We start from the raw sequence: 56,255 nt of genomic DNA, 5'->3' as shown, positions 1-56,255 counted from the left end.
TATCATCATCGATAAATCAGGCGGCACGGACCCTAAATAAGTCGCTAAATCCTCCTTAGCCGATGCGCTCAAAAAGCCATCATACTTCATATCATGGCATCTGCCGCAAGCCTCGGTGAAGATGAGCTTTTCCTTAGCAAAAGTCGTATCCTTCTGCACTAGGGCATTTTTTTCTTGCTCGTTTTCCACTGAGGCATATTTTGCCTCAAGCTCACGTTTGATCCTAGCATCCTCATTAGCCTCAAATTTCAAAGCCTCTTCCTTAAGATAAGCGATCACATTGGCTATATTTTGATGAACGAGTGCTATAACTTCACCCGAAGTGTCGCTATTGTAGGCTGTCATTATGAAGGCATCACCGAATTTATGATCGACCTTTAGAGCAAGGGCTGGATTTAAAATCAAGGCGGCCAAGAATTTTTCATCATAAAGCAGGGCCGCAGAGCTTAAATCGGGAGGAATCACGCCATAGGCTGAAGAGTCCGTAAAATTCGCCGCGATGCCGTCCTCTTTCAGTCCGTGACAGGCAAAACAATTTCCCTCGAAAAATTCCTTACCCCTTTTTGCATCACCCTTAGAAAAATCAATCTTAGCCACCTCAGTCCACAGGGCCTCCACTTTGCTTAAATTTTCCTTAGCTAGCTCCAAAGCCTTAGTGGCATTTTCTATTTGAGCAGCATCGTCTCCCTTTTTAGCTTCAGCCAAAAGCGCCTCTTTTTCATCCACGACTCCTTTGGCGAAATTCGTATCCTCAACGGCAAAATCAAAATTTGCAGGGGCAACATGAGGCTTCATTACAGAATGCGCATAGGGCTCCACGCCCCAATAAACAAGGGATGTAAAGACTACAACGACAAAAAATATCTTCAACTCTCTCATTTTTTCACTCCCCTTTTTTCCATAATTGTAATGACGGGTAAAATGACGGTGAGTAACAATAAAAACGCTACAGAAGCATAAAATCCCACCCAAGCATTAATACCCGTTGGGGGCAATTTCCCATACACGGTTAGAACGATTAAATCCACAAGCAAAACCCAAAACCATATAAAAAATAAAGGTCTTTCGTGTGCAGGTTTTACCACATCGTTCCTATCCAGCCAGGGGAGCAAAAAGAAGATCACTTGAGCGACACCAAAGGCTGCAAGGCCTATATCAAAAGCCTTGATACTACCCACGTCAAAGAAAAATCCCCTCAAAACCTCATAACTCCATAAAAAATACCACTCAGGGTAAATATGTGCAGGGGTCTTAAGCGTAGCGGCTGGGTCAAAATTAATAGGATCCATCGCAAAAGAAAATTTGAAGCTCACCAAATAAAAAAAGAAAATCATAAAGAGGCAAATGTACATAAAATCTTTGCTCAAAAAGCCCGGCCAAAAAGGGATAACCTTAGCCCCCTTCGTGTCTCCTGCCATGTATTTTTCCGCCTCCAAATCAAAATCAAGCTCCTCAGCGATTTCGTTATTAACATGAGGAATTCTTAGGGAATAAAAGTGCAAAGCAATGATGGCTAAAATCACAATAGGAAGCAAGCACACATGAAGCATAAAAAATCTCGTCAAAGTCGGATCAGACACCGCATAATCGCCCCTTATCCACACGACCAAAGCATCGCCTATGAGTGGAATTCCGCCAAAAAGATTGGTGATGACCTGAGCCGCCCAGTAACTCATCTGCCCCCAAGGAAGCATATAGCCGCTGAAAGCCTCCGCAGAAAACACCACAAACAAAAGCATGCCGCTTATCCAAATCATCTCACGACCCCTTTTATAAGAGCCGTAATAAATTCCCGTAAGCATATGAATGTAAAGGATGAGAAAAATCACCGAAGCTGCCACGCCGTGCATGTGCCGCCAAAGCCAGCCGTATTCCACCTCCTGCATGATGGTTTTATTGACGCTATCAAAGGCCAAAGCCGTATCAGGCTTATAATACATCACAAGCAAGAGCCCCGTGACAAAAAGCACGGCAAAAAGGGTGGTCAAAATCACTCCCATAGCCCACAAGAAATTGATTTTTTTAGGTATCCAGTATTTATTCATCAAAACATCGAGCAATTTATGCACAGCGAGCCTTTGATCAAGCCAATCCACTATGCCATCTGCCTTTCTAATCTGCGCCATCTCACACCTCCGCAATCATCTTTTGATATTCAGGACCTTCCTCGCCCAAAACGAGCTTTGTCCCGTCTATTTTAAAGGGAGGTATGTCCATAGGTCTTGGAGGGGGGCCGAAGACATTTTTGCCACTGGTGTCAAATTCACCCCCATGACAGGCGCATTTAAACAGCTGCTCACTTGGCGCATACGCAGGGATACAGCCCAAATGCGTGCAAAGCCCGATGACAAGCATGTAGGCCGCATCCCCCACAAGCACATCACGCTTCTCGTCTTTTGACATATCCGCGCTTTTTTTGAGGATGAAAATGGGCTTTTTGCGCCACTCTATGGTTCTTAGCTCCCCCTCCTGCATCGCACTCAGATCCACGGTTGTAAAGCCCGCCGCTTTGACGCTTGGGAGCGGGTCCCAAGTTTTTTTCATCGCCACAAGCGAGAAAACACCCCCCACAGCGGCCACAGTCCCAAATGCAAAACCTATAAAATTTCGTCGGCTCTCTGAAGTTTCCATCACCTTCCTTTCCTAAGCTTTCATTTCAAAAAGTTTTAAGAATTTACCTAAAATAAAATAAATTTTTTCTTTAGCTTTCTTTTAGCCATCGCGACTCCTGCGTGAAAGCTATTTTCGATTCATTTGGATGCAAATTTGCAAAATATCCAAAGCCGCAGGGGTTATGCCGCTGATTTGACTGGCAGCAAAAAGCGTCCCGGGCTTAAATTCCTCAAGCTTTTCCACCACTTCATTGCTCAGGCCACTCACTCCCTTGAAATCAAAATTTTCAGGTATTTTTAAGCCGCTCAAGGCGCGCATTTTCTCCACCTGCGCCTTTTGCATCTGCGTGTAGTGGTAGTATTTTGCCTCGCTTAAAATTTCCTGCAAGGAGGCCTCATCCATACCCTCAAAGCAGCCGCCAAGCTTTCGCAGCTTGTCCCTATCAAAGCTGGCCCTAGCGACGATCTTTTGCAGGCTCATCACCGCGGTGATTTTCTCCTCCCCAAGCCTCGCCAAAAGCGCGTTGTTTTCATTACTTGGTGTCCATTGCGTGCCCAGTAGAAATTCCAGGCCCCTTTCTAAATTCGTGCGGATATTTTGGATGTAGGCATAATCCTCCTCGCTCAAAAGTCCCAAATCAAAGCCATATTTTCCAAGCCTCAAAATAGCATTTTCCTCCCGCAAAAGCAGGCGAAATTCCGCCCTTGAGGTGAACATCCTATAAGGCTCCTTCGTGCCCTTGGTGACCAAATCATCAATCAAAACGCCAATATAAGCCTCATCGCGCCCCAAAACAAAAGGCGCCCTCCCCTCCAGAGCCAAAACCGCATTCACCCCCGCCATAAAGCCCTGCGCCGCCGCCTCCTCATAGCCCGTCGTGCCGTTAATCTGCCCCGCGCAATAAAGCCCCGAAATTTTTTTAAGCTCCAAGGTATGCCTCAGCTGCACAGGCTCGATGTAATCATACTCGATCGCATAGCCAAAGCGCGTGATTTTCGCCTCCTCAAAACCCTCGATGCTGCGCAGCATCTTCATCTGCACCTCATAGGGCAGGGAGGTGGAAAAGCCGTTGATGTAGTATTCTGTAGCCTCCCTCGTTTGAGGCTCGATGAAAAGATGATGGCTTTCTTTGTCCGAAAAACGCTTGATCTTATCCTCGATGGAGGGGCAGTAGCGCGGACCCACACCCTCGATCTGTCCCGTAAAAAGCGGGGCGCGGTCAAAATTTTGCCGTATCACTTCGTGAGTTTTTGAATTCGTGCGGGCGATGTAGCAGGGAAGCTGCTCGGGGTTGAAATTTTTCGTGCGAAAGCTAAAGGGCTTGGGGTTTTCATCGCCGTGCTGGATTTCCAAAACGCTAAAATCAATGCTCTTGGCATCCACCCGCGGACAAGTGCCTGTTTTGAGTCGCCCTACCTTTAAATCCAGCTCCCGTAAAAATCTGCCAAGCGGCACGGAGGCTAGCTCCCCCACCCTACCCGCTTGGAGCTGATTTTCACCGATGTGGATGAGGCCATTGAGAAAGGTGCCTGTGGTGAGGATGATTTTGGGAGCGAAATAACACTGGCCCAAATTCGTCCTTAGGCCCTTAACCGTAGAATTTTCAATGAGCAAGGCCACCACCTGCTCCTGAGAAAGCTCTAAATTTTCAAGCCTCAAAAGCCTATTGCGCGCGCTGATGCGATAATTATCCATGTCAATCTGCGCCCTGCTACCCCGCACGGCAACGCCCTTGCTTTCATTGAGAATGCGAAATTGAATCCCCGCCGCATCGGTGATCTCGCCCATCAGGCCGCCCATAGCGTCAAGCTCCTTAACCAAATGCCCCTTAGCCAGACCCCCCACGGCGGGATTGCAGCTGGCCGCGCCGATTTGCTCGATCAGCGTCGTTAGGAGCAGGGTTTTTTTGCCCATTCTAGCCGCCGCAGCGCAGGCCTCTATGCCAGCGTGCCCGCCCCCCACCACGATAATGTCAAACATCTTCAGGGGCTACTTTGTCTCTTGCAGGGAAAAAATGAGCTCGTTGTAGCTTTTTTTCGCCTTTTTACAAAAATCCTCCAAGGTTCTCACTCCCTCAGCAATGCCCTGTTTTTCGGCCCTTAAAAGCTCATCGTAGAGGGAGAGAATGGGAGGCATGGCCTTAGGGTTGGGCTGACGACGCACAGAATAATAGCCTATCATCTTATCCTGCATATCAAACGAGGGGGTTACATTGGCAAAAACCCAGTAAAAATCGCCATTTTTGCTCTTGTTTTTCACGAAGGCAAAAATTTCCTCGCCCTTTTTGATGTAGTCCCACAAAAACTTAAACACAGTCTTAGGCATATCCTCGTGGCGGACGATGTTGTGCGGCTTGTAAAGTATGTCCTTCACACTATAGCCTGCATAATTTAAAAAATCATCATTCGCATAGACGATCTTGCCGCTTAAATCGGTTTTGGAGGTTATCAAGCTGCCCTTTTTTAAAAAAATTTCCTTTCCCATTATCCTTCCTTAAATTTTTAGTTTCTCCAAAAGCGCAGCGCTTTTTTTCTCCAAGTCTTTAATATCGCTTACGATGGCGTTGTAAGTGGCCTTGTCGATATACTCATTTTTAGCATTTTGGATAGAATCTGCCGCCTTTCCTTTTATAAAATCTTTAGCAACTTTTAGCTCATCTTCTGGTATGAATTCATTAATGAGCTCTTTTGCCCTCTCATCCTCGCACAAATTAGAAATCGCATCCTGACTTTCAAGGTCAAATCCTTGCGCACCGTTGAGACTGAGATAAATGTTTGACTTGTAAAGAATGTGATCGATTTTCACCACGGACAAAACAAGCCTCTTTGCAAAGGCGGCAAATTCCGTCCCGAGCACAAAGCTATTTTCCTCAAGATGCTTAAAGGCTGAGGAAAATTTAATGATCCTCTCCTCACTCTCGCTCACAATGCCAAAAATTTGCTCACTACCGGACTGGATGTTTTCAAAATCCTGCTGCATGGTTTGGATGGCGATGGAAATTTCACTTGTTGATTTTTGCGTGCGCTCGGCTAGTTTGCGCACCTCATCAGCCACCACTGCAAAGCCTCTGCCATGCTCGCCTGCCCGGGCGGCCTCGATGGCGGCGTTGAGGGCTAGGAGATTGGTCTGATCGGCTATGTCGCGGATAACCTCAACCACGGAGGTGATGTTTTGTGAATTCGCCACAAAAGTCTGCACAGTCTTTTGACTGGAGCTTACCACTTCCATTAAAGAAGACATCGCCTCTTGTAAAGAATCTACCTCCGTGCCGTTTTCTGTGGCGGTTTTTGTGATCAAATCCACAGTACCATAAACATTATTCATCACGCTAATATCGGCGTTGAAGGAGTTTGAAATTTGAACCAAGTCTTTATTTTGATTACCAAGACTTAGGTCCATTAGAGTTTTGGATAGGGCGTTTTTGAAGGTCGATTTTGCGGTTGTTTCTATATCGAATAAGGCCTTGTTGATGAAGTCGATATTGCTAGCAAAAATTCCCTTCAGTCCATCGGGCAAGGCCTTGCGGTAAAACACACCTCTTTGAGAGCAGGCAACAGAGGTATTAATCTCTCTCAAGTAAGCCTCAAGCCCGTCGATGGTGTTGTTAAGATTATCGGCGATTTTAGCAAGCTTCTTGCTTTTCGTCCCCGTATAGACGATGCGGTGGTCAAAATTGCCCTCCTTGAGCTCACCGGAGAGCGTTAAGAATTTCTCCAGCATCCGCTCCTCATCACTGCGGCTCATCGCCATCACAATCAAAAGCCCCGTCGCAGCAGTAAAGAATCCAAGCGCCATAAAAACGCCGCCAAAAATCAAAACCGCAATGCCAAGTAAATTTAATAAAATAGCCAAAATGAAGCACTTTTTCATCACCATCCTCAATGCTTATAGAATTCTAAAGAAAAGAAGTATATAAGACAAATTTTTAACCTTCCATAAAAGTATACTTTTTACCGAGCGGTCAAAGCATTTACAAAATTTATCGTAAAATACGGCCTTTAATTTTACAAAGGAGCTTAATAATGCAGTTTCAAACCGAGGTCAATCAGCTCTTGCAGCTTATGATTCACTCCTTATACTCAAACAAGGAAATTTTTTTAAGAGAGCTTGTATCCAACGCCAGCGATGCCCTTGATAAGCTTAATCTCCTAAGCGTGAGCGATGATGCTTACAAAAGCCTTAAATTTGAGCCCAAAATTGAAATCAAAATCGACAAAGACAAAAAAATCCTCACCCTTTCAGACAACGGCATAGGGATGAATAGAGAGGATCTAATCAACCACCTTGGCACCATCGCCAAAAGCGGCACGAAGAGCTTTTTGGAAAGCCTAAGCGGGGACTCCAAAAAGGACTCCCAGCTCATTGGGCAGTTTGGCGTGGGCTTTTACTCCGCCTTCATGGTCGCGGACAAAATCGAAGTTTTAAGCAAAAAGGCCCTAGAGGATAAGGCTTACCTTTGGGTCTCCGATGCTAGCGGCTATGAGATAGAGGAGGCAAGGAGAGACGAGCAGGGCACGAGCATCACCCTGCACCTCAAGGATGAGGAATTTTGCAACGCCTACAAGATAGAAAGCATCATAGAGAAGTACTCAAACCACATCCAGTTTCCCATTTTTATGGAAAAAGAGGAGTTCATCCCCCTCACCGAGGAGGAAAAAAAGGAAAATAAGGAGCCCAAAAAAGAGCTTAAAATTTCGCAAATCAACAAAGCCAACGCCATTTGGAGGATGGCAAAATCCAGTCTCAAGCCTGAAGATTACGAGAATTTTTACGCGCAAAATTTTCACGACTCTAACAAGCCCCTACTCTACCTCCACACCAAAAGCGAGGGTAAATTTGAATACAACTCCCTCTTTTTCATCCCGCAAAATGCGCCCTTTGACCTCTTTCGCGTGGATTATGAAAGCGGCCTAAAGCTTTATGTAAAGCGGGTTTTCATCAGCGATGATGACAAGGAACTTTTGCCGATCTATTTGCGTTTTGTGAGGGGTATCATTGATGTGGAGGATTTGCCGCTTAATGTCAGTCGTGAAATTTTGCAGGAAAATACCATTTTAAAAGCCGTCAAAGAGGCCAGCGTGAAAAAAATCCTGAACGAGCTTGAAAGGCTAAAGGAAAAAGATAAAGAAAAATATTTAGAATTTTTCAAAACCTTCGGCAGAGCCTTGAAGGAAGGCTTATACGGCTTTGGCGCAGAAAAGGAAAATTTACTAAAGCTAATGCTTTACAAAAGCAGCAAAAGCGAGACTTTGCGCTCTTTGGGCGAGTATAAAAACGACCTAATCCCCGAGCAGAAAGAAATTTTCTACATCACAGGAAATAGCGAATCCCTGCTGCGAAATTCCCCCCTGCTTGAGGAATACAAGGCGAAAAATATTGAGGTTTTGCTGATGGATGATGAGATCGATAGCCTCATCATGCCGAGCATGGGTGAATTTGAGGGGCTAAAATTCACCGCTATCAATCAGGTCGAGGACAAAAACGAGCTTAGCGATGAGGAAAAGCAAAATTTCGCCCCGCTTTTAGCGAAATTTAAGGAGCTTTTAAAGGAAGAGGTCGAGGATGTGCGACTGACCTCGAGGCTCAAGGATAGCCCAAGTTGCGTAGTTTATGACAAAAATAAGCCCGATTTTGCGATGCAGCAGCTTTTAAAGCAAATGGGACAGGAGCAGAATTTCAAGCCGATTTTAGAGCTCAATCCCAAGCACGAAATTTTTGCCAAGCTTCAAAACAACGAAAGTTTCGCCCCCGACATCGCCACTTTGGTTTTGAATATGGCCAAGCTTAGCGAGGGCATGGGCGTGGAAAACACCGCCGCTTTTAACGCCAGTCTCAGCAAAATCATCACCAAGGCCCTGTCGTGATCGAAAATATCCCCGCAGAAATTTGGACGCAAAGCTTGAATGAGTATCAAATTTTTGATGTCCGCACTCCAGCCGAGTGGGCGGAGGGGGTTTTGCAAAATGCTCGGTGCGTGGCCTTGTATGATGATTTGGGCTCGTTCAATACGAATTTCGTGCAAGAAATTCAAAGCGCTCTTGATGGAAGCGATAAAATCCTAGCCTTCATCTGTCGCAGCGGGGGCAGGAGCGAGATAGCCGCTAGGATAGTGCTTGATGAGCTTGGCATCAGGGGGGTGAATTTGGACGGGGGGATGCTGGCCCTGGAGAAAGAAGCGTGATAGAGTTTTACCTCCTCATCGCGGCGCTTTCCTTTCTCGTGCTTTATTTTGCGGTCAAAAAATTCAGCCTAAACATCGACGAAAAAGCCCTTTTAGAGCCGATAAAATCAGAGCTTTACCCTCAGTTTTGCGACTGCATTGACGGGAAGATCAGGGAGCTCAAAGAGGGGGTTGAGGGGCAGAATTTGAGCCTCAAAAACCCTGAGCAAAAAGAGGATTTTTTAGAAAAGCTCGGGGATTTGAGCCGTGAGCTTACCTTCATCCAAACGATGAATTTGAGCAAAAAAAACGAGCAAATTTGGCAAAAAGAGCTTTTTGATTTTTTGAAAGATTTGGAAAATTTAATTCTAGAATTTTTAGAGCAAGGCGAAGAAATCGGCGACAGACTCAGGCAAGAGCTTATGGAGGCTTTTGAGAATTTAAAAAAAGAGTGAGTCCCCCACCCCGCCGCTTTGTCGCGGCCGCCTTGGGGTAAAATTCTAAAGCCCCATTTTGAAAGGATTGAGAATGTTGTTGGGGTCGAAGGCTTTTTTGATATTTCGCATCAAATCAAGCTCCCCAGCACTGAAGGCCAAATGCATAAAAGGCGCCTTAGAAAGCCCTATGCCATGCTCCCCGCTCAGGGTCCCACCAAGCTCCACCGTGAGCCTGAAAATCTCCTCCACCGCCTCATGCCCCCTCCTCACCTGCTCCTCGTCATTTTTATCCACCATCACATTGGTGTGGACATTCCCATCACCCGTATGCCCGAAGCAGGGAATTTTAAAGCCGTATTTTTGTGAAATTTTCTCGATACCCTCAAGCAGTTCGGGTAGCTTAGAGCGCGGCACAGTGATGTCTTCATTGAGTTTTAACGAGCCATACATTGCGATGCTTTGCGAGCAATTTCTACGTGCAAACCAAATGTCCGCCGCCTCTTGCTCATTTTGCGCAATCTTAAATTCCAGGGCCCCATTTTGCAAAAAATACTCCCTAAGCCTTGATAAATCATTATCCAAGGCCTCCATGATATTGCCATCCACATCGGTGATCAAAATCGCCCCCGCATCCACAGGCAAGCCCTTGTTGAATTTCGCCTCCACCGCACGGATGCTAAGATTATCCAAAAATTCCATACTCACAGGATTTACCCCGCCCGCAAGGCTTTTATAAACCGCATCCATCGCATCCTTCACGCTAGAAAAGCTCGCAAAAGCCGTCTTTTTAAAGCGCGGCATGGGGATGAGCTTTAGGGTCAGCTCACTCAAAACGGCCAAGGTCCCCTCACTGGCGATTAAAATTCCCGCTAGATTATAGCCCGCCACATCCTTGATGGTGCGCTTTCCCGCCCTTATCACCTCCCCGCTGGGCAAAACCGCTCGCAAAGCCATCACATAGTCTTTCGTGATGCCGTATTTTGCCGCCCGCATCCCGCCGGCATTTTCACTCACATTGCCCCCCAAAGAAGAATACTCCATGCTCGCAGGATCGGGTGGATAAAAAAGCCCGTGCTTAGCCACCTCTTTTTGAAGCTGCGTATTTATGAGACCCGGCTGCACCACGGCGACTAAATTTTGCAAATCAAGCTCTAAAATTTGATTCATATGCTTTTCAAAGCTCAAAACCAAGCCGCCATTAACCGCTAGTGCCCCGCCCGTAAAGCCCGAACCCGCCCCGCGTGGGACGATGAGGATGCGATTTTCGTTGCAGAATTTGAGGATGGCGATGATGTCCTCTTCGTTTCTTGGAAAAAGCACCCCATCAGGCTGGTAGTGCTTCTTGGTCGCATCATAGCTGTAGGCCCTGCGGTGGATGGGGTCAAAGTGGGCATTCTCCTCGCCCAAAAGTCGCGTGAAAAAGCCCTGAAATTCTGCGCGCATCATCTTGCTCTGAGTGGGTCGATCAGAGTCTCATAGTAGCGGTAAAAATCCCCGATCTCTTCGGAATTTATGTTGAAAAAATCACTCCGGTAGCCTTCTATCCTAGAATAAAACGGCGCTTGCTGGGTGCTGGAATTTAGAGCCACATCCTCCTCATAAAGGACATGAAAATCCTGACAATCGACCAGCTTGATCTTATCCCTGAGCGCGAAGGCTAAGATCCCCACGGCATTGTCCGAGCAGAATTTTCTAAAGTCGGCGCGCTTGGGGGCTGGGGCATTGGCTCTGATGAGCTGCGCGCCCAAAACATCGATGTGCGTGAAGTATAGGGAAGGAAATTTTTGCACGAGCCAATCGTGACTCGTCCTGTCTGGGGCTATCGCCACGGCTCTGTCGTAGAGGAAATTCAAAAGCACCTCATCGCCCACTTCTGGCAGGATGTTTGGCAGGGGTAGGGCCTCCTGCTCTAGGGAGTCGAAGACCTTAAATTCAAGCTTGGCGAGGCCGTTTTCCTTCTGGATGACGCTCACCCTTGCTATGATGCTTTTTGAGTGCTTGAAGCGATGGCTGACGATCCCGCTAGCGTGTAGCCTTATCCCCGGCTCATCCCTCACATAAGCGTGAGGCCCATCCACCTTCAAAAGCTCTGACTTGACGGGCTTTAAATCAAAATCCGCAAATAAATTCACACCCAAAACCAAGAAAAATAAAAGCAATTTCAACAAAGGGACTCCTTAAAATTCAGCGTGATTTAGGGTGGGCATTATAATGCTTTTCGTTAAATAATCGTAAGAAAAGTTAAGTAGAATGCGGAATTTGTTTAATCCAAACGGGGCGATGCGATGGTGAAAAAAATGATATTTTTGTGCTTTTTGTTTTCATTGAGGGCCTTTGCGCTCTCAAGCACTGAGGAGCACATTTGGGAAAATGGCGACACCCTGCTGCAATTTTTACAGAGAAATTCCATTCCCATGTCTTTATATTACGAGCTTGACAAGGAGGATCAAGAACTCGCCTCAGAAATCGCCTACAAGGCAAAATATCAAATTTTAAAGGATGAAAACAATCGCATCGAGCAGGTCCTCATCCCCATCAGTGATGAGCTTCAAATTCACATTTACAAGAATAAAGAGGAGCAGTTTAAGCTCACTTTCACGCCCGTAGATTACATCAAAGAGGATAGAATTTTACGCCTTGTGGTGAAAAACTCGGCCTATCAGGATGTTTATGAGGAGAGTAAAAGCTCGACCCTAGCAAGGGCCATGGTGCGCTCGTTTAAGGGCAGTGTGAATTTTCGTAACATCCAAAAAGGCGATAAAATCACCCTTTACTACTCACAAAAAAGGCGGATGGGGAAGCTTTGGGGCGACATCAGCATCAAAATGGCCGTGGTTGAAATCAACAAAAACGCCAGAGAAATTTTCCTCTACAACGACACATACTACGGACGCAACGGCAAAGAAATAGAATCCTTCCTCCTCGCCAAACCCGTCAATCACGCACGAATTTCCTCCCACTTCACCACCGCACGCTACCATCCCATTTTAAAGCGCTACAGAGCGCATTTGGGCGTGGATTATGCAGCGCCCACAGGCACACCCGTGAAAAGTGCGGGAAATGGAGAAATCATCTTCATCGGCACACAAAATGGCTACGGCAAGGTCATCAAAATCAAGCACGCCTCAGGCTACACCACGCTTTATGCGCATCTTAGCCGCTTTGCGAAGGTCAAAAAGGGGCAAAAGGTCAAGCAGGGGCAGCTCATCGCCTATGTGGGCTCGACGGGGATGAGCACGGGGCCGCATTTGCATTTTGGGGTCTATCTCAACAATAAGGCCATCAATCCGCTTTCTGTGGTCAAAATCGCCAAGTCCGAACTGAGCGCCAAGTCCAAAAAAGATTTTCAAAACAAAATCGCAGAATATGAAAGCGCCATCAAAGAAGCGATAGAAAACGACAGGCCTAATCCGCCCAAGGAAGAGGACTTTGAAAATTTCATAGAATTTTAGAGCCTAGCCCTTGAACCAAGTGGCGATTTTTTCAAACAGACCCTTTTGCTCCTGATGCACACCGTCTTGGACGCCAAAACTCTCACCAAGCTGCTCCAAGAGCTTGGTTTGCTCCTCGTTGATGGTGTGAGGGAATTTGATCGCAATCTGCACGATCTGCCTCCCAATGCGTGAACTTCGCACATCTTTAACGCCCTCATTTTCAAGCACAAAGCGCTGCCCGTCTTTGGCTCCTTTGGGCAGGGACAAAAGCGCCTCGCCCCGTATGGTCGGCACTTTCACGCTTTGCCCCAAGATGGCCTGGGTGAAAAACACGGGAAATTCTATGTAAATGTCCTCATCATCGCGGATGAAAATCGCATCCTCCGCGGCAAAAATTTTGACGAACAAATCCCCCCTTGAGCCGTCTTTTCCAACATTTCCCCTAGCACTCACCCTAAGGCTCATGCCGCTGTTGATCCCCTCAGGCACACTCACCTCAACCCTATCCGCAAACTCATCAAAGCCCCTACCCTTGCATTCTGGGCATTTTTCACCGGCACTCTCCCCACTTCCTCTGCAATCGGGGCAGGTTTGCGCGAAGGTAATGAAGCCCTGCTGCACCCCCACCTGCCCTCTGCCTCGGCACTTGGGGCAGGTTTGCAATTTGCCCCCCTTGGCCCCGCTTGCATTGCAGCTTTGGCAAGCCTTTTTGTAGCTAAATTCCACTTCTTTTTTGCAGCCAAAAACGGCTTCTTTGAAACTGAGATTTAGAGCTATGGCTAAACTGAGGTCAAAATTCTCGCCCTGGGACCTCTTTTTGCGACTTCTGGATCCCCCGCCGAAAAAACTGGAAAAAATATCGTTCAAATCCTCAAAATCTGAAAAGCCTCCAAATCCCCCACTTGCGCCCCTCAAGCCCTCTTTGCCATAGCGATCATAAAGAGCTCTTTTTTCATCATCGCTCAAAATTTCATAGGCCTCATTGATGAGTTTGAATTTGCTTTCAGCTTCCTTGTCGCCTTGATTCCTGTCCGGATGATACTGCAGGGCGAGTTTGCGGTAGGCCTTTTTAATGCTCTCCTTGTCGGCGTTTTGCGCAATTTCTAAAATTTCATAATAACTCAGTTCCACACATTTCCCTTATTTAAATTTAGTTTAAAAACAAAGCGCGCAATTTACCAAGTTTTTAATTTATTTTAGATAAAATCGGGCAAGAATTTAATGGGAGCGAAGCGATGATTAAAATTTTGATGATAGAAGATGACCCTGATTTTGCGCAGCTTTTGTCGGAGTACCTTGTTCAATTTAATATCAAAATCACCAATCACGAAAGCCCAAAAGAAATTTCTATAGATAAGCTTGGAACTTATGACTGTCTCATTTTGGACCTGACCCTGCCGGGGATCGACGGGCTGGAAATTTGTAAGGAAATTCGGCAAAAAAGCCATATCCCCATCATCATATCCTCAGCTAGGGGTGATTTGAGTGATAAGGTCGTGGGACTGCAAATCGGTGCGGATGATTACCTGCCAAAGCCCTACGATCCCAAAGAAATGTATGCGAGGATTATCAGTCTCATACGGCGCAGCAAGAGGACAGAAAATGAAGCGAAAATCGACTCCAACTCTGCTTTTAAGGTGGATGCAAAGAGGCACGAAATCAGCTACAAGGGTAAGGTGCTCACTCTCACTCCAGCAGAATATGAAATTTTAGAGCTTCTCATCGCGCAGCATGGCTATTCTGTGCCGCGAGAGCAGCTGGTGCAGGGCTGCAAAAGCCTCAAGGATAAGGACTCTAAGAGCCTTGATGTCATCATCGGGCGCCTTAGGGTGAAAATCGGCGATAATTCCAGATCCCCCAAACACATTTTTTCAGTACGCAGTATAGGCTATAAGCTCATAGGATAATGATGCAGAGGTATTCCATACGCTCCAAGCTTATAAGCTTGCTTTTTATTGTTTTTTCGCTTTTGTGTGTGTTTTTTGTTGTGATTTTAGATAGGGAAAATAAAATCAACAATGAAAAAATCAACTCGGTTCAAAGAGAAATCATATATTTTTTGTCCCAGCAAACTGAGGAGTATTTCATACGCAATTTGCCGGACAATACCGAAAATATGAGACTTGTGGAGATTAAAAATAAAAAGCTCATCGAAAAAATACGCGCTGAGGGTAGGACGATCTTTACGCACACTACGAATTATTGCCAATTTTCCTCCCTGCTTTACAGCTGGAGAATGTATTTGAGTTTGGACTGCAAGGCTTTTCAAAAAATTTACACCTATGACCAAGAAGACGATCGCATCGATAATGTCCTGCTAACCAGCTTTCTATTTTTCGTAGTCCTCATCATTTTGACCTACATTTCTCTCTTCAAATCGCTCAAGCCGCTGGGTCAGCTCAAGGATGAAATCATCAAAATCAGCCATAATGAAATTGAGGATTTTAGCCAATATGACAATGATGAAATCGGCACCATCGCTGCAGAATTCAGCAAGGCCTACCGCAAAAATAAGGACCTGATCCGCTCGCGACAGCTTTTTCTGCGCACCATAATGCACGAGCTAAAAACCCCAATAGGCAAGGGCAGGATCATCGCCGAAATGACCAAAGAAGCGAAGCAAAAAAAGCGTTTGATTGAAGTTTTCGAGCGGATGAATCGCCTCATCAATGAGCTGGCAAAAATTGAAAATCTCTTTTCTAAAAATTACAGTCTCCATCTCAAAAACAACCCCTTTAGCGCCTTTTTGAACGAAGCGAAAAATTATCTTTTGAGGGATGATTTTGATAAAATCATCAAAATCAAGCTGCACAGCGATCCCATCATCAACGCCGACATTGAAATTTTTTCCCTCATCTTAAAAAATATGCTCGATAATGCCCTAAAATATTCCAAAGAGGGCACTTGCGAGCTTGAGTGCTTCATCGATCATTTTGTCGTTAAAAATTCAGGCGAGCCCCTAAAAGAGCCGATAGAATACTACCTCAAAGCCTTCACGCGTGATAAAAATCTCAAAAAAGAAGGCATGGGGCTGGGACTTTATATCGTCTCCGAAGTGTGCAAACTGCACGGCTTTAGCCTACTTTATGAATACAAAGCGCACAAGCACTGCTTTAAGGTTCTTTTTGGAAGCATCCAATGAACCACAAGGGCTTAGAGAAATTTAACGAGCTTGTGCAAAGCTTCGCCTCCCTACCCACCATAGGCAAAAAAACCGCCATAAGGCTTGCCTATCATCTTTGCATCAAAAGCCCGCTCGAAGGGACAAAACTCGCTCACAATATCGAAAACGCCCTGCGCTTCATACGATTTTGCAAACGATGCGGAGCGCTCAGTGAAAATGAATTGTGCGAAATTTGCAGCGATGAGGGCCGGGAAAAAAAACTGCTTTGCATCGTGGAAAATCCTAAGGATGTGTTGATTTTAGAAGAAAGCGGGAGTTTTCAGGGTTTTTATTTTGTTTTGGATGATTTGAGCGAGGAAAAAATCGCCAAGCTAAGAGCCCACATCACTGCTCTGCAAAGCGAGGAGGTGATCTTCGCCCTCACCCACAGCGTGAGCTCGGATGCGATTATATTTTTCATCGAAGAGCAGCTTAAGGATTTGGCCCTGAAATTCAGCAAAATCGCCCAAGGAATCCCAAGCGGCGTTCATTTGGAAAATGTCGACTTCATCTCCCTGCATCAGGCCTTAAATTTCCGCACGAAAATCCACTAACCCCCAAGCAGCACCACTCAAAGCGGCGCTTAAAAAGCATCCTTGATCTTCCTCGCGTTTTTCGCACCCACAAGGCCTGCTAGCTCTTCAAATTCCGCCGCGTGAATCCCCTCAAAATCCCCGTAAAAATTCAAAAGCTTATCCACCACAGCCCCGCTAAGTCCTGCTTTTGTGAGCCTTGAGCTGGCCAAGTCTTGCTTTTCGCGCGCCTTTCGGTGGAAATCAAGGGCAAATCGATGCGCTTCGTCCCTTAATTTTTGCAAAAATTGCAATTTTTTATCCGCACTATCCAGTCGAAATTCCCCCCGCAAAGAGTGGATTTTATCCCGCGCCGCGCCCTTTGCCCTGTGCGCCTTAGCGTCAATTTTTTCCTTGGCGATGGCCAAAATGTCCACATTGGCGCCTGAGCTTTTGATGATGCTTTTGGCTAAATTTAGCAGCACGCTCCCGCCGTCGATGAGCCACAAATCAGGCGCTGGGAGGCTTTGAAAATCCTTCGCCCTGCGCGTTAAAAGCTCTCGCATCTGCTCAAAATCCCCCCGACCACTCAAATGATACCTGCGGTAAGCCTCCTTGTGCCACCGCCCCCCCTCAAAACACACCATAGCCCCGACCCTAGCAACCCCTTGCAGGTGCGAGCAGTCAAAAATTTCAATGCGGCCCGGGAAATTTTCAAGCGCAAAATAGCGCATAAAATCCTGCATGAAATGAAGGTCCGTTTTTTTGAGAGCGTTGTGAATTTGCAAAAGGGCGTTTTGAAAGGCTAGGTCGCAAATTTTTCTCTTTTGCGCCTGTTGAGGGCGGATGAGGCGGATTTTTTTACCAAAGCGCTTTGAGAGCAAATCCTCCAAAAGCGGCCTGTCCTCAAAATCCTCATAAAGATAAATTTTCGGGGCGATCAGGGGCGTGTCGCTGTTGAAATTTTCCAAAATGAACTGCTTGTAAAGGGAGTTTTTATCGGGCTCCTCCTCGCTTTTGAGGGGGCAAAGCCTTGAATGCGCGCTGATGATCTTGCCCTCCTGCACCACAAAGCGCAAAAGGCAGGCCAAATTTTTCTCCCAAGCAAGGGCAAAAATTTCAAAATCCTCAAGCCTCGCTAAATCCAGCTCAACCCTCACCTCAAGCTCCCTTAGCGTCCTGATGCTATCCCTGAGCTTCGCGGCCTCTTCGTAGTGCTCATTTTTAGAAAGCTTGAGCATTTGCTTTTGTAAATTTTCAATCAAAAGGCTAGGATTTAGCAGGGCCTTGGTCGCACGGGCTAAAATTTCCCCATAAGCCTCGGGGCTGATTTTGCCCTCGCAAGGAGCAGGGCAGCGCGCGATTTGATGAAAGATGCAGGCCCTCTTGCAACCCTGCCTTTGCCTTAGAGGGTAGTAAAGATAAAGCGCGTCCAAAAGCTGCTTTGCGCCCTTGAAAAAGGGGCCATAATATTTAATTTTGCTTTTTTTTATGAGCCTTCTGGTGCTTTTAAAGCTAGGAAATTCCTCGCTCAAATCCACATAAATATAGGGGTAGGTCTTATCATCGCGCAATAAAATGTTGTATTTAGGATGCAGCTGCTTGATGAGGGAATTTTCCAAAATCAAAGCATCGGCCTCTGAATGCGTGGTGATGACCTCCAGATGCACCGCCTCGTTTATCATCTTTTGGATGCGTGCGCTTGATTGAGCGCTCAAATAGCTCCGCACACGATTTTTGAGATTCTTCGCCTTGCCGACATAAAGCAGCTTGCCCTCCTTGTCAAAATACTGATAAACGCCCGGATTTTGCGGTAAATTTGCAAGCTTTTCTTTTAAGATTTCTTGCATTTTATCCTCCCCCTCACCCTTTCAAAAAGCTCAAACAATCTTTCATCTTCAAAAGAATTTTTAAAGTCCCCCAAAGCCAGTTCGATATTTTGCCTCTGAGTCCTTGGAGGGGGGAGGGGCTGCGGGTCATCCTCGTAGCGTTTGGTGAAAATTTTCAAACCCTCCACCTCGCTAAAGGCACTTTGAGGATTTTGCTTGGCGTAGAGTTTTATAAGAAATTTAATGTTGGTTTTAGTATCATCGTGGTTCATTTCTTGATAGCCCACATTGTGATGCGTGATGAGGTATAAAATTTTATTTTTGATAAAAATTTTTGCGATCAATCGCTGATGTTTGGGACCCATCAGGCTGAAAAAATCTTTGCAGTAAAAAGCATTCATCAGGGGACTAAAATGCGCATTTTTACCGATCATATCCGCGATTATGGTATTCATATCCTTAATCTTTCTCATAGAGGAATTTTAGCATTTTTTTGTTTAATTTCTTTGAGCGCTTGCGGCTACAAGGGCGATCCCACATACACAAGCTTTGAGCAAAACGGCTCAAAAACAATCAAAACTTACAAAATTTTAAACAGGTGGTGAGGATGAAAAAAGATTGCATTTTGGTTTTGGACTTTGGCTCACAATACACCCAGCTCATCGCAAGAAGACTAAGAGAAGCGGGCATCTATGCAGAAATTCTCCCCTTCAATGCCCCCCTAAAACGCATCCAAGAAAGATCCCCCAAGGGCATCATTCTAAGCGGCGGGCCGGCTAGCGTTTATGCTAAGGATGCCTATTTTTGCGATGCTGGCGTGTTTGAGTTGGCCCTGCCCCTGCTTGGCATTTGCTACGGGATGCAGATGATGGCGCATCATTTTGGAGGCAGGGTGAGTCCTGCTGCACATAAAGAATACGGCAAGGCAAGGCTTGAAATCCAAAAAGAAAGTCCGCTTTTTAGGGATCTGCCAAGCGGACAGATTGTATGGATGAGTCATGCCGATAGGGTCGAAAATCTGCCGCAAAATTTTGAAATTTTAGCCACAAGTGAAAACAGTCCCTACTGTGCCTTTGGCGATGAGGCGCGCCATTTTTATGCGCTTCAGTTTCATCCTGAGGTGGAGCATAGTGAGTGGGGGCGAGGAATTTTAAAGAATTTCGCCACGCAAATTTGTGCCTGTGAGGGCGGGTGGAATATGGGCAATTTCGCTAAAAATCAAATCGCCCTCATCCGCAAGGAGGTGGGCGATGCCAAGGTGCTTTGCGCGGTGAGTGGGGGCGTGGATAGCTCTGTGGTCGCGGCTTTGTTGGCCGCAGCGATCGGGGATCGGGTGCTTGTTGTCTTCGTGGATAATGGGCTTTTGCGCGAGGGGGAGAGGCAGCAGGTGGAATTTGTGTTTAAAAACACTTTGGGGGTTGATTTGATCAGCATTGATGCGAGGGAGCTTTTCCTTGCGCGCCTCGGGGGTGTGAGGGATCCTGAGCAAAAGCGCAAAATCATCGGTAATACCTTCATCGAAATTTTTGAAAAAGAGGCCGCGAGGCACGAGGGCGTGAAATTCCTAGCTCAGGGCACGCTTTATACGGACATCATAGAAAGCTCGGTCGCAGGTGCTGGCAAGACCATCAAAAGCCATCACAATGTGGGCGGTCTGCCTGAGAGGATGAATTTAAAGCTCATCGAGCCCCTGCGGGAAATTTTTAAGGACGAGGTGAGGGCCTTGGGGCTGGAGCTTGGGCTTTCAAGGGAGCTTGTTTTCAGGCATCCTTTTCCGGGGCCTGGGCTTGGGATACGCATCATGGGCGAGGTGGATGCGGCCAGTTTAGCCCTGCTGCGCCGCGCGGATGCGATTTTGCTAGAGGAGCTCAAAAGTGGCGGCTGGTATGATAGGACCTGGCAGGCTTTTTGTGTGCTTTTGAATGTCAAAAGCGTGGGCGTGATGGGCGATAACCGCACTTATGAAAATAGCATTTGCGTGCGCGTGGTGGATGCTAGCGATGGGATGAGTGCTGTTTTTTCGCGGCTGCCCTATGAACTTTTGGAAAATGTCAGTCGGCGCATCATCAACGAAGTGGAGGGGATCAACCGCGTGGTCTATGACATCACTTCAAAGCCGCCTGGGACCATTGAATGGGAGTAGAATTTAGGCCTTTCTTAAATGGGCAGGGGGCAAAAGGGCTTTGGTGGCTCTTATCGCGCCCTTTGCACCTGTGAAATTTAAGGCTTATTTTGAGCCCTTTGTGGGGGGTGGGGCTTTATTTTTCACTCTTTATCAAAAAGGACTTTTAAAAGATAAAATAATTCTTAGTGATAAAAATAAAGAGCTTATCAATACCTACAAAATCTTACAAAATCATCTTAGTGAGCTTTTAAAAATCTTAGAAAATTTTCAAAGAAATCACAACAAAGAGCATTTTTATAAAATAAGAAATTTGGATAGAGATAAAAAATTTGCAAATGAAGATAGCGTTTTTAGGGCGGCTAGATTTATTTATCTTAATAAAACTTGCTTTAATGGGCTGTGTCGTTACAATGCTAAGGGCGAGTTTAACACGCCTTTAGGAAGCTATAAAAATCCTAAAATTTATGAAAAAGAAGTGCTTTTAAACGCATCTTTAGCTTTGCAAAAGGTGCGAATTTACAATGATGATTTTGAAAGAATTTGCGGCGAGGCGAAAAAAGATGATTTTATCTATTTTGACCCGCCTTATTATCCTTTGAGTAAAACCTCAAGTTTTGTAAGCTATACGGATACTTTTTTAGAAAAAGAGCAAGAAAGACTAGCCAAGCTTTTTAAAAAACTAAATTTAAAGGGTGTAAAGGTGCTACAAAGTAACTCAAATACGCCTTTTATTAGAGGGCTTTATAAGGATTTTGAGATTATAGAGCTTAAAGCAAAAAGAGCGATTAACTGTAAGGGTAATGGGCGTGGCACAATAACAGAGCTTTTAATTAAGGGAAATTATGAGTAAAAATAATGAAAGTTGGCAAAAAATTTATGAAGATTTAAAAATTTTTAAACACGATTTTAAAAAAGAGCCTTTTTATTTGAGTGCTGAGCAAATTAAACTATGCGTTAAGGATTTTCAAAAAACTTCACAAAAAGAAGTGCGTGTTTTATGTAAGCAAGATAGTAGAGAGGATAGACCGCAAATTTTTATCGATAATGAGCTATTTATTTTGCCGATTAAAAATGGCGAATATATACTTTGCAAGGGCGAGGGTTATGTGGATATACCGAGCATAGAAACGAAAGCCATTTCTTATAAAAGTAAGCTAGATTTTGAGCTTAAAAGTGCGAGTGTAGGTGATTCCGAAATGCAACATTTAGATTTTGCTTATGCTTCAAGTCTTATCCGCACCTTTATGCAAGATGAAAGTCTTGTTTTAAGCATAAGGGGACGCAAATACACACCAGAATTTGATTTCAATACTAAGCTTTATCAAAATATCAAGGTCAAATCCGTGCAAACTGAAGTGGATAGTGGCTTTGAGGGTCGAAAAAGAGTTGTTTTAGTGGAAACTAAAAATAGCAATACTAAAAATGTGATTATAAGGCAGCTTTACTATCCTCTAAGGCAGTGGAGTATCCACACGCAAAAAGAGGTTAGCACGCTATTTTTTGAAAAAAGGGGCGATGCGTTTTTGCTGTGGGAATTTGGCTTTTTGGACGAGAAAAATTACAACAGCATTTTTCTCAAACGCAACGCGCACTTGGACATTTTAAGGCCTCAAAATTCTCTCGCAAAATCATCGAGCGGCGAAGGGGCCGCGTTTGATGAAATGTAGAATTTATTATGTTAAAATCCAGTCTTTAAAATTTCAAGGGTAAAGTATGCACGGCAAAATAGCTATTTATGTGGATTCAACCGGCAGGGGCACGGTGAGCAATTCCGCTAAGGTTTTTTTTGACTTCAACCACAGAATTTGGACCGACAAAAGAAGCATGCCCAGCGTGGGTATGCTGGTGGAATTTCGCTCCGATGGCAAAAACATCACAGGAATCCGCCCCTCAAAATACCAAGAATTCAAAAGCGGCGACTTCATCACGGAGAATGATTTTTGGCGCACCGATAATGACGATGAGCTTGAGGATTTGCAAAATTCCCGCCGCAGTGCCTACATCACCGAGCTTTACAGGAGCACAGATTATGACACGATAGAAAAAATCCCCCTCTCTTTCACCATCCCCCAAGCCATACAAAAATACTTCACCGATGAAATTCTTTCAGTGGAGGCGCTGAAGGCCAATGTCGGCGATGAGAGTGAGATCCCTTACATTTTGGATTATTTTATCCTTAAGCGTTTCTTAAACAAGTCCCTAGACACGCTCATTTTTATGGACAATCACATAGACCAGACGCAATTTAGCTCCCTCAAAAGCATCGTGATGCATCTTGAAAATTCCTACAACGACATGAAAGACAAGCACAAAATCATCAACATCACTAGAATTTTTAACGAAATCTTCATATCCCTGCAGTGCCACTATCAAGCCCTCATCGCCACGATAGACACGAGGAAAAATCGCGCCGCCTCCCTTGAAGCGCAGATGAAGACCCTCAAGCTTGAGATGAATTTGAAAGCTGCTAGCAATGCAGACCCCGATAAAATGAAAGCCAAGCAAGAAAGATTGGATAAATTATCCAAAGAAGCCAACTACTACCGCACGAGCCTAAAGCGGCTGGACGCCATCCGCGAAGACTTTTACAAGAAAAATTTCGTCATTTTTGAAAACGCGTTCAAGCTTTCAAGAGAAAAGCTTTTCGCCAAGATCGTTACGGGGCTAAACCTCTGCGCCACGATCATGGATATGAAAATTTGGAAGCTTTCCCTCAAGTCTTCTGGAGTGAAAAATTCTTACTTCACACGCAGCAATATAGAAAATTCTTTCTGCTCTTTAGCCTTTGCCGAGCACTATCTAAGCCGCCTCAACAAAGCCGCTCTCAATCCTTTCGATCAAAAACTTTTAGTTTATATCCAAAAAATTACCAAGGAGCAGAGGAAAAAATTCCTCGTCGTGACCTCAGATCTTGATCTACTCTGTAAGATTAAGGTTGAAATTTTCGCCCTCAACCCCTACTACATCGTAAAATACGCCCCCAAAAAGGTCAATTACCAGTCCTTGATGCGTGATAATAATTTTGACATTGTCTATATCGATGAGAGGCATGTTTGGGAGAGTGTGGCGGATATTATTTTGCAGGGAAAGCATTTTGACAAAACGGGCAAAACGAAATTTAAACTCATCTAGCGGCGAAATTTTAAGCTAGATGAGGCTATAATTTTTCGGCCTGGACAGTTTGCGATATTAAAGTGATCCAACGCATTTTTATCAGTTGCGATTGTGCGGTTTACCGTGTTCTGTGGCTTCGCTTGAGCTTTGAGAAAGGCGAGAAGTTGCAGCCTTTAAAAATCGCCTAGCGGCTTTCTTTGACTTCTTGGGGTCAGTCTTTACCAAGCGGCTGTTTGGGTCTTATCTTAGGAGAAATGATGAAAATTATGATTTTGGGCAGCGGCGCTAGGGAGTACTCCATCGCCCTAGCCCTAAAGCGCACGGAAAATGATCTCAAATTCTACTTCGTCCCCGGAAACGCCGCCACAGCCGAGCTTGGCACAAATTTAGCCCCCCTACCCCCCCACTCCCTCGCCCTTTACGCAAAAAAAGAGGCGATCGATCTTTGCATCGTGGGCGCTGAGGCCTTTTTGGCTGACGGCGTTGTGGATGCCTTTAGGGCGCTTGGACTTAAAATTTTTGGCCCCACAAAGGCAGCCGCGCAACTTGAAAGCTCCAAAATTTTTATGAAAAATTTCCTCAAAAGGCAGGGCATCAAAACCGCCCGATTTTTAAGCACGCAAAATTTAGACGCCGCAAAAGCCTTCATCGCCACCCTCACCCCACCCATAGTCGTAAAGGCCGATGGGCTTTGCGCGGGCAAGGGCGTCATCATCGCCAAAAGCAGGCAAGAGGCCGAACAGGAAGCGCAAAAGATGCTAAGTGGCGAGAGCTTTGGCGCGGCGGGGGAGAGCATCGTAGTGGAGGAATTTTTAAGCGGCTTTGAGCTGAGCGTTTTTGCCCTTTGCGATGGGGAGGATTTTGTGCTTTTGCCCGCCGCACAGGATCACAAAAGACTTCTTGAAAACGACGAGGGTCCCAACACCGGCGGCATGGGAGCCTACGCGCCAAGCCCCCTAGCCGATGAGGCGCTTTTGGAGAAGATCAAAAGCGACATCATAGCGCCCACTTTGGCGGGGATGAGGGCTGAGGGCGAGGCGTTTTGCGGGGTGCTTTTTGCGGGGCTTATGGTCGTGGAAAATGAGCCCTTCGTTTTGGAATTTAATGTGCGTTTTGGCGATCCTGAGTGCGAGGTTTTGATGCCCCTCATCGAAAACCCTCTCGAGCTTTTCATGGCCTCCGTGCAAGGAGAGCTCAAAACCACCCGCGCCATCATCCGGCAAGAATTTGCCGTGGGCGTGGTGTGCGCGAGTGAAAATTACCCCTATAAATCCTCACCGAAAAGGCCCATTAGCATTGAAAGCATCCCGCCAAATTCCCACATTTCTTACGCTGGGGTGAGCATGCAGGGGGGGAGGATGATGGCCGATGGGGGACGCATTCTGGTCTGTGTGGGTGTGGGCAAGAGTATAGCTGCGGCGAAAAAGGCGGCCTATGAGCTTTGCGAGAGGGTGCGTTTTGAGGGCAAAAAATTTAGAAAAGACATCGCGCATCAGGTTAGCCCATGAAAGAAGATTTGCTAGAGAGGTTGGAGCGAGAAAATATCAAAATCGCGAGTTTTTCCAAGAGGGTCATAGCCTATGTGATCGATGATTTTATCATCACTTGCATCGTTTTTATCATTTTTTACGAAAAATTCACAAGCGGAGCCGATGCGGTGCAAATCGTGCGAATTTTAAGCAATTTCTGGCTGGGATTTTTGCTCCTGCAGTTTAGCTACCACGCTATTTTTACCTATTTTTACGGAGCGAGCTTGGGGAAGATGGCCTGCAAAATTCTCATTCTGGATGAGGAGCTTTTGGACAGGCCCACTCTGGTGCAAAGCTGCCTGAGATCTGCGATGCGGTATCTTAGCAATATGGCCTTTTTTCTGGGCCTTGTCTGGGCTCTGGGTAATGTTTATCGCAAAACTTGGCAGGATTATGTGGCAAGGACTATAGTTGTTGATGTGGCGTAAAATTTCTTTGCTTTGTGTCGGGGTTTTTGCCCTAAACGCCGCTGAAATTAATATCTACGCGCTAAACGCTAAAAAAGAGGGACACATTCTTAGCGCAAGCGATGATGTGGTGGTCTTTTCTGATTTTTATTTCATCACGGCTAAGAGGGCTATTTATGATGAAAAAACGAAGGACATTGAGCTTTTTGGGGATGTGAATATCCTAAGAGGACAAAACGAGCGCTCCCACTCAAACTACGCCAAAATCAATCTCAACACCAACAAGGCAAATTTTGAAAATTTCTTTTTCTCTAACAACGACTTGGAGGTGTGGTTTCAAAGTCAAACGAGCTGCCTGGACGATGCGCAGTTTCTTAGCACGAATTCCGTGGTTTCAAGCTGCAATGTCGAAGATCCCGACTGGCAAATACGATTTAGCGAGGGGAGGCTTGATAGAGAGAGCAATTTTGTCCATCTTTACAACGCAAAACTCTACATCAAGGATGTCCCCGTTTTTTACCTGCCCTATTTTGGCTTCAGCACTGATACGCAGCGCAAAACAGGGCTTTTAGTGCCCAAAATGGCCCTGAAGGGCAAGGAAGGATTTTATTACGAGCAGCCTTTTTACGCGGCCGTGCAGGAGAACTGGGACCTACAGCTCACCCCGCAGCTTAGGAGTAACCGAGGCTATGGGCTCCACTCCGTGCTGCGATTCATCGATGGGCCTTCTTCGATGGGGGAGCTGAATTTTGGAGGCTTTAGGGAGAAGAGGGGCTATTATGTGGGTGAGAATTTAAAAAACCAAACCCACCTGGGCGTGGAGCTCAAATACCTGCGCGAGGATTTGGTGAAGGCCTTGCTGGGGGACAATTTTCAAGAAGGCTTGTGGATCGATGCGACCTATCTTAACGATGTGGATTATCTCAATCTCATCAAACGCGATTATAAGGATTTGAATTCCCTCGTTACCTCAAAGATCCATTATTTTCTAGCCGATGAAAATAATTTTTACGGCGCCTATGCGAAATACTACATCGACAGCTCTAAAATTCACAATAAAAACACCCTGCAAAATTACCCCTCCTTGCAATACCATCGCTTTTTAAATTCCTTCTTTGATGCGAGGATTCGCTACTCTTTTGACGGCTCTTTCAACAACTACTACAGGCGCATAGGGGCCTATGCCAATAGCTTGAATTTCACCCTGCCTCTATCCTATCACAATGCCTTTTTTGGGGATTTTTTGCAGTTCACCTTCACGGAAAAAGTCAGTGCCTCCTTTGTCAATTACACCAAGGATCCCGATAAAAAGCACGAGCATTATCTCAAAAACACGCATGAGTTCAGCCTCTATACGGACATTGCGAGATCTTATGAGAATTTTTTTCACACCTTAAGTCTGGGGCTTGATTATATTTTACCGGGTGCTGAGTCTGGAGAAATCACAGAAGGGTATTTGAATTTAGAGCGCGTGGATGAGCATATCAAGCCCTACGCCGTGCAGTATTTTTATGATGAAAGCGGGGAGAAAAGGCTCAAGCAACGCGTGGATTTGAGCTATCTCAATCCCGAAGAAAAAGTTGAGGACTTGAAAAATCTTCTCAGTTATTATCACAATGAAAACATCACCCTTAGCAACGAAATCATCTACTCCTACCTTGACAAGCGCTTTAGCAATGTCCTCACTCAGGCACAAATTCAAATCAAACCCCGCTTCAACCTAGACTTTTCCCACGCCTACCAAAACGACGCCTACGGGAAATACAGCTTCATCGGCACGAGGGCAAACCACCTCGCCACGCCAAATTACAACATTTTCGGCGGGGTTTGGCTGGATGTGAGCAGGGCGCATACCAATATGTGGGAGCTAGGATACAGCTATCAAAGAAAGTGCTGGAATTATTCTTTGGTGTATAGGGAGAGGATCGATCCGCAGCTTACTAGTGGGGGCATTAGCGCGAAAAATCAAAGCGGGATTTATTTTGTGTTTAATTTCTACCCCATTGGCGGCGTGGATTATGATTTTTCTCTGCAAGAAAGCGAAAACAAGCTTTGATGGGGAAATTTGCTAAATATTTTTAAAAATTTGACACAATAACCAAAAAGGACAGAGCATGCAATACAGCATACAAATCAATCAAAATTTAGAATTTTTTGACCTCAATAAGGTCGCAAGACAGGCAGCGGGGTCGGTTTTGATGCGGCTTGGTAAGGGCGTGGTTTTAGCCACCGTAGCGCGAGAGGAAAATTTAGTCGAGGAGGACTTTTTACCCCTCACGGTGCAATACATCGAAAAGACCTACGCGGTGGGTAAAATTCCCGGAGGCTATGTCAAAAGAGAAGCCAAGCCCAGCGAGAGCGAAACCCTCAGCGCGCGCATCATCGACAGGAGTCTGCGGCCGCTTTTTCCTAAGGGCTATGCCTACCCCACGCAGATTGTCGTGATGGTACTTTCTGCCGATGAGGAGGTCGATCTGCAGGTGATGAGCCTCAATGCGGCAAGCGTGGCTTTATACCTGAGTGGAATTCCCATCAAGGCGCCCGTTTGCGCCGTGCGGATAGGGCGCATCGGTGGGGAATTTGTGCTCAATCCCAGCAACAAAAAGCTCAAGGAAAGCACCTTGGATCTTTTTGTATCCGGGCTTAAGGATGAGCTTTTGATGATAGAAATGCGCGCTCTGCCCAGCACAAGCGAGGACGCATCCCTCATCCAGACGGGCTTTGCGGAGGCCGTAGCGCTTGGTGCGCAGGCGATGAACGAGCTTAGTGAGGATGAGCTTTTAAGCGCCCTAGCCCTAGCACAAAGGGCCATTTCAAACGGCTCTAATGCCTATGAAGAGGCCTTCAACAAGCATCGCAAGCAAGAGACGCTAAGGCTCAAAAGCGAGGGGGGAAATTGCGAGCTTTTAAATTTCATCAAAGACAACTTCACCCACGCGATCCAAAAGGCCCTTCATCAAATGGCAAAAAGCGAAAGGGCGGGGGAGCTGGAGAAGATCGCTCAAGAAATTTTAAAGGAGAGCGCATTCAGCGAGGAGGAAATTCTCAACGCCCTCTCAAGCGTCAAAAAAGAGCTGGTGAGGCGGCAAATTTTAGAGGAGAAACGCCGCGCCGATGGGAGGGGACTCGATGAGGTGCGCCCGATCGAAATCGAAACGAACATCCTACCGGGCGCGCATGGATCCTGCCTTTTCACGAGAGGACAAACCCAAGCCCTAGTCGTGGCGACCTTGGGTGGGGAGAATGACGCGCAGCTTAGCGATAGCCTGAGTGAAAAAAACCCCCTCAGCGAGCGCTTTATGTTTCACTACAATTTTCCCGGCTTTAGCGTGGGCGAGGCAGGCCCCATGAAGGCGCCCGGTCGCAGGGAGCTAGGGCATGGGAATTTAGCCAAGAGAGCCCTGTATCCTAGCGTGGATGAGAATTATCCCTATGTGGTGCGTCTGGTGAGTGAAATTTTAGAAAGCAACGGCTCGAGCTCTATGGCGAGCGTTTGCGGGGGATCTTTGGCTCTGAGGGCGGCGGGAGTGCCTAGCATCAAGCTCGTGGCAGGCGTGGCGATGGGGCTGGTTTTGGAGGGGGAAGAATATGCCGTTTTGACCGACATTATGGGGCTTGAGGATCATGATGGGGATATGGATTTTAAGGTCGCGGGGAGTAGGGATGGTATCACGGCGTTGCAAATGGATATAAAGCTGGGTGGCATCGAGCGGGAAATTTTAAAGAAGGCTCTTTATCAGGCTAGGGAGGCGAGGGAGCATATTTTGGGGCTTATGGAGGAGGCGGAGGGGCAAATCGTGGTCAATGAGGAAATTTTGCCCAAGCTTGAGCTTTTTAGCGTTGAGCCGAGCAAGATTGTGGATATTATAGGGCAGGCGGGCAAGACCATCAAAGAAATCATTGAAAAATTCGGCGTCTCCATAGATCTTGACCGCGAAAAGGGTGAGGTCAAGATCGCAGGGAGTGAAGGGGAGCAGGTGCAGGCCGCAAAAGATTATATCATCAACATCACAAGCGGCACAAGGGGCAGGAATTTTAGCAAGGGCAAGGATTTGTCGGGCTTTAGCATCGGGGATGAATTCAGCGGTGAGGTTAAGAAGATCGCAAGTTTTGGGGCCTTTGTGAGTCTTAAAAATGGCGTGGATGGTTTGTTGCACCACTCAAAAATAAAACATAAATTAAACGAAAACGATAGAATTAGAGTGAAAATTAGCGAAATTAAAAACGATAAAATTTCGGTGGATTGGTTGGATTAAATCAAGGCCTCGTATTCTTTTCCCACATGGATGCGATTTTGGTGCTCTATCACGGGGCGCTTGATGCAGCTTGGATGCTCTAAAACTAGCTTTTTGAGGGTGCTTTTTTCTAAATTTTCAAGAGCCTGTTTGTCGAGGGCTAGTTTTTTTGCCATCATGCCTGCTGTATTGATGAGCTCTTTAAATTCCCTCTGTGAAAGCCAAAAATCCAAAACCCCCTCATCGATTTTTTTGATGTCTAAAAAGTCAAATTCCAAGCCCCCAGCCCTCAGGGCATCCATAGCTTTTTTCACGCTGGTGCAATTTTTTATCCCATAAAGCTTCATTCCCTAGCCTTTTTCACCAAATCAGCGATCAAAAAAGCAAGCTCTAGGGCCTGGTCGGCATTGAGTCTTGGATCGCACTGCGTCTCGTAGCGATTTCGCAAATGCGAGGCGGTGATTTTACTCACGCCGCCCGTGCATTCGGTAACATCCTGCCCCGTCATCTCAAGATGAACCCCCCCAGCATAAACGCCCTCGCTTCTTGCGATCTCAAAGAAAAATCTGAGCTCCTGCATGATTTTTTCAAATTCTCGCGTCTTAAAATCACCCGCTTTGATGGTGTTGCCGTGCATGGGATCGATGCTATAAATCACATTCAAACCCTCTTTTTGCAAATTTTTAAAGATTTTGGGTAATTTTTTAGCGATCTTATCCGCACCCATTCTAATGATGACATTAAGGCGCCCTGCCTCGTTGAGAGGATTCAAAAGCTCTGAGAGCCTGAGAATGTCCTCAAAGTCAGCTTGGGGCCCGATTTTCACGCCGATGGGATTTTTCACGCCGCTTAAAAAATGCACATGCGCCCCATCGGGATCCCTCGTGCGCTCCCCTATCCAAAGCATATGCGCAGAGCAGTCATAAATTTCGCCACTGAGGCTATCTGTGCGCGTCAGTGCCGACTCATAAGGCAAAAGCAGAGCCTCATGCGAGGTGTAGAGTGAGACCTCTCTTAGATTGGGGGTGTTGTTCGTGCTGATGCCGCAAGCCTCCATAAAGGCAAGGCTCTCGGAAATTTTTTCGCTCAAATCCGCATACTGCCTGCAAAGCTCATTCTTCCTCACAAAGCCCAAATTCCAGCGATGCACCTCGTGCAAATCCGCAAGCCCACCCTTAGCAAAACCACGCAGCAAATTTAAAGTGGTCGCACTTTGATAATAGGCCTCAAGCATCCTTTCGGGGCTTGGAATTCTAGCCTTTTCGTCAAAATCAAAGCCGTTGATGATGTCGCCCCTATAACTGGGCAAGCTCACGCCGCCAAGCTCCTCAAAGTCAGCACTTCTGGGCTTTGCAAACTGTCCTGCTATGCGTCCGACCTTCACCACGGGACAACCTCCCGCAAAGGTCAAAACCACCGCCATTTGAAGCAAAATTTTGAACATGTCGCGTATGTTGTCGGCTCCAAAATTTTCAAAACTCTCCGCACAATCACCACCCTGCAGCAAAAAAGCCTCGCCCCGAGATACCTTAGCGAGGGCTTTTTTGAGATTGCGAACCTCACCTGCAAAGACCAATGGTGGGAGTTTTTCGAGGCGATTTAAGATTTGATTGAGGGCGTTTTCATCGGGGTAAATGGGCTGCTGTTTGGCGGGATATTTTTTCCAAGAATGCTTAGACCACTGCATAAATTCTCTCTTTGAAATTTGAAATCGCAAACACTGGAGCCATTTTGCAAGGCCCCATCAATGTGGAAAAATTATTTTTTAAGCTCCTTAATGCGCGCTGCCTTGCCGCGTCTGTCTCTAAGATAAAAGAGCTTTGACCTTCGCACACGACCGCGTCTTAGGACGCTGATACTCTCCAAGCTCTCGCTATAAATCGGGAAAATTCTCTCAACGCCGACATTGTTCGCGCCGATTTTACGCACGATGAAGGTTTCATCGACCCCGTTTCCTCTCCTTGCGATGCAAATGCCTTCAAAATTTTGAACCCTCATTTTGTCGCCCTCTTTGATGCGAATGGCAAGCTTCAAGGTATCCCCAGCGCGAAAATCTGGCACATTTTTACCCTCAATCTGCTTCGCTTCAAACTGCTCGATATATTTATTTTTCATAGAAATCCTTATTTCCTGCGTCCATACTCCAAAAACAAATCGGGACGAAAAAATTTCGTTTTGCAAGACGCCAAAGTAGTTTTTAAAGCCGTGATTTTAGAGTGGTTACCCTTTAAAAAGGCTGAAGGTGTGGTTAAATTTGCGGGTTGTTTTACGAAAATAAAGGGCTTTGTGAAAGAAGGGGCCTCCAAGAGATGGTTTTCAAAACTCTCCTCCTCCAAGCTCGCCGCATTACCAAGCACTCCGCTCACATTTCTCAAAATCGCATCACACAAGGCAAGAGCCGCAAGCTCCCCTCCCGTCAAAATAAAATCACCCATGCTAAAAAGCTCGTTGGCGAATTCCTCCACGACCCGCTCATCAATACCCTCGTAGCGACCGCACACAAGGACAATATGCTTTTTCTTGCTCAGCCTTTTAGCGTCTTTTTGGTTGAAGGTTTTAGCACTGGGCGAAAGAAAGATAAAATGAGGCTCCTTACTGGATGCTTTTAGCGACTCTAGGGTCGCAAACAAAGGCTCAGCGCGCATCAAAAGCCCAGCGCCACCGCCTATTTTGTAGTCATCAACCCTTTTGTGCGGATCTGTGCTGAAGGCTCTGGGATTGTAAAATTCAAGCTCGAAAAGTTGTTTTTCCAAAGCCCTTGCCAAAATAGAATCCTTAAAATAAAATTCTATCAAATGTGGAAACAAAGAAACAAAGCTGAATTTCACGAATTTTCCAAGATCAAATAGGCTTCATTTTTGCAGAGAATTTCACGCTTTTGCGTATCGATGCTTGAAACAAACCTATCCGCATAAGGCACAAAAAAAATCTTGGGCAAACCTGCATTTTTCAGCGCCTCATCGGTTTCAACCTCAAAAAGATAACCCCCCCCCGTCTCAACAATGCCCCTCACAAACCCAAGAGTGCGCTCAGGAATCCTAAGCCCACACCCCAGAATGTCAAAATAAAAAAATTCATCCTTTTTCAGTTTGCAAAGCTTTCGCGTCCGCTCCACACTCTGATAAAGCTCTAAATTTGTGAGCTCACAGGCCTTTTCCACACTCTCATAGCCCTCAAATAAAATACTACGATTTGAAGGATTGTAAGCCTTAATGACCAGCTGCTTGCCCGCGCAAAAAAAGCTCACGCCCTTTTTGAACTGAGAGGGAAAGTCGCTAAGATTATGAAGCCTGATGCATCCTCTTAGGCCTATGGTTTTTCCAAGCCTCGCGACCAAAACCAAATCACGACTCCTCAATCGCTTTTACCGTTACGCGGTAGGAAAGGGCCTCTTTGCTTTTATAGGCCGAAATGATCGTTTTGATGGCGTTGATCGTTTTGCCATTTTTTCCGATCAGTTTTCCCGTGTCTGCCTTGTCGGCAAAGATAAAAATTTCAACAAAATCATCCCCCAAATCCACCCTCTGCGTGTGAATTTTCTCAGGATAATCCACGATCAATTTTGCATATTCTTCAAGGAAATTTTCTACCATAATCACTTGCTTGTAATCGCAGCGACCTTAGCGCTAAGTTTCGCCCCCACGCCCTTCCAGTAGGCTAGACGCTCCGCATCAAATTTGATCACCTCAGGCTCAACCATAGGATTATAATAGCCAAGGCTCTCTATCCAGCCCCCATCGCGCCTTTTTCGGCTATCGGTTACCACGATGCGATAAAAAGGCCGCTTCGTCCTTCCCATTCTTGTGAGTCTTACGACTGTCATTTTTGCTCCTTAGAAAATAAAATTCAATTATAGATACTAAAAATAGTATTTATAAATCAATTCTAAAACTGGCGCCTAGCCTGATTCATCAAATTCATCAAATGATCCATCCCCCCCTTGCCCGAAAATTTCTTCGCCAACTTCGCCGCATTGCCAAACTGCTTCAAAAAGCGATTGACCTCCATTTGAGAAAGCCCTGCTCCATTAGCGATTCGACGCTTTCTTGCGTTGTTTAAAAGCTCAGGATGCTCCCTTTCCTTAGGGGTCATTGAAGAGATCATCGCTCTGATGTGAATGATTTCTTTGGAATTATCAAGGTCCAAATCCTTCAAATTTGAAGCCACATTCGAAAGCCCGGGTATCATACCCATCAAAGATTTCATACTCCCAAGCTTCTTAACGCTCTCCATCTGCGCGAGAAAATCATTAAAATTAAAATCACCCCTTTTAATCTTTTGCCCGATTTTTTTCGCCTCTTTCGCATCGATGACCGCGGCCGTTTTCTCCGCCAAAGTCGCCAAATCACCCTCGCCCATGATGCGACTGACTATTCTATCGGGGATGAAAGGCTCCAAATCAGCCACCTTCTCGCCCACACCGATAAAACGCAAAGGAAGCTGAATTTGCCTAGCGATGCCCAGAGCCACACCGCCCTTAGTATCAGCATCAAATTTAGACAAAATCACCCCGCTAAGCCCCAAGGCCTCGTTAAAACTCGCCGCTGTCCTGACCCCATCCTGACCGCTCATCGCATCAGCCACATAGAAAATTTCATCAGGTCTCAGGGCGTTTTTGATGCTCTTAAGCTCACCCATCAAGACCTCATCGATGGCCAAGCGCCCCGCAGTATCGACCAGTAAAACATCGGCTAAAATTTCTCCAGCCCTCCGCAAAGCCTGCTCAGCGACCCTTAGAGCATCGTCCTCACCCTCCAAGGAAAAAAGTTCGATTTCATGCGCCTCGCAAAGCTGCCTCAGCTGCTCAACCGCCGCCAAACGCTGCAAATCGCAAGCCGCGATCAGGACCTTTTTATGGCGCAGTTTGAGATAATGCGCAAGCTTGATCGTGCTCGTGGTCTTACCCCCACCCTGCAAACCCACCATCAAAACGACCGTTGGAGGCTTGGGGGCGAAAACAAAGCCCTGATTTTTACCCGCAACGCTTAAAATTTCCTCTAAATTTTTCTTCACAGCCTCCAAAAACTGCCTCTGCCCTATGCCGTTTTTTCTAACATCACCCTCGACAAGGCCTAAAAATTCTTTCATGACCTTATGATGAACATCGGCTTTGAGTAGGGATTTTTTCAAGGTTTCTAAGGCATTTTTCAAAGCCTTTTCATCATCAACAAAGCGGATCTTATTCACCGCCGCTTTAAACGACTCGCTAACAAGCTCAAACACCAAAATTCTCCTAAAATTTAAAGCCCAATTGTATAAGATTTTTACTTAAAGGGCTTTAAAGTCTAAATTTTTAAGCTCAAAGCCCATTTTTGAAAAGCCCTCATCCACATCCGCCCTGAAAAAATAATCCAAAATTCCAAGCTCATAGCTGTGCAAATACATCCTATCGCTTGGGATTTTAGCATAGCAAGCATCACCCACCACACCATGTCCTGCGAGGGCTGCATGCACCCTAATCTGATGCGTCCTGCCCGTTTTGATGATGATTTTGGCGAGGGTTTTTTTGCCCCGCACCATCAACGGCACAAAGCGACTCAGGGCACTAAGCCCGTCCTTAGAAACCCTACTGAACGCACCCCCCTTGCTCTTAGTGGTTTTGATGGGCGCATCCAGCTCAAGCTCCTGGGCTAAAATTCCATCAAGCACGGCGATATAGCTCTTAAAAACCCTTTGCTTTTTAAATTCCTCAATGCAGCTCAAGCGAAAATTCTCATCCCTGCAGAGCAAAATCACCCCGCTCGTTTCTTTATCCAAGCGGTTCAAAAGTCTGGCGCGAAATTCCCGCTCAAGTCGCTCACTCACAAAAGAATGCGGCTTATCCACGGCGATGATGCGATCATCCTCAAAGAGAATTTGCGGCTTTTTGGCCTCAGTGAGGCTGAATTTTGTCCCCGCACGCATCAGGGCGCGGGCTATTAAAATTTTTTTACCGTGGGCAAAAACCCGCCCGGCGTCGATGAGTTCCTTGGCCTCTCTGTTGGAAATTTTTTCCTGCTGAGCTAGGAGCTTGTAGGTCTTTTCTTGCATCAAAGTGCGCTCCTTATCCTTTCGACCATCCCCTCCAAACCCTGAATCGTGCGAATTTTAGCCTTCACGCAAGCGCTATGCACCCGCGCGTCAAATTCGCGCAAGTCCTCGCAAAAATAAACCCCCTCCACTTCATCGAAGAGGCTTTTTTGATTGTGGATGTGGACGCCTGAAATGATGCAATTATCAAAGGCGGCGGCCTCGATGGGATTGTGCCCTCCCACGCCCCTCACAAAAGAGCCACCCAAGACCACCACATCGCTGATGGCGTAAAAATTTACAAGCTCCCCCAGGGCATCAAGCAGTAAAACGGGGCACTTAAACCCTGCCTGCAAATCCTGACCCACATCGCTGAATTTATCAAAGGGCAGGGTGAGCTTGAAGAGCAAATTTTCAAGCTCCAAAAAGCGCTCAGGATGCCTTGGCGCTAGGATGAGTTTTTCATTGTCTTTAAGCGTAAAATGACGCAGCAAAAGCTCCTCCTCGCCCCTGTGGGTGCTGGCAAAAATGATGAGTTTTTCTTTGAATTTGGGCAAGATTTTGGAGGGCTCTGGCCTTAGGCGAGACTTGAGATTGCCAAAAATTTCAATGTTTTTAGCTCCCAAATTCTCAAGCCTCTGCGCATCTTGCGCGCTTTGGGCAAAAACTTGGTCAATGTAGGAAAAAATTTTACGGTAAAAAAAGGCAAAGCGCAGGTAGGATTTGTAGGATTTATCCGAAATCCTCGCGTTGATTAAAAAAATTTTCGCCCCCTTCAGTTTGGCCGTGAAAACGAGCATCAGCCAGTATTCTGCCTCGAATAAAATCAAAACCTTGCAGGGCTTCAGCCAAAAGGGTAGAAGGCTTTCAAAGGCTAGGAAATTTAATTTTTTGCAAAATTTTTTAGCCGCATCAAAGCCCGTTTGCGTTATCACGCTCACTCTGGAGTCAAAATTCAAAACAAGTCCCTCGATGCTCTTCACCTCCCCCAAAGAACAAGCGTGAAAATGCACATCTGCGGGCTCTTGGTGGAAATTTTTGTGGAGGAAAAACCTCGCTTTGAGGCTGTTTTTGTATCGGCTCTTAAAAAGAGAGAGTAAAAATAAGGGGATGGCGCCAAACAGATGTACCATCCACACCAAAAAATAGTAAAAAAAAATCAACTTTTCGCTTCTTCAAGCTCTTTGTAGAGAATTCTGCCACAATGCGGGCAAGTGATGATCTCCTCGCCCTTGATGATGGAAAGGTAGGTTTTGTCATAAATTTTCATAAAGCAGCCATAGCACGCCTGCCTTTTCACAGGCACGACGGTCGTATTTTTCGCCCATTTGCGGATTTTTTCATAAAAACTTAAAATTTTTTGATTGATGTCATTGACCAGCTTTTCTCTTTTGTCATAGACGCTCTTTCTCTCCTTGTCCAAGCCCTCCATCGCGGCATTCGTTGTTTTGCGGATTTCATCCAGTCCTTGCTCTTCCTTGTCCCTTTCCTTCGAAAGCTCCTTGCTAAAAAGCGCCTTGTTGTCTAAAATTTTATCCAAACGAACGATCTCATCATTAGCCGCATCAAGCTGCTCTCTCGCAATGTCTTCCTCGATCTTGAGGGCGTTGGCTTCTTTTTCTGTTTTGACCGCGCCGCTCTTTTTGCCCAATTCTTTAATTTTCGCTGAAAATTCCGCAATGTGGGCATTATTTTGCATCTTTTGATGCTCTATGTCTTTGACCTCTTCTGCTAAATTTTGCAACTGAATATTGATTTTTTCTATTCTTTCTTCAGCTTCTTTTAAGGTTTTATTGATGCTTTCAATTTTAGGCTCAAAGCTGTCGATTTCTCTATCAATCTTCGATAAAAGCACTAATTGCTCGAGATATTTGTTCATTAAATTTTCCTTAAAAATATTGAAATGGATTTTTTGAAACGCACATTATAATCCTTAGCGGCAAATTTTGCAAATTTTGCGCAAGGCTCGTAGCAAAACAACCCTCACTCTCATAATGCCCCAAATCAATCAAGCTAAGTTCATTGCTCACCGCCTCCAAGGCCTGATGGTACTTAAAATCCCCGCTCAAAAAACAATCCACCTCCCTTAGGCTAGGGATCAAATCCCCTCCACTTCCCGTACAAACGGCTATGCGCCTCAAATGCTCCTTCCCGCAATCGCTCACCCTCAAAAATGGCAAATGCAATCGCTCCTTGACGCGCTCACACAGAGCCCTGAAGCTCAAATTCACATCCACATAGATCAAAAAGCCCTCTTGACTGAAAACATCAAAGCCCAAAATTTCCCTGACAAAATAGGCATTAAGATGGCTCAAATCATAATTCGTATGCAAAGCGATGAGGGCGACATTTTTGCGTATCAATTCCCTCAAAAATGCCCGAGGATAGCTTCCACCACAAAAATGCTTCAAGCCCTTAAAAATCAAAGGATGATGCGTGATGATGAGGGAATTTTCCTCCGCTCCTTTCACAAGGGCCTCATCCACATCAAGGCTAAGATAAAGCGTGGAAATTTCACCCTCCAAGTCCCCCAGCAAGATGCCACTATTGTCCCAGCTTTCCTGCCTTTCAAAGGGACTGAGTGTGTTCAAAAAATGATAAATTTCACTCAGTTTCATCGAGATTTTTCTTATAAATTTGGGCACAGTTTTTAGAAAGCTCGCGAATTTTTAGCATGAAATCCTGCCTCTTCGCCACAGAAATCGCCCCCCTCGCATCGAGGAGATTGAAGGTGTGTGCCGCCAGCAAACAATAATCATACGCAGGTAGAGAAAGCCCCTGCTCCAAAACGCTCTTGCACTCCTCGTAAGCGTTTTGAAACTGCAAATTCAGCCTCTCCACGCTACTTGCTTCAAAATGGTATCGGCTATACTCATACTCGCTTTGTTTGTGCACATGCGCGTATAAAATCCGCTCCCCCTTAAATTCACTCCAAACAATGTCATAAACGCTATCCACATTCTGCAGATACATCGCCATCCTCTCAAGCCCGTAAGTGATCTCCGCACTCACCAAATCCACAGCCATGCCCCCGACCTGCTGGAAATAGGTAAATTGCGTCACCTCCATGCCATCAAGCCAAACCTCCCAGCCAAGCCCCCAGGCCCCAAGGCTCGGGCTTTCCCAGTTGTCCTCCACGAAGCGCACATCATGCTTTTTCAAGTCAAAACCCAAATTTTCAAGACTTCTCAAATAAAGCTCTTGGATGTTATCGGGGCTGGGCTTGATGAGGACTTGAAACTGATAATAGGCCCCCAAGCGGTTGGGATTTTCCCCATAGCGCCCATCGGTCGGGCGGCGCGAGGGCGCGACATAGGCCGCCGCCCAAGGCTTTTTGCCAAGGCTCCTCAAAAAGGTCGCAGGGTGAAAGGTCCCCGCCCCCGCTGGCATGTCATAGGGCTGCATGATGGCACAGCCCTGCTCCTGCCAAAAATTCTGCAAGGTGAGTATCATTTTGGAGAAGGTCATTGCTCTTCCTTATCTTTAGCGGCGCCCTTTTCTCCAAAGGCCTCGATGGTTTTATTCCACATCAATTTATATTTTCGTTTCATAAATTCCGCATCCTCCCTGGCGTGCTTGAGTTCCATATTGAGGCTTTCTATGGTCTTCCTGTCCGCATCGTAAAGCTCCTGCATCGAATAAAGCGCATCTTTGAGGAATTTGTTTTCATTTTTCAGAGCCTCCAGGGTCTCATCCTTGGCGTCCAAAACCTTCTCATGCAAATTTAAAATCGTGCCTATGGTTTTTTCCACAAAGCTCTCCCCCGCTAGGGTCATCGAATCGACCATGGTATTTTTACTTCTCGTGCCGCTTGGCACCACGCTGAAAGTGCCCTGATTAGCCTCGATGTAAATCCTGCCACCCTCGTCCTTGAAATTCAAATCCCCCTTCGCCATCATCGCCTTGACGACATCCTCGTTTAAATGCACCAGTTTGCAAAATTCATCCAGCTCCAAATAAGTCTGCATTATAGTATCACCTCCACGCTTTTGGAATCGGCCACAAGCCCCTCTTCCCTACTTTTGCGATCCTCTTTCAAGGCCGCTTCAAGCCCCCCGTCATTGAGCGCTAGAATTTGCACGGCCAAATAGGCCGCATTGACGGCCCCTGCCTTGCCTATAGCTAAGGTTCCCACAGGGATCCCGCTGGGCATTTGCACGGTGGAAAATAAAGAATCCATACTCCCCAAGGCGCTCCCGCTCATGGGCACACCCAAAACGGGCTTGGTCGTGTAGGCCGCCACCGCGCCCGCTAGATGCGCCGCCATACCCGCCGCAGCGATGAAGACCTGCGCTCCCTTTTTCTCGGCCTCCTTGATGTAGTCCTTCGTTCTTTGAGGACTCCTGTGGGCTGAAGTAATGATAAGCTCGTGCTTCACGCCAAATTTAGCAAGGATTTTCTCCGCCTCACACATCGCCTCATAATCGCTCTTACTTCCCATTAAAATCGCCACAAATCGCATCACAGCTCCTTCCTCAAAAAGCAAAATTCACAAGTGCGAGCGGGCATTTTGATGGGGTTTTCATTGCCGCTGTGAATTTCGCTGAACTCTTTATTATTTTTCGCAATCAATTTTTTAAATTCCACAAAATACCCCCCTTCTCCCTTGTAAATCCTGCCGATTTCATTATCACAAGGCTGCAATTTCGCATCCAAGGGCGCCAGAATTTCATAACTTTCACCCAAAACAATCCTGCCCTTGCACTTGAAAAATTCCCCATCCTCAATGAGACCCTGCACCCGATGCGAGCCCTGCTCTAGGCTCGTGGTGTGATTTTGCGTGTCCTGCCTGTCTAAGGGGCGCGCGATCAAATACCCATCCGTGAAGCCGCGACTAGCTAGGGTGCGGATCTCCTTTTCATACCTAGCTGCCTCAAATTCACCCGCTAGGGCGTCTCTGATCGCCATTTTGTAGGTGCGCACGGTGAGGGCGACATAATACTCGCTTTTAGTGCGTCCTTCGATTTTGAAGGCATGGATGCAATTTTCTTGCATGATTTTTTGGATGTGAGAGCATAAATTTAGGTCTTTGGAATTGAAAATGTGCGTCCCGCTCTCATCCTCTTCTAGGCGAAACAAAACGCCATTTTCTGGATTTTTCGCATAAAGCTCGTAGGAAAAGCGGCAGTCGTTCGCGCAAGATCCGCGATTGCTCATCCGGCCGCTTTGCACGGAGCTGATGAGGCAGCGGCCTGAGTAGGCAAAGCACATCGAGCCGTGGATGAAGGCCTCAAGCTCTATATCGCAGTTTTCTTTCAGCATCCTCGCGTCCCTGAGTCCTAGCTCGCGGGCGATGACGACGCGCTTTGCTCCCATTTCTTTATAGACCCTAGCGTCCAAATAGTTTAAAACATTGGCCTGTGTTGAGATGTGTAGAGGAATTTCAGGAGCTAGCTCCCTCACCAAGGACATGGCGCCGACGCTGGATACGATGAAGGCATCAGGCTGCATGGCCTTGAGTTTTAAGATGTGCTTTTTGAGCCCCTCAAGCTGTCCGCTCAGGTGGAAGCCATTGAGGGTGGCGTAAATTTTTTTATTTCTGGCGTGGGTGTAGCGGATGGCTTCCTCGAAGCTTTCGTAGTTAAATTCCCTCGCTGTTCTTGAACGCAGGGAGAAGTCATTGACCCCCGCATAAACCGCATCCGCCCCGTAGGCTAGAGCAATTTTAAGCTTGGTAAAATTTCCTGCGGGAGCGACAAGCTCGGGGATGGTCATTTTTGCCCTAAGCTCGCAATCAGGGCTTCAATATCATCATTACTCACAACATCAACGGTATTATCCCCCTCAATATGCGTGGCAGAACTCACGCGCTTGCTGTCGTCAATTTTCCCAGCAAATAGAGAGCTCATGTAGCGATTGAGCGCCCTCATCACATTGATAACCCGCTCAATCTTTTGACGATGGATATCCTGATACTGCATCGTATCCATGGCTATCATAACCTCATCCTGTCCGCTCTGCAAATTCTCAGACATCTCTTTGGTTTTGTTTTTGATGTTTTGGTTGAGATCTAAAGCCTCAGAAAAGCTCTCGACATTGGGAAATTTATCGTTGAGCTTGCTGAAAATGTCGATATTTTTGTCAAAGACCTGATTCAAATCATTGAGTAGGGACTCAGAATCTGCGAAAAAATTACTGATGCTTTCAAGCTTGTCCATTATCTCAGTGGCCTTTTCCTCGCTATCTCGCGTAACATCATCAAGCTGATGGACGACCTTGTGCTCTTTGTTAGGCGGCGGTGGCGGCCAAACCACGCCAGGCTTGGGCTGATAGTCGTCTATTTTCACATTATCCAACATCACTTCTTCGCTTTCATTCGCTTGAGGGGCGGACTCTTGAGCGCCGCCCTGAATTTGCTCCTCCACGCTACCGCTTACCAAAGCATCAAGTTCTTCTTGTGTCATCGTTTATCCTTATCTCACATCGATATCTGGTGTAAAAACTTTACATTATAATCAAAATAATCAAAATTTAATATAAATTTTACGCAACGATCCCGAGACTCCATCATAAAAATTTAAAATTAATCCAAAAAAATATATTAATTAAAGCTTAAATTAAAAATTTTTGACTAGAATTTTGAAAACAATCGATTCCAAAAGGAGAAACCATGGGTAAATTTGTGAGTGGAGTGGATGATTTTTTCCACTTTTGTGAGAATCATGAAGTCGTCTTTGTGGACTTTCGCTTCACCGATATGATAGGCGCTTGGCATCACATCACCTACAATCTACACGCCATCAACAAAGAGCTCCTCGAGGCTGGAATTCCCTTTGATGGCAGCTCTTTGAAGGGCTGGCAGCCTACGAACAAATCCGACATGATCCTAAGGCCCGATGTGGAAAGTGCTTTTTTGGACCCCTTCACCAGTGAGCAGACCATCATCGTTTTTTGCGATGTTTATGACATTTACAAGGGGCAAATGTATGAAAAATGCCCAAGAAGCATAGCCAAAAAAGCGGTGCAATACCTCAAAGATAGCGGCATAGCCGACACCGCTTATTTTGGACCTGAGAATGAATTTTTCATCTTTGATAGCGTCAAAATCGTAGATAGTGCCCATTGCTCCAAATACGAAGTCGACACCGAAGAGGGCGAGTGGAATGACGATAGAGAATTTACAGACAGCTACAACACAGGCCACCGCCCCCGCAACAAGGGCGGCTATTTCCCAGTCTCTCCCATCGATTCCTTGGTCGACATCCGCGCTGAGATGATGCAAACCTTAGAAAAAGTCGGCATCAAAACCTTCGTCCATCACCACGAAGTCGCCCAAGCTCAGGCTGAAATCGGCGTGAATTTTGGTACTTTGGTCGAGGCGGCTGATAATGTGCAAATTTACAAATACATCGTCAAAATGGTCGCCCACCTCAACGGCAAAACCGCCACCTTCATGCCCAAGCCCCTCTACGGCGACAACGGCAGCGGCATGCATGTGCATATGAGTTTGTGGAAGGAGGGGGTGAATTTATTTTACGATGAGAAGGGCTATAGCGGTCTGAGTGAGTCGGCCATCCACTACATCGGCGGAGTGCTAAAAAACGCCCGCTCGGTCGCTGCCTTCACCAATCCTAGCTCCAATTCTTACAAGAGGATAGTCCCGGGCTTTGAAGCGCCCTGCATCCTCACCTACTCGTGCCAAAATCGCAGTGCAAGCTGCCGCATCCCCCACGGCATAGGGAAAAATTCCGCCCGCATAGAAATCCGCTTCCCCGATAGCACGGCAAATCCTTACCTGGCCTTTGTTTCGCTTTTGATGGCGGGACTTGATGGCATCAAAAATAAGCACATCCCGGTGGGTCCTATGGATGAGAATTTATTCGACCTAACCCTCGACGAAGTGCGTGAAAAGGGCATCGAGCAGCTACCGCACACCCTCAGGGGCAGTCTGGAGTCCTTGATACGACACAACGCCTTTTTAAAGCCCGTGATGAGCGACATCTTCATCGATGATTATCAGCATTTGAAATTTGAAACCCAAGTTTGGCCCGTGGAGGCAAGACCCACAGCCTATGAATTCAAAACCTGCTATTCTTGCTAGGGGCTTAGATTCTCCGTGTGGGGGCTAAATTTGCCCCCATTGGCGCCCTTTGGATGCTTTAATCAGCTTAAGGATAAAAATTGCAAAAAAAAATCATCAGGCTAAAAAGCCTCAAAAAGGCCTTGATTTTCGCCCTCGTTTTGCTCTTTATCTATACCCTCATCACCTACGATAAGGTAGCAAACATCCTAGCGGGCATTGCGATCTTGCTCATCGGTATGAATAATCTCAGCAGCGGCTTTAAGAATTTTAGCGGCGGCCTACTGGAAAGCATCCTTAAACAATTCACCAACACCTCCGCAAAAAGCATACTCTTTGGCACCCTTAGCACCGTTGTGATGCAGTCCTCCTCCCTAGTGTGCGTTCTCTCCCTATCCTTCCTCTCAGCAGGGCTCATCACGCTCACACAGGGCATAGGCATACTTTTTGGAGCGAATTTAGGCAACAGCGCAGGCTCTTGGCTCATCGCCCTCATCTCCGGGATGAAAATCGCAGTCCTCGCCCTACCCCTGCTCATCAGCGGGGTTTTGCTTTTTTTTATGAAGGATACGATTTATAAGGCTTTGGGGCAAATTTTCATCGGCATAGGCTTTTTCTTTTTAGGCGTGGATTACATCAAGGGCGGCTTTGAGCATGTCAAGGAGCTCATCGATTTGGCTCGGTTTGACTTTGAGGGCTTTCGGGGAATTTTGATTTTCACCGCCCTAGGCGCCCTACTCACAGGCATCATACAATCAAGCCACGCCACCATAGCCCTCATCATCGCCGCGCTCACTGTGGGACAAATTTCTTACGAAAACGCCCTAGCCGCCACGCTTGGCACCAGTGTGGGGGGCGTGGTAACCGCCCTCCTTGCGGCCCTTAGCACCAGCATAGAGGGCAAAAAACTCGCCCTAGCCAACTGCATTTTTAATTTCGGCATCGCCCTCATCATCCTGCCCTGCTTTTCATACTGCATCCTTTGCGTCGATTTCATCGCAGAGCTTTTGGGCATCAGTTCTGCCGTGCTTAAAATCGCTATTTTCCACAGCTTTTTCAACCTCATCGCCGTGCTCATTTTTGGCTTAGGGATGCGACAGATCGCAAATTTTTTAAACAAAAATTTAAAAAGCGCCAAAGAAAATAAAGACAGACCCCTCTATCTGGATCCCAACCTCACCCCCTACCCCGACACGGCCCTGGAGGCTCTCAAAAAAGAAAGCGAGCATCTCTACGACAATGTCTGCGCCATCATCGCCCACACTCTGGGCTTTAGCCGCAAGGACATCCGCTCAAGCACCCCCTTCAAAGAGCTCATCCAAACAAAAAAATGGTTCAAAAAAGAAGTGAATTTGGGCCTGCTTTATCAAAATAAAATCAAAATTTTATTCGAGGCCATTATGGATTTTTCGGCCAAGGTTCAAATTCCAAGCGATGGGGCCGAGCAACACCATAGAATTTTCACCCTCAAACTCGCCGCAAAAAATCTCGCAGAGGCCAGTAAAAATCTCACAATCATCCAAGCAAACATCAAAAAATACTCTCTTTGCGACAACCCAAACCTAGCCCTAGAATACAACACCATAAGAAGCAACATGGCCGAGCTTTTAAGAAGCGTCGAGGAGCTGAGAAAGGTGGATGATGAAAGGGCCTACCTCATCATCAAAAATTTCGCCAAGGCTAAGGAAATTTTAAAAGAGGTGGATCATCAAACGCTTGGAAAGATAGAAAGCCTCCTTGTCGCGGGCAAAATCAACACCGCCGAGAGCATCTCCATACTCAACGACACCACCTTCATCGCCAAAATCGCGGGAGAAATCATCGAGGCGGTTGAAATCATCTTCTCCAAAGAGGGGCCTAAAGCTTAAGCAACTCTCCCCGCAAAATGTGAAATTTCAGCTTGCCGAAAAGCTCATCCCCAGCGTAAAGGCAGGATGGATACGGCCTCAGCCTCGCACCCTCATCCAGCACTATCAAATTCGCCTCCCTCCCCAGCTCTATCCTGCCTGAGTCCAGCCCCAAAAAATGCGCCCCATTAAAGCTCGTTATCTCGCAAAGCTCTCGCCAAGAAAGCAGCCCGCTCCTCACCAAAAAGGTCGCGCAAAGGCTCACATACTCGCAAATGCTATGGATCCCAAAGGCCGCCTCATCAAAGGCCAAATCCTTTAAGGCCACAGATTTAGGGCTATGCATGGCAGAAAGGAAGCGAATTTTCCCTCGCTTTAAGGCCTCTTGCAGAAAATTTCTATCCCCACTGGAGCGGAGCGGGGGCATGAGTTTCGCGCTGGTATTAAAGCCCGCACAAGCGCTTTCGTCCTTGATTAAATGATGAATTCCCACCAAAACGCTCTCACCATCCAGCAAGGATAGGGACTTTTCAAGACTGATGCCATCATAAACCACCGCGCCCTTGTAAAATTCCGCCACTTCCTTCATCTTCGCCACCTCACTGCTCTCAGCCACCCCGCTCATCCCACCGAGCCCCAGCTCAAAGGATAGGGCGCAGTCGTTCATCACGCCCCCATCATCAAAGCCCTCATCATAGCAGCGCACAAAAATGGGGGCCTTTTTCATCAGGGCATAATGCATCGCCATTTTGAGCGTGTTGGCATCCTGAGCGCTCTCAAGCTCTAGAGCCACAGCGCCCTCACGCATCAGGGTCGCTATGTTTCGCGGTTTGGAATCTACCTTGATGCTGGAGAATATGCGCAGTTTTTTTTGGGCGCAGTTTTGCAAAAAGAGGGCGAAAGCCTCCTCGTCAAAACGCATTTTATCGCGCAAAAGTATGGCGCCAATCCCGCCTTTTAGGCACTCTTTTTCCAAAAGATCCAAATGGGAAAGGCTGAATTTGTCGTTTTTCAAATTCACGCACAAATCCACAAAGGAGGGCAAAAGCGTGAGCCCCTCCACATCCAGCACGCCCTCGCCGCGCAAATTCTCGCCCATCTCCACAATTTTCCCGCCCTCAATACGCAGATCTAAAAGCTCCTCGCCGTAAATTTTCGCATTTTTAATGATCATCTTGCATCCTTGAAACTGGCTTGTTTGAGTAAATTTTGCACCGCGGTTTTGGGATTGGTGCCCTGCAAAATCCTCACCACCTCGCTCACAATGGGCGTATAAATCCCCCTCTCTTGAGCCATTTTATCGATGGCAAAGGCCGTTTTCACGCCCTCGGCCACCTCGCCAAGCGCGCTTAAGATATCTTCAAGCCTTTGATTTTGCGCCAGCATCAATCCCACGCGATAATTCCTAGAAAGCTTACTCGAAGCGGTCAAAAACAAATCCCCCGCCCCACTAAGTCCCCAAAAGGTCTCCTCCTTCGCCCCGAAAAAGGACCCAAAACGCTGCATCTCCACCAGCCCCCTAGCGATGAGGCTAGCGCGGGCGTTGTTGCCTAAATTTAGGCCATCGCTCACACCGCTCGCAATGGCTAGGACATTCTTATACGCGCCGCAAATTTCAGCGCCTCGCACATCATCATCGGTATAAACCTTGATGAAATCGGGGAAAAAGTCGGCAAATTCCTCGCAAAGTGCGGCATTAGAACCACTTATCACAAGGGCCGTTGGCAGACCCTGCTCCACCTCACTGGCAAAGGAGGGGCCGCTCAAAACGCAAAAGTGCGAAGGCTCTACGAAGGCTGAAAAAATTTCATCCAAAAATTGACAAGTGGCGCTATCAATGCCCTTTGAGGCGATGAGAATTTTTTGCGAAGAGGGCTTAAAATGAAGCCCCAGCCACTCCCTAAGCCCCTGCGAGCTGAGCGCAAAAATCAAACGATCGCACCCCAAGGCCTCATCCATAGCGATGAAATTTTCCCTCTCTCTCGTCGTAGGAGAGCTGATGAAACAAGCATTTTTCACGCTCAAAGCCCTATGCAGCGCACTGCCCCACTTGCCAGCACCGATGATAGCGATTTTAGACATTTTTCACTTTCAAAATGTGGATTTCACGCTTTTACTAGGCTCACATCCTCGCCTTTCATCACTTGATTCATCGTATTCATCGCGCACATTTTCCCACACATCGAGCAGGAATTTAGCTCCTCAGGGCGGCGCTCGTTAAACATTTTCTTCGCCTTTTCTCCATCAATAGCAAGCTTGAACATCTTCTCCCAGTCGATCTCCTGCCTCGCCACACTCATCGCATCATCGCGCGCCCTCTCCTTGGGAAGCTTGGCCAAGTCTCCCGCGTGCGCGGCTATCCTAGTCGCTACGATACCATCGCGCACATCCGCTAAATTCGGCAGTCTCAAATGCTCGGCCGGGGTCACATAGCATAAAATATCCGCCCCAGCCGCAGCCGCCACTGCCCCACCGATGGCTCCGCTGATGTGATCATAGCCCGCGCCAATGTCCGTTACCAGAGGCCCTAGCACATAAAAAGGCGCGCCCTTGCAAATGCGCTTTTCAAGCTGCATATTCGCCTCTATCTCGTTGATCGCCATGTGGCCTGGCCCCTCTATCATCACCTGAACCCCCGCATCCCAAGCCCTCTGCGTCAAAAGCGAAAGCTCGATAAGCTCGGCAATCTGTGCCGCATCGCTAGCATCGTGAGTGCAACCCGGTCTTAAAGCGTCCCCTAAAGAAAGCGTTACATCGTATTTTAGGCAAATTTCAAGCAAGTCATCATAATACTCATAGAAAGGATTTTCCGCTTCTTTCATCGCCATCCACGCATACAGCACCGAGCCGCCGCGGGAGACGATGTTGGTGAGGCGTTTGGTTTGCTTCAAAACCCTAGCCGCACGGGAATTTATCCCCGCATGGATGGTCATAAAATCCACCCCGCTTTTAGCGTGATGAAGCACGACATCTAAGAAATCTTTTGCCTTTATTTGCTTTAAATCCTTCTCCAAAAAGCCCACCGCATCATACACAGGCACCGTGCCTATCATCGCTTTGGCTTTGGCGATGAGAGCGTCTCTAAACTGGCTCGTCTTGCCATAATTGCTAAGATCCATGATGGCCTCGATGCCAAATTTATGCGCCAAATCCACCTTATCCATCTCCTCAGCGTGATCGACGCAGTCGTTGGAAACGCCCAAATTCACATTAACCTTCGTGCGCAGTCCTAGACCTATGCCGTTGGGATCTAGGGCGGTGTGGTTGATGTTAGCCGGGATGATGATCTTGCCTGAGGCTAAATTTTCAAGCAAAAAATCCTTGCTAACTTGTTCTTTTTGGGCAACAATTTGCATTTGAGGGGTCCAAGTGCCCTCCCTTGCGTGAAGCATTTGTGTTTTCATGGTTTATCCTTTGAAAAATTTGGATAAATGAGGGGTCAAAGTAGAAAAAGTAATCTTCCCAACGCTAGCATTATCTAGTTCTGGTTCGGTCTAAGCTTTTAGCTTACTCTCAGCCTGTCGCACAAGCTCCCGTCATTTACGAGAAAAATTATAATGTTTATTTTTTAACCTTTGGCTTGGAGATTTTGACAAAACGCATCAACTCCTGTGTCGTTTGGATGTGTCGGGGTAGTTTGCCAAGGCAGTGTTTGAAAATTTCAGCCGCGGCTAGGGCATCGTTGAGCGCCCTGTGGTGTGAATTTTTTATACCTAAAATTTCTTTCAGCGCGTCTAGTTTGTAGCGGGGGCTTTCTATGCAGCATTGTGCAAACTCTACGGTGCAAATTTTGTGATTGAGCAAGATGCCAAAATGGCACTCGTTTAAGGATTTGGAGATGAAAGCATAATCAAAGCGCACATTATGCGCGATGAAAACGCTATCTTTTAAAAAAAGCCTGAATTCGCTCAAAACGCTAGAAATGCTAGGCGCGTTTGCGACCATCTCGGGGCTGATGCCTGTAAGATGGGTGATGTTTTCTGGGATTTCCCTCACCCTCACGAGGCTCTCAAAGCGCCCAAGCTCTTTGCCGTTTTGAATTTTAACCGCGCCGATTTCTAAAATCTGCCCAGTATTTGTCCCGCCCGTGCTTTCAATATCCACCACGCAAAAAATTTCATCCTTGATTTTTTGCGTCCTGCTTTTGAGACTGAGGTTATTGTCCTTGCTTAAATTCAAACCCAAGCCCATAAGCTCCAAGGTTTCTAAGTCCAAATTCAAATGCCCAAGCTCCTCGACCTTAGAAAATTCCTCCATAACCCAAGCATAGGGCTTACTTTGCTGGCTCAAAGTGGCTAGGATCGCCTCAACTTGCTGCAAGCTCAAAATTCAAGCTTTAAAGAAGAAATCGCAGCCCTGTAATCCTTAGAAGAAAAAATATAGCTGCCAGCGACCAAAATATCCGCGCCTGCCCCCTCCAAATCTGCCGCATTTAAGCCACTCACGCCCCCATCAACCTCGATGAAAACCTTAGCATTTTTGCGCTCAATCAAGGCTCTGAGCTCTTTGATTTTATCGCACACTAGGGGCAAAAATTTCTGTCCTCCAAAGCCCGGATTAACACTCATTAAAAGCACCATATCTACAAATTCAATTAAATGTTCTAATGAACTTATGGGCGTGTGAGGATTAAGGGTGATAGCAGGATGAATTCCTTGCGTCCTTAAATACTCGCACAGTCTTATAGGGTGGGCTTCTGCTTCAATGTGAAAGGATAAGAATTTGGGCTTTAAGGGTAAAAAAAGCTCGACAAATTTTGACACATCTTTTACCATCAAATGCACATCTAAAGGCACGGAACTCACGCTTGAAATTTTTTCCAAAACGCAGGGGCCGAAAGTAAAATTTGGCACAAAATAACCATCCATCACATCAATGTGCAAAAGATCGGCCCCCGCTTCGCTCACTGCCCTTATCTCCTCCTCCAATTTTAAAAAATTCGCCGCTAATAAACTTGGCGCTATGTACATGCATAAATCCTTTAGAAAATTTATAAATTTAATCAACAAAAGCATCTTTCAATTTGCACTAGAATTTTTTTTAAGATCCTTATTATTAGTATTATAAACAAAGCCCAGTACCTCAGCCACTGCCTTAAAAAGCTCCCTGGGAATGAGCTCATCGACCTCGCAGAGCTTGTAAAGCTCCCTTGCTAGGGGAGGGTTTTCATACACCACGACATTGTTTTGATACGCCATTTCTTTAATCCGCAAAGCCAAAAAATCCACGCCCTTCGCCACAATCCTAGGCGCCTGCTCCCTAGCGCTATCGTAGCGGATGGCTACGGCGTAGTGAGTGGGGTTCGTGATGACCACATCAGCGCCTGCGACATCCTGCACCATCCTGCGCCTCGCCGCTTCCATCTGCAAACGCCGAATTCTACCCTTGACCTGCGGATCACCTTCCATTTGCTTATACTCGTCCTTGACCTCCTGCTTACTCATTCTCAGTCCCTTAAAATACTGAAAACGCACCAAAAATATATCCAAAATTGCGATGATCAAAAAGGCGATGATCACAATGGCGGCCAAAATCAAAGCCTTGTCCCTTAGCCATAGCATCTGTGAGATGAGGTTGTAAAGCTCCACTTTGGGAAGCTCCTTGATGAATTGCAAAAGCACGATGAAGGCTATGGTGAAAACGATGCTGACTTTGAGGATGATTTTGAGGCTTTCGATGAGTTTTTTGAGGGAGAATAAATTTTTTAGACCTTTGAGGGGGTTGATTTTGCCTAAATTTGGCATTATGGGCTTTGTGGTGAAAAGAAAGCCAAACTGCATCACATTGCCCACCACGCCAGCAATCATGATGCTCAAAACGATGGGCGCAAGGATGATCAAAACCTCAAAAATACTTTTGATCATAATGGCTTGGATAATGCGTAAATTAAATTCTGCGCCGATGAAACTTTGATAATAGCGATACAAATTCGCCACGCGCTCACCCATGAAGTCCATCAAAAAAATGACGAGGGTGATGGCAATGATAAGAACCACGACAGCGGCGGCATCTTGGCTTTTGGGGACATTGCCCTCTTGTCTGGCGTCTTCTATTTTCTTGGACGTGGGTTCTTCGGTTTTTTCTGCATCATCAGCCATTTTAGCCCTTTAAATTTTTGAAACAAAATTATAATCAAAAAATACAAATTGATAAGAATTTTGAGAGAAGATGACTGCAGAGTGGGTGTTAAATAGTGTTTAAAATGGAGAAGCTAAAAAGTATGGAAAGCCTCAAAATGAGGCTTTTGTGAACTAAAGTTTGCCTTCGTTTTTACCAAGATACTCAGCCACGCCCTTAGGGTTAGCCTTCATGCCTTCATCGCCCTTATTCCAGCCAGCTGGGCAAACCTCGCCATGCTCGTTGGTGAAAAGCATGGTATCGACCATCCTAAGCATTTCGTCGATGTTTCTGCCCAGCGGCAAGTCATTAACCACAGCATGGCGCACGGTGCCATCCGCATCCAGCAAAAATGAACCACGAAGAGCCACAGCCTCAGCGAAAAGCACATCAAAATTTCTAGCGATTTGTTTGGTCAAATCCGCCACAAGAGGGAATTTAACCTGACCGATACCGCCTTGGTTGATGGGGGTGTTTTTCCACGCAAAATGGGAAAATTCATTATCTCCAGAAATGCCTATCACCTCGATGCCTCTATTTTTAAACTCTTGATACCGTTTATCAAAAGCGATAATTTCCGAAGGACAAACGAAGGTAAAATCTTTTGGATAAAAGAAAACAACGGCTCCTTTTGGGCCGATATTTTTGTAAAGATTGAAATCATTAACGATTTCATTGTTTCCCAATACCGCAGGAGCGGTAAAATCTAAAGCCTTTTTTGTAACAATCATTATTTTCTCCTAAATGATAAATTTTATTGACAAAAAAATTATAACTATAAATCTTTAAATATTTTTAAAATTACTCACTTAGTGGATTTAATTTTTTTTAAACAATTTCAAGGCATAATCCAAGCTTTTAAAAATTATAGGAGTATTTCAATGGAAAAAACCCTATCCATCATCAAGCCAGATGCCGTAAAAAAGGGCGTGATAGGCAAGATTTTAGATCGTTTTGAAAGCAGTGGTTTGAGGATTGCAGCGATGAAAAAGATTCAGCTCAGCAGAGAGCAGGCTGAAAATTTTTACGCCATCCATAGAGAAAGGCCATTTTTTAAAGATTTGGTGGAATTTATGATCAGCGGTCCTGTGGTGGTTTCTGTGCTGGAGGGTGAGGGTGCTGTGCTTAAAAATAGAGACCTGATGGGCGCGACAAATCCAAAAGAAGCCAAATCCGGGACAATTAGAGCCGATTTTGCAGAAAGCATTGACGCTAATGCCGTCCATGGTAGCGATAGCTTAGAAAATGCGAAAATTGAGATTGATTTTTTTTTCAAAACCAACGAAATTTACTAGATGAAAATAGCTTTTTCTAAGATTAATTCTGCCCCCTATCCTTTCAATCTAAATCTCGACAATGTCATTTTTGAGGGCGATATGGTGAGAATAAATCCTAAGCATGTCAAACTCAAAGCCACGATGCAGGGCTTTGTTGATAGACCTTGTGACCGCTGTGGTTTGGATATGAAGTTAAAGCTCGATGAGAATATAGAGCTTTTGTTGAGCGATGGAATTTTTAAGGATTTTAAAAACGAGTTGAGCGATACCATTGAATTTTTTGATTCTCAAATCGATTTAGCCGAGCTTGCGTTCGGCGAGCTTGAAGTGCATTTGAGCGATTATTTTTATTGCGATGTTTGTGGTAAAATTTAAATTTATTTTAAGGAGATTAAAATGGCAGTACCAAAAAGAAGAGTGAGCAAAACGCGTGCGGCCAAGCGAAAAACCCACTATAAGGTCAGTCTTCCCATGCCCGTAAAAGACAAAGATGGGAGTTACAAAATGCCCCATCGTGCCAATCCCATCACTAAGGAATATTGAAATTTATGGTAAGCATTGCCATCGATGCGATGGGTGGAGATTTTGGAGAAGGTCCGGTTGTTGAGGGCGTTTTACAGGCTTTAGAGGAGAGAAAATTTAAGGCCATACTTGTGGGCGAGTCCAAGCTCTTAAAGCCCTTAATCCCAAAGCGTCTCGCAGAATTCATCCACTTTGAAGAAGCCGACGAAATTTTCGCGATGCACGAAAGTGCTACCGATGCGCTGAAGCGTAAAGAAACGAGCATTTACAAGGCTATCGAGCTTGTGAGGCTTGACAGGGCTCAGGCTGTGGTTTCGGCGGGTCATAGTGGGGCGAGCATGTCCCTTGCCACACTGAGGCTTGGAAGGCTCAAAAATGTATCCAGACCAGCCATCGCCACCCTGATGCCCAACATAAAGGGCAAAACTTTGCTTTTGGATGTGGGCGCTAATGTCGATTGCAAAAGTGAAAATTTGTTCCAGTTTGCCGTCATGGGCGAGGCTTATGCGAAGGAAGTGATGAAAATTTCAGCCCCGCGCCTTGCCCTGCTTTCTAACGGCGAGGAGGAGTGTAAGGGCAATGAGCTGACCAAAGAGGCCCACGCCCTCATGAAAAAACTTCCCAATTTCATCGGTAATGCTGAGGGCAGAGATATTTTTAATGCCCATGTTGATGTACTGGTTTGTGATGGCTTTAGTGGAAATGTTATCCTGAAATCTTGCGAAGAGGTCGCTACGGCGATTTTTAAAATTCTCAAAAATGAAATCAAGCAATCCCCGCTTTCAAAAATCGGCGCCCTACTGATGAGGCCTACATTTGGCAAGATTAAAAAGCATATCGACTGGCAAGAATACGGCGGTGCGCCCCTGCTTGGCGTGAGGGGTTGTGTTATCATCAGTCATGGTAAAAGCGATGCTAGAGCGATCAAAAACGCTCTTTTTCAAGCCATAAATTTTAGCGAATCCAAACTCAATGAAGCCATAGAAAATGAACTCGAAAAACACTCCCCTCAAAGCTAGCCTCAAAAGTATAGCCTCCTATGTGCCCGCCAAAATTCTAAGCAACAACGAGCTCGAAAAAGTAGTTGATACCACCGATGAGTGGATTGTGAGGCGCACAGGCATCAAAGAAAGGCGCATCGCAGAGGCGGATGAAGGGGCCAGCGATCTTGGCACAAAAGCTGCGCTCAAAGCCCTCAAAAGGGCAGAGTTAAGCCCCCGAGATATTGACGCTTTGATCGTTGCCACCCTGAGTCCTGATTATTTCACCATGCCCTCGACTGCTTGTAAGATTGCTGCAAATTTGGGCTGTGAAAATATCACGGCCTTTGATATTTCAGCGGCTTGCTCGGGCTTTATTTATTTGCTTGAGTTGGCCAAAAGCTTGGTTGAAAGCGGAGCGAAAAAAAATGTCTTGATTGTCGGGACCGAAAAAGCAAGCTCGGTTATGGATTACACCGACAGGAGCATTTGTATACTTTTTGGAGACGGAGCTGGGGCTGGGGTGGTGAGCCTTGATGTGCAAAATACCATCATTGATGTGCATACGGCAAGTGATGGAAATTTCGGTGATTTGTTGATGATAGAGCGTTCGCAAAAGGCTGAAATTTCAAGTCCCTTAATGATGAAAATGAAGGGCAGTGAGGTTTTTAAAATGGCCGTGCAAACCCTAAGTCAGGATGTCGTGTGGCTTTTGGAAAAAAATCAAATCACAGCACAAGATCTGGACCTTTTTATCCCTCATCAGGCAAATTTGCGCATCATCAAAGCCGTGCAGGAAAAACTAGGGCTTGAAGATGAAAAATGCATTCTAACCGTGCAAAAATACGGCAATACCTCTGCCGCCTCCATCCCCATGGCGATGAATGATGCCTTCGAAGAAGGGAGGCTTAAAAAGGGTAGCCTCATCTTATTGGATGCTTTTGGCGGGGGCTTCACTTGGGGCTCTGCTTTATTGAGATTTGGCGGGGCGAATTTAAAACATTAAAATAAAATCCTATTTTTTAGTAGATTTTTAGAATAAGCTTTTATTTAGCGACTCGATCAGCAAGCTATTTGCATTCGACTTGAATTAAAAATTAATGCTTTGGTTTTGCGAATGGTATAAATTTCTTTTCAAAAATCTGCGCGTGAGGATAAAATCATAAAAATCACAACTTAAGGAAAGGCTAAAAATTTTATGATTTTTAAGTTTTCGCGCAGAAGGCGATGTTTTACCACCCGCAAAACGCTTTTGATAAAACACCAAAAAAGCTTTTTAAAATATCTCCGCCGAGGCTCAAAATATTTTTACTTTTTCCAAATAAAATGGCCGAGTTTTTACCCTCACAAAAGCAAAATTCTTAAACTTTTGCGACAAATTTGTTTTAAATTTTTGTCTTAAATTTTGAATCATTTTTAGCGAAGTTGTTGCGATATTTTTTAGAAATTTAATCTTTTCAAATTTCCCAAACATCGCCGATCCCTTCATGCCATCGCAAGGTTTTCGCTCTGTGATAAATTTTATCTTGCGGGTGCGTTTAGGCCGCTCATTTCAAGTCCGCAAACTCGCTTTTGTGAGCAAAGCCGCCACAAGTCCGTGAAATCGCCCCCCCTCTTGTGGCATTTCCTCGACCCCACACTTTACAATCCATACTATCCCAGAAGACAGAATCCTTGGCCATCTTGTGTTTTTGAATTTATGAAATTTGATTTTCACCCTGCTTGATGCGTAAAAAATTTCAGCGCCTTGTAAAATTCTTTAGAATTGCGGCCCCAAATTTTCAGGGTGAATTTCTTATGTTTCGACCGCTCATTGGTTACAAGTCATCAAAAGGAGGGATTGAGGGCGAGATAAGCTTAAGAAAATATTAAATGGTGGATTTAGCAGGACTCGAACCTGCGACCAACCGGTTATGAGCCGGTTG

Annotated in this window: 58 protein-coding genes, 1 pseudogene and 1 riboswitch (1 of these 60 running past the window's edge); of the genes and pseudogenes, 23 read left to right on the top strand and 36 right to left on the bottom strand. The window is 46.0% G+C overall.

Annotation, left to right across the window (positions count from 1 at the left end):
* The 6 genes from Q4A73_RS01705 to Q4A73_RS01680 all read right to left on the bottom strand — a co-directional run.
* Positions 1–879, bottom strand: the 5' portion of a protein-coding gene (locus Q4A73_RS01705; RefSeq protein WP_303205705.1) for a c-type cytochrome. It extends 249 nt beyond the left edge of the window; only the first 879 of its 1,128 coding nucleotides appear in the window; it begins with the start codon at positions 877–879; its stop codon lies off the left edge, out of view.
* The gene (locus Q4A73_RS01700) at positions 876–2,126 is read right to left on the bottom strand and encodes a cytochrome bc complex cytochrome b subunit (RefSeq protein ID WP_303205704.1); all 1,251 of its coding nucleotides are present in this window, start codon (positions 2,124–2,126) and stop codon (positions 876–878) included. Before Q4A73_RS01700 ends, Q4A73_RS01705 begins: the two co-directional genes overlap by 4 nt.
* 1 nt (position 2,127) lies before the next feature.
* Positions 2,128–2,631 carry a ubiquinol-cytochrome c reductase iron-sulfur subunit gene (gene petA, locus Q4A73_RS01695; protein ID WP_303205703.1) on the bottom strand — a complete coding sequence of 168 codons (504 nt, stop codon included), beginning with the start codon at positions 2,629–2,631 and terminating at the stop codon, positions 2,128–2,130.
* A 108-nt stretch (positions 2,632–2,739) separates the two neighbouring features.
* Positions 2,740–4,593, bottom strand: a complete 1,854-nt coding sequence (gene mnmG / locus Q4A73_RS01690) for a tRNA uridine-5-carboxymethylaminomethyl(34) synthesis enzyme MnmG (RefSeq protein ID WP_303205702.1) — start codon at positions 4,591–4,593, stop codon at positions 2,740–2,742.
* Between the two features lie 9 nt (positions 4,594–4,602).
* Complete coding sequence (locus tag Q4A73_RS01685) at positions 4,603–5,097, bottom strand: PAS domain-containing protein (RefSeq protein ID WP_303205701.1); 495 nt, start codon at positions 5,095–5,097, stop codon at positions 4,603–4,605.
* A gap of 9 nt (positions 5,098–5,106) precedes the next feature.
* Positions 5,107–6,363, bottom strand: coding sequence for a methyl-accepting chemotaxis protein (locus Q4A73_RS01680; protein WP_303205711.1), 1,257 nt, complete (start codon positions 6,361–6,363; stop codon positions 5,107–5,109).
* Between the two features lie 272 nt (positions 6,364–6,635).
* On the opposite strand from Q4A73_RS01680, the gene htpG reads away from it, so the two are divergent.
* Genes htpG through Q4A73_RS01665 form a run of 3 tightly spaced genes read left to right on the top strand, consistent with a single transcriptional unit; the run spans position 6,636 to position 9,228 of the window.
* On the top strand, positions 6,636–8,477 hold the full coding sequence (gene htpG / locus Q4A73_RS01675) for a molecular chaperone HtpG (RefSeq protein WP_303205700.1): 1,842 nt from the start codon (positions 6,636–6,638) through the stop codon (positions 8,475–8,477).
* Complete coding sequence (locus Q4A73_RS01670) at positions 8,474–8,794, top strand: rhodanese-like domain-containing protein (protein ID WP_303205699.1); 321 nt, start codon at positions 8,474–8,476, stop codon at positions 8,792–8,794. Before htpG ends, Q4A73_RS01670 begins: the two co-directional genes overlap by 4 nt.
* The gene (locus tag Q4A73_RS01665) at positions 8,791–9,228 is read left to right on the top strand and encodes a hypothetical protein (protein WP_303205698.1); all 438 of its coding nucleotides are present in this window, start codon (positions 8,791–8,793) and stop codon (positions 9,226–9,228) included. Before Q4A73_RS01670 ends, Q4A73_RS01665 begins: the two co-directional genes overlap by 4 nt.
* A gap of 45 nt (positions 9,229–9,273) precedes the next feature.
* On the opposite strand, the gene Q4A73_RS01660 is transcribed toward Q4A73_RS01665, so the two are convergent.
* Together Q4A73_RS01660 and Q4A73_RS01655 are read right to left on the bottom strand one after the other, a co-directional pair.
* A complete protein-coding gene (locus Q4A73_RS01660; RefSeq protein WP_303205697.1) occupies positions 9,274–10,653 on the bottom strand; it encodes an FAD-linked oxidase C-terminal domain-containing protein in 1,380 nt (459 codons plus the stop codon).
* The gene (locus Q4A73_RS01655; protein ID WP_303205696.1) at positions 10,653–11,378 is read right to left on the bottom strand and encodes a plasminogen-binding N-terminal domain-containing protein; all 726 of its coding nucleotides are present in this window, start codon (positions 11,376–11,378) and stop codon (positions 10,653–10,655) included. The genes Q4A73_RS01660 and Q4A73_RS01655 overlap by 1 nt, the downstream gene beginning before the upstream one ends.
* Before the next feature lie 117 nt (positions 11,379–11,495).
* Between Q4A73_RS01655 and Q4A73_RS01650 the strand changes: the two genes are divergently transcribed.
* A complete protein-coding gene (locus Q4A73_RS01650; protein WP_303205695.1) occupies positions 11,496–12,662 on the top strand; it encodes a peptidoglycan DD-metalloendopeptidase family protein in 1,167 nt (388 codons plus the stop codon).
* A 3-nt stretch (positions 12,663–12,665) separates the two neighbouring features.
* Here the strand turns inward: Q4A73_RS01650 and dnaJ are convergent, their stop codons facing one another.
* Positions 12,666–13,775, bottom strand: a complete 1,110-nt coding sequence (dnaJ, locus tag Q4A73_RS01645) for a molecular chaperone DnaJ (protein ID WP_303205694.1) — start codon at positions 13,773–13,775, stop codon at positions 12,666–12,668.
* 104 nt (positions 13,776–13,879) lie between these two features.
* Here dnaJ and Q4A73_RS01640 point away from each other — a divergent pair, with 104 nt between their 5' ends.
* From Q4A73_RS01640 to recR, 3 genes are read left to right on the top strand one after another with little or no spacing between them, the layout of a single operon-like run.
* Entirely contained in the window at positions 13,880–14,551 is a 672-nt protein-coding gene (locus tag Q4A73_RS01640; protein WP_303205693.1) for a response regulator transcription factor, read from the top strand.
* Positions 14,551–15,786, top strand: coding sequence for an ArsS family sensor histidine kinase (locus Q4A73_RS01635; RefSeq protein WP_368492640.1), 1,236 nt, complete (start codon positions 14,551–14,553; stop codon positions 15,784–15,786). The genes Q4A73_RS01640 and Q4A73_RS01635 overlap by 1 nt, the downstream gene beginning before the upstream one ends.
* Positions 15,783–16,361 carry a recombination mediator RecR gene (gene recR / locus Q4A73_RS01630; protein ID WP_303205691.1) on the top strand — a complete coding sequence of 193 codons (579 nt, stop codon included), beginning with the start codon at positions 15,783–15,785 and terminating at the stop codon, positions 16,359–16,361. Before Q4A73_RS01635 ends, recR begins: the two co-directional genes overlap by 4 nt.
* 29 nt (positions 16,362–16,390) lie before the next feature.
* Here recR and uvrC read toward each other — a convergent pair whose 3' ends face one another.
* Together uvrC and Q4A73_RS01620 are read right to left on the bottom strand one after the other, a co-directional pair.
* Entirely contained in the window at positions 16,391–18,169 is a 1,779-nt protein-coding gene (uvrC, locus tag Q4A73_RS01625; protein ID WP_303205690.1) for an excinuclease ABC subunit UvrC, read from the bottom strand.
* Positions 18,154–18,603, bottom strand: a complete 450-nt coding sequence (locus Q4A73_RS01620; RefSeq protein ID WP_303205689.1) for a hypothetical protein — start codon at positions 18,601–18,603, stop codon at positions 18,154–18,156. Before Q4A73_RS01620 ends, uvrC begins: the two co-directional genes overlap by 16 nt.
* On the opposite strand from Q4A73_RS01620, the gene Q4A73_RS07320 reads away from it, so the two are divergent.
* The 9 genes and pseudogenes from Q4A73_RS07320 to Q4A73_RS01580 all read left to right on the top strand — a co-directional run bounded on the left by Q4A73_RS07320 (position 18,499) and on the right by Q4A73_RS01580 (position 29,579).
* Positions 18,499–18,753: a lipoprotein gene (locus Q4A73_RS07320; RefSeq protein WP_368492639.1), complete on the top strand. Its 255-nt coding sequence runs from the start codon at positions 18,499–18,501 to the stop codon at positions 18,751–18,753. The genes Q4A73_RS01620 and Q4A73_RS07320 overlap by 105 nt on opposite strands.
* 2 nt (positions 18,754–18,755) lie before the next feature.
* Positions 18,756–20,291 (top strand): glutamine-hydrolyzing GMP synthase, encoded by a 1,536-nt coding sequence (guaA, locus tag Q4A73_RS01615; protein WP_303205688.1) that lies wholly within the window; start codon positions 18,756–18,758, stop codon positions 20,289–20,291.
* Between the two features lie 19 nt (positions 20,292–20,310).
* Positions 20,311–21,123 (top strand): annotated as a pseudogene (locus Q4A73_RS01610) (DNA adenine methylase); the annotation flags it as partial.
* On the top strand, positions 21,116–21,940 hold the full coding sequence (locus Q4A73_RS01605) for a hypothetical protein (protein WP_303205687.1): 825 nt from the start codon (positions 21,116–21,118) through the stop codon (positions 21,938–21,940). The pseudogene Q4A73_RS01610 and the gene Q4A73_RS01605, both read left to right, overlap by 8 nt.
* A gap of 46 nt (positions 21,941–21,986) precedes the next feature.
* Positions 21,987–23,405: a hypothetical protein gene (locus tag Q4A73_RS01600; RefSeq protein WP_303205686.1), complete on the top strand. Its 1,419-nt coding sequence runs from the start codon at positions 21,987–21,989 to the stop codon at positions 23,403–23,405.
* 239 nt (positions 23,406–23,644) lie between these two features.
* Positions 23,645–24,895, top strand: coding sequence for a phosphoribosylamine--glycine ligase (gene purD / locus Q4A73_RS01595; protein ID WP_303205685.1), 1,251 nt, complete (start codon positions 23,645–23,647; stop codon positions 24,893–24,895).
* Complete coding sequence (locus Q4A73_RS01590) at positions 24,892–25,344, top strand: RDD family protein (protein WP_303205684.1); 453 nt, start codon at positions 24,892–24,894, stop codon at positions 25,342–25,344. The genes purD and Q4A73_RS01590 overlap by 4 nt, the downstream gene beginning before the upstream one ends.
* Positions 25,334–27,379, top strand: coding sequence for an LPS-assembly protein LptD (locus Q4A73_RS01585; protein WP_303205710.1), 2,046 nt, complete (start codon positions 25,334–25,336; stop codon positions 27,377–27,379). The genes Q4A73_RS01590 and Q4A73_RS01585 overlap by 11 nt, the downstream gene beginning before the upstream one ends.
* A gap of 58 nt (positions 27,380–27,437) precedes the next feature.
* Positions 27,438–29,579, top strand: coding sequence for a polyribonucleotide nucleotidyltransferase (locus Q4A73_RS01580; RefSeq protein WP_303205683.1), 2,142 nt, complete (start codon positions 27,438–27,440; stop codon positions 29,577–29,579).
* Here Q4A73_RS01580 and Q4A73_RS01575 read toward each other — a convergent pair.
* The 17 genes from Q4A73_RS01575 to Q4A73_RS01495 form a co-directional block, all read right to left on the bottom strand.
* Entirely contained in the window at positions 29,576–29,905 is a 330-nt protein-coding gene (locus tag Q4A73_RS01575) for an ArsC/Spx/MgsR family protein (protein WP_303205682.1), read from the bottom strand. The two genes, Q4A73_RS01580 and Q4A73_RS01575, sit on opposite strands and share 4 nt — an antisense overlap.
* Complete coding sequence (locus Q4A73_RS01570; protein ID WP_303205681.1) at positions 29,902–31,245, bottom strand: class II 3-deoxy-7-phosphoheptulonate synthase; 1,344 nt, start codon at positions 31,243–31,245, stop codon at positions 29,902–29,904. Before Q4A73_RS01570 ends, Q4A73_RS01575 begins: the two co-directional genes overlap by 4 nt.
* A gap of 71 nt (positions 31,246–31,316) precedes the next feature.
* Positions 31,317–31,673, bottom strand: coding sequence for a 50S ribosomal protein L19 (gene rplS / locus Q4A73_RS01565; RefSeq protein WP_303205680.1), 357 nt, complete (start codon positions 31,671–31,673; stop codon positions 31,317–31,319).
* An 8-nt stretch (positions 31,674–31,681) separates the two neighbouring features.
* Entirely contained in the window at positions 31,682–32,386 is a 705-nt protein-coding gene (gene trmD, locus Q4A73_RS01560) for a tRNA (guanosine(37)-N1)-methyltransferase TrmD (protein WP_303205679.1), read from the bottom strand.
* On the bottom strand, positions 32,383–32,916 hold the full coding sequence (rimM, locus tag Q4A73_RS01555; protein WP_303205678.1) for a ribosome maturation factor RimM: 534 nt from the start codon (positions 32,914–32,916) through the stop codon (positions 32,383–32,385). Before rimM ends, trmD begins: the two co-directional genes overlap by 4 nt.
* Positions 32,903–33,151: a KH domain-containing protein gene (locus tag Q4A73_RS01550; RefSeq protein ID WP_303205677.1), complete on the bottom strand. Its 249-nt coding sequence runs from the start codon at positions 33,149–33,151 to the stop codon at positions 32,903–32,905. The genes rimM and Q4A73_RS01550 overlap by 14 nt, the downstream gene beginning before the upstream one ends.
* Before the next feature lie 2 nt (positions 33,152–33,153).
* Positions 33,154–33,381 carry a 30S ribosomal protein S16 gene (gene rpsP, locus Q4A73_RS01545; protein ID WP_303205676.1) on the bottom strand — a complete coding sequence of 76 codons (228 nt, stop codon included), beginning with the start codon at positions 33,379–33,381 and terminating at the stop codon, positions 33,154–33,156.
* Positions 33,382–33,443: 62 nt separating this feature from the next.
* Positions 33,444–34,781 carry a signal recognition particle protein gene (gene ffh / locus Q4A73_RS01540; RefSeq protein WP_303205675.1) on the bottom strand — a complete coding sequence of 446 codons (1,338 nt, stop codon included), beginning with the start codon at positions 34,779–34,781 and terminating at the stop codon, positions 33,444–33,446.
* Positions 34,782–34,826: 45 nt separating this feature from the next.
* Positions 34,827–35,588: an RluA family pseudouridine synthase gene (locus tag Q4A73_RS01535; protein ID WP_303205674.1), complete on the bottom strand. Its 762-nt coding sequence runs from the start codon at positions 35,586–35,588 to the stop codon at positions 34,827–34,829.
* Positions 35,588–36,730, bottom strand: a complete 1,143-nt coding sequence (waaA, locus tag Q4A73_RS01530) for a lipid IV(A) 3-deoxy-D-manno-octulosonic acid transferase (RefSeq protein ID WP_303205673.1) — start codon at positions 36,728–36,730, stop codon at positions 35,588–35,590. The genes Q4A73_RS01535 and waaA overlap by 1 nt, the downstream gene beginning before the upstream one ends.
* A complete protein-coding gene (locus tag Q4A73_RS01525; RefSeq protein ID WP_303205672.1) occupies positions 36,727–37,446 on the bottom strand; it encodes a zinc ribbon domain-containing protein in 720 nt (239 codons plus the stop codon). Before Q4A73_RS01525 ends, waaA begins: the two co-directional genes overlap by 4 nt.
* Positions 37,447–37,456: 10 nt before the next feature.
* Positions 37,457–38,185, bottom strand: a complete 729-nt coding sequence (locus Q4A73_RS01520; RefSeq protein WP_303205671.1) for a Nif3-like dinuclear metal center hexameric protein — start codon at positions 38,183–38,185, stop codon at positions 37,457–37,459.
* Positions 38,172–39,035, bottom strand: a complete 864-nt coding sequence (gene glyQ, locus Q4A73_RS01515) for a glycine--tRNA ligase subunit alpha (protein WP_303205670.1) — start codon at positions 39,033–39,035, stop codon at positions 38,172–38,174. Before glyQ ends, Q4A73_RS01520 begins: the two co-directional genes overlap by 14 nt.
* Positions 39,032–39,535 carry a DUF3972 domain-containing protein gene (locus tag Q4A73_RS01510; RefSeq protein ID WP_303205669.1) on the bottom strand — a complete coding sequence of 168 codons (504 nt, stop codon included), beginning with the start codon at positions 39,533–39,535 and terminating at the stop codon, positions 39,032–39,034. Before Q4A73_RS01510 ends, glyQ begins: the two co-directional genes overlap by 4 nt.
* Complete coding sequence (gene purE, locus Q4A73_RS01505; protein WP_303205668.1) at positions 39,535–40,029, bottom strand: 5-(carboxyamino)imidazole ribonucleotide mutase; 495 nt, start codon at positions 40,027–40,029, stop codon at positions 39,535–39,537. The genes Q4A73_RS01510 and purE overlap by 1 nt, the downstream gene beginning before the upstream one ends.
* Entirely contained in the window at positions 40,029–41,282 is a 1,254-nt protein-coding gene (locus Q4A73_RS01500; RefSeq protein WP_303205667.1) for a peptidase U32 family protein, read from the bottom strand. The genes purE and Q4A73_RS01500 overlap by 1 nt, the downstream gene beginning before the upstream one ends.
* Complete coding sequence (locus Q4A73_RS01495; RefSeq protein ID WP_303205666.1) at positions 41,279–41,971, bottom strand: chemotaxis protein; 693 nt, start codon at positions 41,969–41,971, stop codon at positions 41,279–41,281. The genes Q4A73_RS01500 and Q4A73_RS01495 overlap by 4 nt, the downstream gene beginning before the upstream one ends.
* A gap of 206 nt (positions 41,972–42,177) precedes the next feature.
* On the opposite strand from Q4A73_RS01495, the gene glnA reads away from it, so the two are divergent.
* Entirely contained in the window at positions 42,178–43,608 is a 1,431-nt protein-coding gene (gene glnA / locus Q4A73_RS01490) for a type I glutamate--ammonia ligase (RefSeq protein ID WP_303205665.1), read from the top strand.
* Between the two features lie 80 nt (positions 43,609–43,688).
* Complete coding sequence (locus tag Q4A73_RS01485) at positions 43,689–45,455, top strand: Na/Pi symporter (protein WP_303205664.1); 1,767 nt, start codon at positions 43,689–43,691, stop codon at positions 45,453–45,455.
* On the opposite strand, the gene Q4A73_RS01480 is transcribed toward Q4A73_RS01485, so the two are convergent.
* The 7 genes from Q4A73_RS01480 to Q4A73_RS01450 all read right to left on the bottom strand — a co-directional run bounded on the left by Q4A73_RS01480 (position 45,445) and on the right by Q4A73_RS01450 (position 52,282).
* Positions 45,445–46,608 carry an amidohydrolase family protein gene (locus tag Q4A73_RS01480; protein WP_303205663.1) on the bottom strand — a complete coding sequence of 388 codons (1,164 nt, stop codon included), beginning with the start codon at positions 46,606–46,608 and terminating at the stop codon, positions 45,445–45,447. The two genes, Q4A73_RS01485 and Q4A73_RS01480, sit on opposite strands and share 11 nt — an antisense overlap.
* The gene (locus Q4A73_RS01475; RefSeq protein ID WP_303205662.1) at positions 46,605–47,516 is read right to left on the bottom strand and encodes an NAD(P)H-dependent glycerol-3-phosphate dehydrogenase; all 912 of its coding nucleotides are present in this window, start codon (positions 47,514–47,516) and stop codon (positions 46,605–46,607) included. The genes Q4A73_RS01480 and Q4A73_RS01475 overlap by 4 nt, the downstream gene beginning before the upstream one ends.
* A gap of 23 nt (positions 47,517–47,539) precedes the next feature.
* Complete coding sequence (thiC, locus tag Q4A73_RS01470; RefSeq protein ID WP_303205661.1) at positions 47,540–48,838, bottom strand: phosphomethylpyrimidine synthase ThiC; 1,299 nt, start codon at positions 48,836–48,838, stop codon at positions 47,540–47,542.
* A gap of 38 nt (positions 48,839–48,876) precedes the next feature.
* A riboswitch (TPP riboswitch) is annotated at positions 48,877–48,981 on the bottom strand.
* A gap of 14 nt (positions 48,982–48,995) precedes the next feature.
* Entirely contained in the window at positions 48,996–49,760 is a 765-nt protein-coding gene (locus tag Q4A73_RS01465; protein ID WP_303205660.1) for a 3'-5' exonuclease, read from the bottom strand.
* Entirely contained in the window at positions 49,757–50,404 is a 648-nt protein-coding gene (gene rpe / locus Q4A73_RS01460) for a ribulose-phosphate 3-epimerase (protein WP_303205659.1), read from the bottom strand. The genes Q4A73_RS01465 and rpe overlap by 4 nt, the downstream gene beginning before the upstream one ends.
* Before the next feature lie 48 nt (positions 50,405–50,452).
* Positions 50,453–51,532, bottom strand: coding sequence for a flagellar biosynthesis protein FlhB (gene flhB / locus Q4A73_RS01455; RefSeq protein ID WP_303205658.1), 1,080 nt, complete (start codon positions 51,530–51,532; stop codon positions 50,453–50,455).
* Positions 51,533–51,685: 153 nt separating this feature from the next.
* Positions 51,686–52,282: a peroxiredoxin gene (locus Q4A73_RS01450; protein ID WP_303205657.1), complete on the bottom strand. Its 597-nt coding sequence runs from the start codon at positions 52,280–52,282 to the stop codon at positions 51,686–51,688.
* A 150-nt stretch (positions 52,283–52,432) separates the two neighbouring features.
* Between Q4A73_RS01450 and ndk the strand changes: the two genes are divergently transcribed.
* The 5 genes from ndk to Q4A73_RS01425 are packed head-to-tail and all read left to right on the top strand — an operon-like array spanning position 52,433 to position 55,336.
* Positions 52,433–52,846, top strand: coding sequence for a nucleoside-diphosphate kinase (gene ndk / locus Q4A73_RS01445; RefSeq protein ID WP_303205656.1), 414 nt, complete (start codon positions 52,433–52,435; stop codon positions 52,844–52,846).
* Positions 52,847–53,203, top strand: coding sequence for a hypothetical protein (locus Q4A73_RS01440; protein WP_303205655.1), 357 nt, complete (start codon positions 52,847–52,849; stop codon positions 53,201–53,203).
* A 21-nt stretch (positions 53,204–53,224) separates the two neighbouring features.
* Positions 53,225–53,371: a 50S ribosomal protein L32 gene (rpmF, locus tag Q4A73_RS01435; RefSeq protein ID WP_303205654.1), complete on the top strand. Its 147-nt coding sequence runs from the start codon at positions 53,225–53,227 to the stop codon at positions 53,369–53,371.
* A gap of 5 nt (positions 53,372–53,376) precedes the next feature.
* Entirely contained in the window at positions 53,377–54,369 is a 993-nt protein-coding gene (gene plsX, locus Q4A73_RS01430) for a phosphate acyltransferase PlsX (RefSeq protein WP_303205653.1), read from the top strand.
* A complete protein-coding gene (locus Q4A73_RS01425; RefSeq protein WP_303205652.1) occupies positions 54,338–55,336 on the top strand; it encodes a beta-ketoacyl-ACP synthase III in 999 nt (332 codons plus the stop codon). The genes plsX and Q4A73_RS01425 overlap by 32 nt, the downstream gene beginning before the upstream one ends.
* A 291-nt stretch (positions 55,337–55,627) precedes the next feature.
* On the opposite strand, the gene Q4A73_RS01420 is transcribed toward Q4A73_RS01425, so the two are convergent.
* Positions 55,628–55,804 (bottom strand): hypothetical protein, encoded by a 177-nt coding sequence (locus Q4A73_RS01420; protein ID WP_303205651.1) that lies wholly within the window; start codon positions 55,802–55,804, stop codon positions 55,628–55,630.
* Between the last annotated feature and the right edge of the window lie 451 nt (positions 55,805–56,255).

The organism is Campylobacter sp., assembly GCF_030528245.1.
In the GTDB taxonomy this organism is placed as follows: Bacteria; Campylobacterota; Campylobacteria; order Campylobacterales; family Campylobacteraceae; genus Campylobacter_D.
Note: the sequence above shows the minus strand (reverse complement) of the source record. Positions and strands in the feature narration are given on the sequence as shown.

Bases quoted from the DNA above. Each gene is read 5' to 3' on its own strand.
- htpG (WP_303205700.1), top strand. From the start codon at position 6,636: ATGCAGTTTCAAACCGAGGTCAATCAGCTCTTGCAGCTTATGATTCAC.
- glnA (WP_303205665.1), top strand. From the start codon at position 42,178: ATGGGTAAATTTGTGAGTGGAGTGGATGATTTTTTCCACTTTTGTGAG.
- Q4A73_RS01585 (WP_303205710.1), top strand. From the start codon at position 25,334: ATGTGGCGTAAAATTTCTTTGCTTTGTGTCGGGGTTTTTGCCCTAAAC.
- Q4A73_RS01425 (WP_303205652.1), top strand. From the start codon at position 54,338: ATGAACTCGAAAAACACTCCCCTCAAAGCTAGCCTCAAAAGTATAGCC.
- Q4A73_RS01525 (WP_303205672.1), bottom strand. From the start codon at position 37,446: ATGAACAAATATCTCGAGCAATTAGTGCTTTTATCGAAGATTGATAGA.
- mnmG (WP_303205702.1), bottom strand. From the start codon at position 4,593: ATGTTTGACATTATCGTGGTGGGGGGCGGGCACGCTGGCATAGAGGCC.
- rpmF (WP_303205654.1), top strand. From the start codon at position 53,225: ATGGCAGTACCAAAAAGAAGAGTGAGCAAAACGCGTGCGGCCAAGCGA.
- recR (WP_303205691.1), top strand. From the start codon at position 15,783: ATGAACCACAAGGGCTTAGAGAAATTTAACGAGCTTGTGCAAAGCTTC.
- petA (WP_303205703.1), bottom strand. From the start codon at position 2,631: ATGGAAACTTCAGAGAGCCGACGAAATTTTATAGGTTTTGCATTTGGG.
- rplS (WP_303205680.1), bottom strand. From the start codon at position 31,673: ATGAAAAATAAATATATCGAGCAGTTTGAAGCGAAGCAGATTGAGGGT.
- Q4A73_RS01420 (WP_303205651.1), bottom strand. From the start codon at position 55,804: ATGTTTGGGAAATTTGAAAAGATTAAATTTCTAAAAAATATCGCAACA.
- Q4A73_RS07320 (WP_368492639.1), top strand. From the start codon at position 18,499: ATGTTTGGGACCCATCAGGCTGAAAAAATCTTTGCAGTAAAAAGCATT.
- rpe (WP_303205659.1), bottom strand. From the start codon at position 50,404: ATGTACATAGCGCCAAGTTTATTAGCGGCGAATTTTTTAAAATTGGAG.
- Q4A73_RS01535 (WP_303205674.1), bottom strand. From the start codon at position 35,588: ATGCAAGAAAAGACCTACAAGCTCCTAGCTCAGCAGGAAAAAATTTCC.
- Q4A73_RS01680 (WP_303205711.1), bottom strand. From the start codon at position 6,363: ATGGCGATGAGCCGCAGTGATGAGGAGCGGATGCTGGAGAAATTCTTA.
- Q4A73_RS01570 (WP_303205681.1), bottom strand. From the start codon at position 31,245: ATGCAGTGGTCTAAGCATTCTTGGAAAAAATATCCCGCCAAACAGCAG.
- purE (WP_303205668.1), bottom strand. From the start codon at position 40,029: ATGCGATTTGTGGCGATTTTAATGGGAAGTAAGAGCGATTATGAGGCG.
- purD (WP_303205685.1), top strand. From the start codon at position 23,645: ATGAAAATTATGATTTTGGGCAGCGGCGCTAGGGAGTACTCCATCGCC.
- Q4A73_RS01510 (WP_303205669.1), bottom strand. From the start codon at position 39,535: ATGCAGACTTATTTGGAGCTGGATGAATTTTGCAAACTGGTGCATTTA.
- Q4A73_RS01550 (WP_303205677.1), bottom strand. From the start codon at position 33,151: ATGGTAGAAAATTTCCTTGAAGAATATGCAAAATTGATCGTGGATTAT.
- plsX (WP_303205653.1), top strand. From the start codon at position 53,377: ATGGTAAGCATTGCCATCGATGCGATGGGTGGAGATTTTGGAGAAGGT.
- Q4A73_RS01520 (WP_303205671.1), bottom strand. From the start codon at position 38,185: ATGAAACTGAGTGAAATTTATCATTTTTTGAACACACTCAGTCCCTTT.
- glyQ (WP_303205670.1), bottom strand. From the start codon at position 39,035: ATGACCTTCTCCAAAATGATACTCACCTTGCAGAATTTTTGGCAGGAG.
- Q4A73_RS01590 (WP_303205684.1), top strand. From the start codon at position 24,892: ATGAAAGAAGATTTGCTAGAGAGGTTGGAGCGAGAAAATATCAAAATC.
- Q4A73_RS01640 (WP_303205693.1), top strand. From the start codon at position 13,880: ATGATTAAAATTTTGATGATAGAAGATGACCCTGATTTTGCGCAGCTT.
- Q4A73_RS01450 (WP_303205657.1), bottom strand. From the start codon at position 52,282: ATGATTGTTACAAAAAAGGCTTTAGATTTTACCGCTCCTGCGGTATTG.
- Q4A73_RS01475 (WP_303205662.1), bottom strand. From the start codon at position 47,516: ATGTCTAAAATCGCTATCATCGGTGCTGGCAAGTGGGGCAGTGCGCTG.
- rpsP (WP_303205676.1), bottom strand. From the start codon at position 33,381: ATGACAGTCGTAAGACTCACAAGAATGGGAAGGACGAAGCGGCCTTTT.
- thiC (WP_303205661.1), bottom strand. From the start codon at position 48,838: ATGAAAACACAAATGCTTCACGCAAGGGAGGGCACTTGGACCCCTCAA.
- ndk (WP_303205656.1), top strand. From the start codon at position 52,433: ATGGAAAAAACCCTATCCATCATCAAGCCAGATGCCGTAAAAAAGGGC.
- flhB (WP_303205658.1), bottom strand. From the start codon at position 51,532: ATGGCTGATGATGCAGAAAAAACCGAAGAACCCACGTCCAAGAAAATA.
- uvrC (WP_303205690.1), bottom strand. From the start codon at position 18,169: ATGCAAGAAATCTTAAAAGAAAAGCTTGCAAATTTACCGCAAAATCCG.
- Q4A73_RS01700 (WP_303205704.1), bottom strand. From the start codon at position 2,126: ATGGCGCAGATTAGAAAGGCAGATGGCATAGTGGATTGGCTTGATCAA.
- Q4A73_RS01575 (WP_303205682.1), bottom strand. From the start codon at position 29,905: ATGAAGCTTTATGGGATAAAAAATTGCACCAGCGTGAAAAAAGCTATG.
- Q4A73_RS01500 (WP_303205667.1), bottom strand. From the start codon at position 41,282: ATGACCATCCCCGAGCTTGTCGCTCCCGCAGGAAATTTTACCAAGCTT.
- Q4A73_RS01600 (WP_303205686.1), top strand. From the start codon at position 21,987: ATGCACGGCAAAATAGCTATTTATGTGGATTCAACCGGCAGGGGCACG.
- Q4A73_RS01650 (WP_303205695.1), top strand. From the start codon at position 11,496: ATGGTGAAAAAAATGATATTTTTGTGCTTTTTGTTTTCATTGAGGGCC.
- Q4A73_RS01480 (WP_303205663.1), bottom strand. From the start codon at position 46,608: ATGATCATTAAAAATGCGAAAATTTACGGCGAGGAGCTTTTAGATCTG.
- guaA (WP_303205688.1), top strand. From the start codon at position 18,756: ATGAAAAAAGATTGCATTTTGGTTTTGGACTTTGGCTCACAATACACC.
- Q4A73_RS01635 (WP_368492640.1), top strand. From the start codon at position 14,551: ATGATGCAGAGGTATTCCATACGCTCCAAGCTTATAAGCTTGCTTTTT.
- Q4A73_RS01605 (WP_303205687.1), top strand. From the start codon at position 21,116: ATGAGTAAAAATAATGAAAGTTGGCAAAAAATTTATGAAGATTTAAAA.
- Q4A73_RS01495 (WP_303205666.1), bottom strand. From the start codon at position 41,971: ATGACACAAGAAGAACTTGATGCTTTGGTAAGCGGTAGCGTGGAGGAG.
- Q4A73_RS01620 (WP_303205689.1), bottom strand. From the start codon at position 18,603: ATGAATACCATAATCGCGGATATGATCGGTAAAAATGCGCATTTTAGT.
- Q4A73_RS01440 (WP_303205655.1), top strand. From the start codon at position 52,847: ATGAAAATAGCTTTTTCTAAGATTAATTCTGCCCCCTATCCTTTCAAT.
- Q4A73_RS01660 (WP_303205697.1), bottom strand. From the start codon at position 10,653: ATGCGCGCAGAATTTCAGGGCTTTTTCACGCGACTTTTGGGCGAGGAG.
- Q4A73_RS01580 (WP_303205683.1), top strand. From the start codon at position 27,438: ATGCAATACAGCATACAAATCAATCAAAATTTAGAATTTTTTGACCTC.
- Q4A73_RS01685 (WP_303205701.1), bottom strand. From the start codon at position 5,097: ATGGGAAAGGAAATTTTTTTAAAAAAGGGCAGCTTGATAACCTCCAAA.